The 40,669-nt window shown below is 49.4% G+C and carries 35 protein-coding genes and 1 pseudogene; 3 read left to right on the forward strand and 33 right to left on the reverse strand.

Going from position 1 to position 40,669, the window contains the following annotated elements; all coding sequences use genetic code 11:
- The 4 genes and pseudogenes from tnpA to gatC form a co-directional block, all read right to left on the reverse strand.
- Positions 1–221, reverse strand: a pseudogene (tnpA, locus tag ADA01nite_RS15285) (IS200/IS605 family transposase); the annotation flags it as partial.
- A 233-nt stretch (positions 222–454) separates the two neighbouring features.
- Entirely contained in the window at positions 455–1,888 is a 1,434-nt protein-coding gene (gene gatB, locus ADA01nite_RS15290) for an Asp-tRNA(Asn)/Glu-tRNA(Gln) amidotransferase subunit GatB (protein ID WP_146811144.1), read from the reverse strand.
- Positions 1,889–1,902: 14 nt separating this feature from the next.
- Positions 1,903–3,363 carry an Asp-tRNA(Asn)/Glu-tRNA(Gln) amidotransferase subunit GatA gene (gene gatA, locus ADA01nite_RS15295; protein WP_146811145.1) on the reverse strand — a complete coding sequence of 487 codons (1,461 nt, stop codon included), beginning with the start codon at positions 3,361–3,363 and terminating at the stop codon, positions 1,903–1,905.
- Between the two features lie 18 nt (positions 3,364–3,381).
- Complete coding sequence (gene gatC, locus ADA01nite_RS15300) at positions 3,382–3,672, reverse strand: Asp-tRNA(Asn)/Glu-tRNA(Gln) amidotransferase subunit GatC (protein ID WP_146811146.1); 291 nt, start codon at positions 3,670–3,672, stop codon at positions 3,382–3,384.
- A 284-nt stretch (positions 3,673–3,956) separates the two neighbouring features.
- Between gatC and ADA01nite_RS15305 the strand changes: the two genes are divergently transcribed.
- Positions 3,957–6,005: a methyl-accepting chemotaxis protein gene (locus tag ADA01nite_RS15305; protein WP_146811147.1), complete on the forward strand. Its 2,049-nt coding sequence runs from the start codon at positions 3,957–3,959 to the stop codon at positions 6,003–6,005.
- A 330-nt stretch (positions 6,006–6,335) separates the two neighbouring features.
- Here the strand turns inward: ADA01nite_RS15305 and ADA01nite_RS15310 are convergent, their stop codons facing one another.
- The 15 genes from ADA01nite_RS15310 to ADA01nite_RS15380 all read right to left on the reverse strand — a co-directional run bounded on the left by ADA01nite_RS15310 (position 6,336) and on the right by ADA01nite_RS15380 (position 24,185).
- Positions 6,336–6,986: a cyclase family protein gene (locus ADA01nite_RS15310; RefSeq protein ID WP_218029573.1), complete on the reverse strand. Its 651-nt coding sequence runs from the start codon at positions 6,984–6,986 to the stop codon at positions 6,336–6,338.
- Between the two features lie 49 nt (positions 6,987–7,035).
- The gene (locus ADA01nite_RS15315) at positions 7,036–8,400 is read right to left on the reverse strand and encodes a purine-cytosine permease family protein (RefSeq protein WP_146811149.1); all 1,365 of its coding nucleotides are present in this window, start codon (positions 8,398–8,400) and stop codon (positions 7,036–7,038) included.
- 12 nt (positions 8,401–8,412) lie between these two features.
- Complete coding sequence (locus tag ADA01nite_RS15320) at positions 8,413–9,879, reverse strand: aldehyde dehydrogenase family protein (protein WP_146811150.1); 1,467 nt, start codon at positions 9,877–9,879, stop codon at positions 8,413–8,415.
- A 77-nt stretch (positions 9,880–9,956) separates the two neighbouring features.
- On the reverse strand, positions 9,957–10,937 hold the full coding sequence (gene speB / locus ADA01nite_RS15325; protein ID WP_146811151.1) for an agmatinase: 981 nt from the start codon (positions 10,935–10,937) through the stop codon (positions 9,957–9,959).
- Positions 10,938–11,096: 159 nt separating this feature from the next.
- Positions 11,097–12,512 (reverse strand): sigma-54 interaction domain-containing protein, encoded by a 1,416-nt coding sequence (locus tag ADA01nite_RS15330; RefSeq protein WP_146811152.1) that lies wholly within the window; start codon positions 12,510–12,512, stop codon positions 11,097–11,099.
- A 206-nt stretch (positions 12,513–12,718) separates the two neighbouring features.
- Positions 12,719–14,728: an NAD-dependent DNA ligase LigA gene (ligA, locus tag ADA01nite_RS15335; protein WP_146811153.1), complete on the reverse strand. Its 2,010-nt coding sequence runs from the start codon at positions 14,726–14,728 to the stop codon at positions 12,719–12,721.
- 54 nt (positions 14,729–14,782) lie between these two features.
- Entirely contained in the window at positions 14,783–17,038 is a 2,256-nt protein-coding gene (gene pcrA, locus ADA01nite_RS15340; protein WP_146811154.1) for a DNA helicase PcrA, read from the reverse strand.
- A 97-nt stretch (positions 17,039–17,135) separates the two neighbouring features.
- Complete coding sequence (gene pcrB / locus ADA01nite_RS15345) at positions 17,136–17,828, reverse strand: heptaprenylglyceryl phosphate synthase (RefSeq protein ID WP_146811175.1); 693 nt, start codon at positions 17,826–17,828, stop codon at positions 17,136–17,138.
- A gap of 93 nt (positions 17,829–17,921) precedes the next feature.
- Positions 17,922–18,224, reverse strand: a complete 303-nt coding sequence (locus tag ADA01nite_RS15350) for a YerC/YecD family TrpR-related protein (protein WP_146811155.1) — start codon at positions 18,222–18,224, stop codon at positions 17,922–17,924.
- A 145-nt stretch (positions 18,225–18,369) separates the two neighbouring features.
- On the reverse strand, positions 18,370–19,404 hold the full coding sequence (locus ADA01nite_RS15355; protein WP_146811156.1) for a DUF3048 domain-containing protein: 1,035 nt from the start codon (positions 19,402–19,404) through the stop codon (positions 18,370–18,372).
- A gap of 148 nt (positions 19,405–19,552) precedes the next feature.
- Positions 19,553–20,260: an ABC transporter ATP-binding protein gene (locus ADA01nite_RS15360; protein WP_146811157.1), complete on the reverse strand. Its 708-nt coding sequence runs from the start codon at positions 20,258–20,260 to the stop codon at positions 19,553–19,555.
- Positions 20,260–21,036 carry an ABC transporter ATP-binding protein gene (locus tag ADA01nite_RS15365; RefSeq protein ID WP_146811158.1) on the reverse strand — a complete coding sequence of 259 codons (777 nt, stop codon included), beginning with the start codon at positions 21,034–21,036 and terminating at the stop codon, positions 20,260–20,262. Before ADA01nite_RS15365 ends, ADA01nite_RS15360 begins: the two co-directional genes overlap by 1 nt.
- On the reverse strand, positions 21,014–21,988 hold the full coding sequence (locus ADA01nite_RS15370) for a branched-chain amino acid ABC transporter permease (protein ID WP_146811159.1): 975 nt from the start codon (positions 21,986–21,988) through the stop codon (positions 21,014–21,016). The genes ADA01nite_RS15365 and ADA01nite_RS15370 overlap by 23 nt, the downstream gene beginning before the upstream one ends.
- Before the next feature lie 12 nt (positions 21,989–22,000).
- Positions 22,001–22,879: a branched-chain amino acid ABC transporter permease gene (locus ADA01nite_RS15375; RefSeq protein ID WP_146811160.1), complete on the reverse strand. Its 879-nt coding sequence runs from the start codon at positions 22,877–22,879 to the stop codon at positions 22,001–22,003.
- Positions 22,880–22,985: 106 nt separating this feature from the next.
- Complete coding sequence (locus ADA01nite_RS15380) at positions 22,986–24,185, reverse strand: ABC transporter substrate-binding protein (RefSeq protein ID WP_146811161.1); 1,200 nt, start codon at positions 24,183–24,185, stop codon at positions 22,986–22,988.
- Positions 24,186–24,584: 399 nt separating this feature from the next.
- On the opposite strand from ADA01nite_RS15380, the gene ADA01nite_RS15385 reads away from it, so the two are divergent.
- Entirely contained in the window at positions 24,585–24,842 is a 258-nt protein-coding gene (locus tag ADA01nite_RS15385) for a YgaP family membrane protein (protein ID WP_146811162.1), read from the forward strand.
- A gap of 34 nt (positions 24,843–24,876) precedes the next feature.
- Positions 24,877–25,008: an EYxxD motif small membrane protein gene (locus ADA01nite_RS22865; RefSeq protein ID WP_281286022.1), complete on the forward strand. Its 132-nt coding sequence runs from the start codon at positions 24,877–24,879 to the stop codon at positions 25,006–25,008.
- An 18-nt stretch (positions 25,009–25,026) separates the two neighbouring features.
- Here the strand turns inward: ADA01nite_RS22865 and purD are convergent, their stop codons facing one another.
- The 14 genes from purD to ADA01nite_RS15465 form a co-directional block, all read right to left on the reverse strand.
- A complete protein-coding gene (gene purD / locus ADA01nite_RS15390; protein WP_146811163.1) occupies positions 25,027–26,310 on the reverse strand; it encodes a phosphoribosylamine--glycine ligase in 1,284 nt (427 codons plus the stop codon).
- Positions 26,311–26,329: 19 nt separating this feature from the next.
- Entirely contained in the window at positions 26,330–27,880 is a 1,551-nt protein-coding gene (purH, locus tag ADA01nite_RS15395; RefSeq protein ID WP_146811164.1) for a bifunctional phosphoribosylaminoimidazolecarboxamide formyltransferase/IMP cyclohydrolase, read from the reverse strand.
- A complete protein-coding gene (purN, locus tag ADA01nite_RS15400; RefSeq protein ID WP_146811165.1) occupies positions 27,877–28,518 on the reverse strand; it encodes a phosphoribosylglycinamide formyltransferase in 642 nt (213 codons plus the stop codon). Before purN ends, purH begins: the two co-directional genes overlap by 4 nt.
- The gene (purM, locus tag ADA01nite_RS15405; RefSeq protein WP_146811166.1) at positions 28,515–29,558 is read right to left on the reverse strand and encodes a phosphoribosylformylglycinamidine cyclo-ligase; all 1,044 of its coding nucleotides are present in this window, start codon (positions 29,556–29,558) and stop codon (positions 28,515–28,517) included. Before purM ends, purN begins: the two co-directional genes overlap by 4 nt.
- Positions 29,559–29,569: 11 nt before the next feature.
- Positions 29,570–30,985 carry an amidophosphoribosyltransferase gene (gene purF / locus ADA01nite_RS15410; RefSeq protein WP_146811176.1) on the reverse strand — a complete coding sequence of 472 codons (1,416 nt, stop codon included), beginning with the start codon at positions 30,983–30,985 and terminating at the stop codon, positions 29,570–29,572.
- On the reverse strand, positions 30,985–33,204 hold the full coding sequence (gene purL, locus ADA01nite_RS15415) for a phosphoribosylformylglycinamidine synthase subunit PurL (protein WP_281286024.1): 2,220 nt from the start codon (positions 33,202–33,204) through the stop codon (positions 30,985–30,987). Before purL ends, purF begins: the two co-directional genes overlap by 1 nt.
- Positions 33,194–33,886 (reverse strand): phosphoribosylformylglycinamidine synthase subunit PurQ, encoded by a 693-nt coding sequence (gene purQ / locus ADA01nite_RS15420; protein WP_146811168.1) that lies wholly within the window; start codon positions 33,884–33,886, stop codon positions 33,194–33,196. Before purQ ends, purL begins: the two co-directional genes overlap by 11 nt.
- Positions 33,887–33,889: 3 nt before the next feature.
- Complete coding sequence (gene purS / locus ADA01nite_RS15425) at positions 33,890–34,138, reverse strand: phosphoribosylformylglycinamidine synthase subunit PurS (protein WP_146811169.1); 249 nt, start codon at positions 34,136–34,138, stop codon at positions 33,890–33,892.
- The gene (purC, locus tag ADA01nite_RS15430; RefSeq protein ID WP_146811170.1) at positions 34,131–34,850 is read right to left on the reverse strand and encodes a phosphoribosylaminoimidazolesuccinocarboxamide synthase; all 720 of its coding nucleotides are present in this window, start codon (positions 34,848–34,850) and stop codon (positions 34,131–34,133) included. The genes purS and purC overlap by 8 nt, the downstream gene beginning before the upstream one ends.
- Positions 34,851–34,970: 120 nt before the next feature.
- Complete coding sequence (purB, locus tag ADA01nite_RS15435) at positions 34,971–36,266, reverse strand: adenylosuccinate lyase (RefSeq protein WP_146811171.1); 1,296 nt, start codon at positions 36,264–36,266, stop codon at positions 34,971–34,973.
- 21 nt (positions 36,267–36,287) lie between these two features.
- A complete protein-coding gene (gene purK, locus ADA01nite_RS15440; RefSeq protein WP_146811172.1) occupies positions 36,288–37,424 on the reverse strand; it encodes a 5-(carboxyamino)imidazole ribonucleotide synthase in 1,137 nt (378 codons plus the stop codon).
- On the reverse strand, positions 37,421–37,909 hold the full coding sequence (purE, locus tag ADA01nite_RS15445; RefSeq protein ID WP_146811173.1) for a 5-(carboxyamino)imidazole ribonucleotide mutase: 489 nt from the start codon (positions 37,907–37,909) through the stop codon (positions 37,421–37,423). Before purE ends, purK begins: the two co-directional genes overlap by 4 nt.
- A 996-nt stretch (positions 37,910–38,905) precedes the next feature.
- Positions 38,906–40,030 carry a response regulator gene (locus ADA01nite_RS15460; protein WP_218029572.1) on the reverse strand — a complete coding sequence of 375 codons (1,125 nt, stop codon included), beginning with the start codon at positions 40,028–40,030 and terminating at the stop codon, positions 38,906–38,908.
- Positions 40,031–40,063: 33 nt separating this feature from the next.
- Positions 40,064–40,669 (reverse strand): sensor histidine kinase (locus tag ADA01nite_RS15465; protein WP_246147365.1); only part of this gene is annotated, 606 nt, incomplete at its 5' end.

A 40,669-nucleotide genomic window follows, 5' to 3' on the forward strand; every position in this document is an offset into this window, starting at 1 on the left:
GTTCTGTTTTGGGATGTGCTTTGAACAACGCATGAACATGATCTTGATTGTGATTCCATTCTAGCAATGTGATATTGTATTTCTCACCAATATCCATAAACATCTATCTGCTTTGCTTTTTCAGATACAGCCGTGTTGATTACCTTACGACGATACTTAATCACTAGCACGAGATGATAATTCAGACTGAACACCGAATGATTATTACTGTCTAATTTCATGTGAAATCAATCCTTTTAACTAGTAAGACTGATTATACAACAAGAAACAAAAAAGGCAAATGTTCAGAACAAATGCCTTTCGGCTAACGCCAAACCGAAATTCACCACCCACTTAGCTGACGCTTGAAGTGGGAGTACTCTTTCAAAAGACTGATAGAATTGCTACTTTCATTTTTTACAACAAAAAGGGGTTGTCCCATAACCGATGGACAACCCTTTCTTTATACTGCAAACTATAGCTTGCTCAGCGCATCGCGCAGCAGTTGGTTCACCACGCCCGGGTTTGCTTTCCCTTTGGACGCTTTCATAACCTGGCCAACCAGAGCTCCGATCGCCTTCTCTTTACCGGCTTTGAAATCCTCCACAGCCTGCGGATTTTTGGCGATGACTTCATCCACCATCTGCTTAATCGCGCCTTCGTCGCTAATCTGGACAAGACCCTTCTCTTCAACAATCTTCTCCGGATCTTTTCCGGACTCCACCATTTCCTTGAAGACTTTCTTGGCAATGCTGTTGCTGATGGTGCCTTTTTCGATCAGCTTAATCATCTGACCCAGGCTTTCCGGTGTCATCTGAATGTCTTTCATTTCTTTTTCGTTGGCGTTTAAATATCCAATTAGATCGCCCATAAGCCAGTTGGCCACCGACTTGGCATCAGCGCCCGTCTGTACGGCAGCATCAAAGAAATCAGAAATGTCTTTGGACATCGTGATAACGCCTGCGTCATATTCCGGCAGACCGAATTCGGACATGTAGCGCTGTCTACGCGCATCCGGCAACTCCGGAATGGTGGCGCGAATTTCTTCCACCCATTCACGGCTGATTTTTAGCTTAATGAGATCCGGATCCGGGAAATAGCGGTAGTCGTGCGCTTCTTCCTTGCCGCGCATCGATACGGTGCGGCCCTTCGCTTCGTCCCAGCGCCGGGTCTCCTGCACCACTTCGCCGCCTTCGCGCAGAATATCGGCCTGACGCACCTCTTCATATTCGAGTCCGCGTTGCACGTTACGGAACGAGTTTACATTTTTTAATTCGGCACGAATACCGTACTCTTTCTGACCTACCGGACGAAGACTAATATTAGCATCACAGCGCAAAGAGCCTTCTTCCATTTTCAGATCAGATATTTCACAATACTGTAAAATCGCTTTTAATTTTTCCAGAAAAATACGCGCTTCTTCCGGGGAACGAAGATCCGGTTCTGATACGATTTCCAGCAAGGGCGTTCCGACACGATTGTAGTCTACCAGAGACGCATATCCGCTTGCCGCATGCATTAGCTTGCCCGCGTCCTCTTCCAACTGGATACGCGTAATACCGATATGTTTTGTCTCACCGTTCACTTCGATATCTACCCGGCCGTTCTTGCCGATGGCTTTGTCAAGCTGGGAAATCTGATATGCTTTTGGCAAATCAGGATAAAAATAATTCTTCCGGTCAAATACGCTTTCTTCCGCAATTTCACAGTTTAGCGCAAGTGCCGCTTTCATTGCATATTCTACCGCTCGCTTATTCAATACGGGCAAAACGCCCGGATGCCCCAAACAAATCGGGCACGTATGCGTATTAGGCGGCGCCCCGAATTCGGTGGAGCAGCCGCAGAAAATTTTCGATTTCGTGGATAGCTCGACGTGAATCTCCAGCCCAATGACGGTTTCGAATTCCATGGTTCCGTACCCCCTTACAGCTCAGGACGAGCCTTGTGATAGTCTGTATTTTGCTCATAGGCATGCGCGACGCGCAGAATCGTGGACTCGTCAAACGCTTTCCCGATAATCTGCAGTCCGATCGGCAGGCCGTTGCTCGCAAAGCCGCAAGGCACGCTGATGGCCGGAATGCCGGCCAGGTTCACCGGAATGGTGCAGATGTCTTCTAAATACATCGTCAGCGGGTCATTGACTTTCTCGCCGATCTTGAACGCGGTCGTCGGCGCGGTCGGTCCGATGATCACGTCGTATTTCTTAAATACTTCGTCGAAGTCATGTTTAATCAGCGTACGCACCTGCTGCGCTTTCTTATAATACGCATCATAATAGCCGGAGCTTAGCGCGTACGTTCCCAGCATAATACGGCGCTTTACCTCCGCACCCAGGCCCTGGCTGCGGGTCTCACGGTACATTTCAATCAGATTCTCCGCGTTGTCCGCACGTACACCGTAGCGCACACCGTCATAACGCGCCAGGTTGGAAGACGCTTCAGAAGGTGCAAGAATGTAGTAGGTCGGTACTGCATATTCCGTATGCGGCAGCGTTACTTCTTCGACGACTGCGCCGAGTCCTTCCAGCACTTTCAGCGCCGCGTTTATTTTCTCTTTTACTTCCGGATCGATGCCCTCACCCATCAGCTCTTTCGGTACACCGATACGCATGCCTTTTATGTCACCGTCGAGCGCGGAGATGTAATCCGGAATGTCTACTTCAGCGGACGTAGAATCAAACGGATCATGTGCGGCAATCGCCTGCAGTACATAGGCGGCGTCTTCCACATTCTTCGTGATCGGTCCGATTTGGTCCAGAGAAGACGCGAACGCCACGAGTCCAAAGCGGGACACAAGACCATATGTCGGCTTCAGCCCCACTACGCCACAGTAAGCAGCAGGCTGGCGAATCGATCCGCCTGTATCGGAGCCGAGAGTGAAATAGACCTGTCTGGCCGCCACAGCCGCAGCCGAGCCGCCGCTGGAACCGCCCGGCACATAATCAAGGTTCCAGGGGTTGTATGTATTATGGAAGCCGGAGTTTTCCGTCGAGCCGCCCATGGCGAATTCATCCATATTCAGCTTTCCGATCATGACAGACTGGGCCGCATGCAAACGGTCCATCACGCTGGCGTTGTAGATTGGATTGTAATTGGCCAACAGCTTGCTGGCACATGTAGTGGTTACGTTCCGGGTTACAATGTTGTCTTTGATCCCTGCAGGCAGACCAAACAGCAATCCTTTCTCTTCGCCGCGGGATTGCTGCTCGTCCAATTCTTTGGCGCGGTTGCGCGCATTTTCTTCGTCAAATGAGATAAAGGCTTTTACTTTACCCTCCGTTTGGCTGATGCGCTTAAAAGAAGCGTTTACCAAATCGGATACCGTGATTTCTCCTTTATCGAGTTCGGTATGTAAGTCCGCTAGTTTTTTATCAAATAAAGACACGTGTTCGTCCCCCTTTCTCTATTCCATTACAGCCGGTACTTTGAACTGTCCGTCTTCTTCGTCCGGTGCATTGCGCAGAGCTTCTTCACGATCTGCGGACGGACGCACTTCGTCGTCGCGCATGACGTTATATACATCAAGCACGTGGCTGGTCGGAGGCACATTGGTCGTATCCAGTTCATTCAGTTTCCCTGCGAATTCAAGAATGCTGTTCAACTGCTCTGTATATTTTACCGCTTCCTCTTCGGTAAGGTTTAAGCGGGCGAGTTTCGCTACATATTCCACCTCATCACGCGAAATTGCGCTCATGGTTCCACCTCCTGATTTTCCTGGCTTTTTCCGCCCTGCTACGCTCTTCTGAGGCGGACAAACCTAGATAAAATCATACCAAAGAAACTATACAGCCGCAACTGAGCCAGTCTCACCTCCTGTCGTTTTCATGAATCGCATTCTATTTTTATAATTTTCAAAATATTAAACTTTGCTCTAATAAACAATATAAGAGCTGTGAAAATTTACCGATATACATTTATATAAACAAAATAAAAAATGCTAGGCAAAAAGTCTGACAAGAAAGGTGAGCTGTATAAGAAATGAAGTTCCGAAGCATTAAAGCACGTACTCTTGTATCTCTACTTCCCACATTTGTAGTCGTTCTGTTATTTATGACATTGTTTACGTACTTTTACAGTACATCTTTGATGAACCGGCAAATCGAAGATAAGATGAACGAACAGCTACGGGGTCTTAGTTCCGCTATCGAAAAAGATCTAGTAGCCCATAAAAAGATTCCAGAATTGCTCGCCCGCAGCATAGAATTCTCCTCTCCTTCTATTACGAAAGAACAGTACGCGGCCATTCTGAAAAACGCGCTCGGCTCAAATGCCGAAACTTTCGCTGTCGGCGTGTTCTTTGAACCTTACAAGTACCGTTCAGATGTGAAATATTTCTCTTTGTACGCCTTTCGGAAAGACGGGAAAATCGAGGTCACGGAAGAGTTCAGCAATCCGGAATATAATTATCCGAATACGGATTGGTATAAAACAGGCAAAGCTAGCAAACAGCCGACCGTCTATACCGATCCTTATTTCGATTCAATCACCAAGATTTCCATGGTCACTGTCAGCGTACCGTTTTACAGCAGCAGTCATGAATTTCTTGGTATCATTACATGCGACATCGATCTGTCCAGTCTGCAGAAGCTAATCGGACAAACGAAGGTCGGCGAGACGGGCCGGGCATTCCTGCTTGATAGCAAAGGAACCTATCTGGCGGATGCGGACCCGAATAAAATGATGAAGATGAACATTAAAAACGATCCGAATGCTTCGCTTGCCCAGGCTTCCTCCCGTCTGACATCTGAAAAAAGCGGAATGGTTACTTATGCAGGCGAAAAAGGAACGAACCGGATCTATTATCACACCGTTCCGGAGAACGGTTGGATACTTTCGCTGGTCATACCGGAAAGCGAAATGTTCGCTCCTGTTCGCTCCCTGGTCAACGCACTCACTATAGCTGCTGTTCTCTCTATCATTATTGCAGTCGTTATCATTCTGCTGTACAGCCGCTATATTACAAGCAACATTAGGCGCGTCAACGAATTATCGGAAGCGATGTCGGGCGGAGACTTCACACACCATATCGAAGTGAAAACAGCGGACGAATTCGGCCAGATGTTCCGCAATTTCAACTCGATGAATGACACGCTTCGGAACACGATGGGACAAATCGTCTCCCATACTCACCAGGTTGCCTCCACTTCTGAGCAGTTGACCGCGGGTTCCGAGCAAACCAGCAAAGCGGCGGAACAAATTACGGAGTCCATGATGGAGGTCGCCAGCGGTACCGAACAGCAGGCCTCTATCGTCGACGATGCAAGAAACATCGTATCTGATATCACAGACAGCATGGACAAAATAGCCGAAGGTATCCAAAAGGTAAATGAACGATCCATGGTAACTGCGGAGAAAGCAGAAAACGGAAATCGCAATGCCAGAGAAGTAACCGAACAGATGAATCATATTTATCAGCAGGTAGAAGAGCTGGCGGCTGCCGTGCACTCACTCGGAAAAAAATCCGAAGAAATTGACCATATTGTAGCACTTATCACCTCTATCTCCGAGCAAACCAACCTGCTGGCATTGAACGCGGCGATTGAAGCGGCCAGAGCAGGCGAGCACGGCAGAGGCTTCTCGATCGTAGCGGATGAAGTGCGTAAGCTCGCAGAACAATCGGCTCAATCAGCAAGCCAAATCAGCCGCCTAATCGTCGAGATCCAGCAGGAGATGCACAATGCGGTTGAAGTAACGAATGAGACAAACACGGAGGTTAAGCAGGGCATCGTCATGGCGGACAGCGCTTCAAGCTCTTTTGAAGATATACTGCAAGCGGCAGAAGAAGTGTTTGCCCATGTAAAGGACGTGAACCACATCGTAAGACAGATGGATGCGAAAAAGAACAAAATGACGGAGGCAGTAAACCGTATTTCGCAAATTTCCGAACAAACAGCAGGACTGACCCAGGGTGTAGCGGCAGCGGCGGAAGAACAGAACGCTGCGATGGAAGAAATCTCTTCCGCTTCGCATACCCTCACAAAAATGGCAGAGGAATTAAACGATTTAATGAGTAAATTTAAAGTCTAACGCGTCTTCTCGTCCCTTCATATGCATGCACCAGGGAAGTCGTTCCTACGGTAAAAAATATCTATCACTTAGGCGCCGAGCAATCGGCGTCCTTCATTTTCAAAGTTGATGGCGGCGTTTTTGTTCCGGTCATGTTCGACGATGAGGTGGTGAACGGAATACTCGTTCGTTCCCGTATCATCAATTGTATTTTTAGTTTATATCCTGCGATAAATCAATAATTTTCTGTATTTTTGTCCTAAGACACTAATTCTTTCTAAACTCTTTTATACTTTAAAATAAATAGGCTGTCAAGATTTCTCGACAGCCTGAAAAGTCTATCCTGCTCCTTTACCCGATCTTCATCGCTACCGCTCTAACAGGTGAACCGTCTGACCCTATAATTCGTAAAGGAAAGGCGCTTATGAGAGGATTCGGGAAATCAATCGCCCCGAAATTAGTCAAATTCTCCGCAATAATTCCATTTACCTCAGCTACTGCATCATGGACGGGAAATTCAGTACCTCCTGTCCGATCTATATTTATTGTATCTATGAAAAACGTACGAATCCCTCTTCTAATCATTTCATGAATTACATCTATATGAACGTACGGGTGACGGAAAAACTTTTCCTCTCCTGCATATTGCGACCATCCCGTATGAAACAGCACGATTTTTCCGGGAGCCAGCTGATCCAGGTAAGGCTCAACATCCTGTAGTGTAATCTCTTCCTCTTCCCCTTTTCCTGTTACCGGGATGACTACGCCTGTTCCGACAAATAAACGCAGATCAGATTCATCAATACGTTGACCTTCATTACTGAAGTGGTAAGGAGCATCTACATGGGAACCTGTTTGTGAACCAAGGTGCACATAATGTAAATTGTACCCTTCGTTTTCTAACGTTGTAGCTACACTAATATTCGGCTCAGGATCTCCGGGATAGATAGGGGTATCATTCGTTAACGGGAGGGATAAATCAACAATTTTATCGATCTTAATCATAATATGGCCTCGCTTTCTGCATGGTATGCATATGAATTAGTGTTTCTTATACTGCTTCCGATTCTTTGTTCTCTTCAGGTACTACAGCCTTTCTTGCAACTTTCATTAGCCCTGCGTAAACCACGCATGTTAACAGGAAGGTTAGTATTGTCGTTCCGGAAATAGGATGTACGTAAGAGAAATAATAGGCGAATACAGCCCCAATAATAAAAGAAATGTAAGCAACATAATTAATCCCATTCGAATACCAGTAAAGTTTGTTCTCACCGGAAATAATTTCGGAAGCATCATAATGCTTGCGTTTAAGAATGTAGTAATCTATGAGCATAATCGCAACAACCGGGATAAAAAGACTTCCAATCATCAAGAGGAATCCCTGAAAATTGGTAAGCAGCCAATCCTTAAGCAATGCTCCGAATATACAAATAACACCTAATATTAGCACAATTTTTTTGAAATGATGCTGCTTAAAGATGGCCAAATAAGACATCGTTGCACTATATAAGACCATTGTATTCGTCGATAAAACGGAAATGAAAATAACCAGTGCCGCGGCAAAACCAAAAACAGGGTTAAAATGTCCAATTAAAACAGTTGGATCATACGTCCGTGTGATATGATTCAATACCGAAAACCCGGACACGGTTGCCCCAAGTACCATCGCAATAATGGTTGAGACACTAAACCCGAGATAGGTCCCCACCATACCGACCTTTTCCGTTTTACAATAGCGGTTATGGTCACTTACCATAAGCATCCACGAGAATACGGTTGCAATTACAATATCAAAGGCCGCCGAGACGGTAATAGAAGGATTATCCATTACAGTCATTCTGATTAAATTTCCTACATCAAATGTAATAAACATGTAGCCGAAAACGATTACAACCAAGACCACCATGAAAGACACGATGAATTTTTCCGTTGTCTCTATTACCCGGTGTCCATACATGGCCATCAGAACTACAAGCGCTTCAGTCAGAATCGTAAAGAGATTAATATTGCTATATCCTGTCAAATAGGATATAGCTTCATTAAGGCTCAAAGCCCCCATATATGCCTGAATCCAGCTCCAGCCTATAAGTACAATAGTGTTCACAGCGGTAGGCAGTACCGCCCCGCGCTGCCCGAAGGCTCCGCGGGCCAGTGCCATAGTGGATAAGCCGGTACGCGTTCCGATATTTCCCATAAGGATCAATGGTATTGTTCCAAGGAGTGTTCCAAGTATAATTACAATGAGGGCTGTCGAATACGTCATATCCGGAACGAACAGCATTCCGGTGAATACGGTGGTCACTACAACGTTAGATCCCAGCCAAAGAAAAAAAGTAGAAAATAAGCTCATTGTCCTTTCATTTGCAGAAATCGGGCTCATGCTATCATGACTTATTGTTTCAGTCGAATTTGACATGCTATCCTCTCCCTATGTTGCAGAATACCAACCAACTTTTTGAAGCTGTGAATTCATATTAATATGCTTTGGTTCCGTAAAAGCAGCTAATCCATATGGTCCAAGCTCACGTCCAATGCCACTTTGTTTAAAACCGCCCCATGCCGTTTCTACATGAGGTGTATGGTACCCATTTATCCAGATCGTTCCTGCCTGGACACGGTTAGCCACACGATTTGCCCGCTCTATATCCTGGCTTAAAATACCGGCAGCCAGACCATATTTTGTGCCATTTGCTAAAGCAATCGCCTCTTCTTCATCATGGAAAGATTGAACCGTAATAACAGGGCCGAATATTTCTTCCTGCACGATTCTCATCTCTTGATTCACATCAGTAAATACAGCAGGAGTAATGTAGTACCCATCTTCCCCCTGAATTCGCGTTCCGCCTGTAAACAGCGTTGCTCCCTCTGAAATCCCGAGCTGAATGTATTGCTCGATTTTCTTAAGATGGTCTAAGCTGATTACAGGCCCCATTTCTGTGGCTTCCTCCAGCGGTTTTCCAATGCGAATATGAGCAAGTCTATCAGAAAGTCTTTTCAAAAACTCCTGTTCTAGCTCGTTATGAACCAATATCCTGGAAGACGCAACGCATACCTGGCCCTGATTGAAAAATGCTCCAAAGAGTGCCCAGTCTACTGCAATTTCTACGTCTGCATCCTCAAAAATTATCAACGGAGATTTGCCTCCCAATTCAAGCGAGACACGCTTCAATGTTTTTGCGCATTCCTGATAAATTCTTCTTCCTGTTTCAGCTCCACCCGTAAATGAAACTTTATTAACACTCTCGTGACTTACAAGCGGTTGGCCAACCGCCGCCCCATCCCCTAATACAAGGTTAAAGACACCGTCCGGCATTCCTGCCTCTTCAATTAATGCTGCCAGCTTTACAAAGGAAAGAGGAGTAATCTCCGATGGCTTGAATACGATTGTATTCCCTGCTGCCAAAGCAGGCGCCAGCTTCCATATGCCAAGAAGCAGCGGAAAATTCCAGGGAACAATCAGTGCGCATACACCAATTGGCTCTTCGTGTATACGGCTGGTTGTTCCATCTTCCATCTCTTTTTGCCACACATCACGAGACTCTACCAGATTGGCATAATAGCGGATGCACGTTACACTATCCATAATATCCAGGCGGGATTCGCGAATCGGCTTACCTGTATTCCGGCTTTCTACTTGAGCAAATTCCTCTGCTGAAGCTTCCAATAAATCAGCAAGCTTATAAAGAAGAGCTACACGAAGCTTTGCATTTACAGGCCATTCCGTTGTTTCAAATGCAATTTTCGCTGCCAGTACCGCCTCATGCACCTGCTCCGATGAGGCTTCTGCTACTTCAGCAAGGGCCGATCCGGTAGAGGGATCGATAAGCGTGCGTCTGTTTCCCCTCCCCTCTACCCACTTTCCATTCATATACATTCGAAAATTGTTCTGGGACATGATTTGCGTCTCCTTTGTATATAGCAGTGCAAGAAACGACTGCTGCAAAATTGCTGCCCGTTTCTTGCACTCTTTGATTAATTTTTCCCTGCATGGGCCAGTGTTTCTGTTTTTGCTTTCTTCTGAAGTGCCAGATGAGTAATAAATTCAAAGATAACGTTCGATGCTGCATTAGCGGTAATTTGTGCATGGTCAAATGATGGCAGCACTTCAACCAGATCAAATGCGACAAAATTCAATCCTTCCAGGCCGCGAAGCAACTGCAGCGCCTCTGTTGTCGTTGCTCCGGCAACTTCCGGTGTTCCTGTTCCCGGTGCGTATGCAGGATCAATAAAATCAATATCAAATGATAGGAATAGCGGACCGTCTCCCGCGCGCTGACGAATACGCTCGATAACTGCCGGGATTCCCATCTCCTGCACTTCATGCATTTCTACGACGTCAAAGCCCATCTCGCGCGCATCATCCAAATCTTCCGGCGCATACAGCCCTCCACGCATGCCTACCTGGATGCTGCGGCTTGTATCCAGCAGTCCTTCTTCATATGCCCGGCGGAACGGCGTGCCGTGGTTGTATTTCTGTCCAAAATACGTATCCCATGTATCGCTGTGCGCATCGAAATGAACGAGTCCGACAGGGCCGTACTTTTTGGCAACCGCACGCAACTCGGGAAGCGTAATGGAATGATCGCCCCCGATCGTAATCGGCACGACACCTTTTTCCAGAATCGGAAGTAATCCTTCTTCAATTTTTTTGTATGACTCTTCAATATAGCCGGGCACAACAGGGAGATCCCCATAATCTACCCCGGATAAGTAATCAAACACGTTAATTTTTCTGACCGGATTGTACGGGCGGAGCAAAATCGAGAAATCGCGTACCGCTCCCGGACCGAACCGTGCTCCGACACGGAAAGAAGCCGCGGTATCAAACGGGGCTCCCAAAATAACGAAGTCGACATCTTCTGTCGTTTGAATATGAGGCAGGCGCATAAATGTACGCACGCCGCAAAAACGCGGAGATTCAAATGAGTCTGCCGGTTGATATTTTTTTGCCATGGTGTATCCCCTCCAACTTTCCTATTGATGTGTATCTCTTCTCGTTACATAGAAACTTGCAAAAGCCGTGCCAGTTTATATAAACCTTTATATATTAAAGCTTCCGGCTTTTAGGGAGGAGCTACTCTACTCTTTATTATTCATTTTTGAATCAACAGCTCACTCCGATTGCTCGTCTACCTCCCGGCCGCGATATTTCTGCAGGCGCCGCACAACCGAAGGCTGGCTGATGCCAAGGCGGGCCGCCATTTCGTGCGTTGTTCTGCATTCCTCATACGCCTGCATGATTACCCTTCTCTCTACTTCTTCCAGAATATCTTTCAGCTTGCGGGAGCCGACAGCGATCGGCACTTCTGCTACTTCCGCCTCTGTCCGCATCGTTTCGGGCAGATGGGCAGCCGATATAACTTCTTCGTCCGTCGTTACGACAAGGCGCTCCATTACGTTTTCTACTTCCCGCACATTTCCCGGCCATTTGTAATTGAGCAGTAAGTGAACCGCCGATTCATCCAACCGCTTTTTCAATCCATAGGCTTCGGCGAATTTCTCAAGGAAAATGCGAATGAGCGGCAGTATATCCTGGGGTCTTTCCCGCAGGGGAGCGATTTCGATAGGCACAACATTCAGCCGAAAATACAGATCTTTGCGGAATTTACCTTCTTTTACCATTCGTTCAAGGTCCTGATTGGTAGCTGCGATTAGCCGGAAATCGACTTTCTTCGGGCGCGTGCCGCCGACCGGTGTAATTTGTTTTTCTTGGATGACTTTGAGCAGTTTCGCCTGAAGGGCCAGCGGCATTTCCCCGATTTCGTCGAGGAACAGTGTACCTTTATCCGCGAGTTCAATAATACCGGGCTTGCCGCCTTTGCTTGCTCCCGTAAAAGAGCCGGATGTATAGCCGAACAACTCCGATTCCAGCAAACCTTCAGGAATGGCGCCGCAGTTCACTTCGATGAAAGGTTGGGATTTGCGTGCGCTTTTTCTATGAATCGCTTTAGCGATGACATTCTTTCCTACGCCGGATTCCCCGAGCAGCAGGACCGTAGTATCCACCTTGGCTACACGCTGCACCATCGTAATGACCCGCTTCATCTGCGGGCTTTCCGCAACAACGCCCGGAATGCGTGTTTCCTTCTCGCGCAGTTCTTCAAGCTCGCTCTCATACCGTTTGACCTGTTCCGCCAGCTCCTCGAAATTTTTCTTCAGGGACATGATCTCGGTCATATCGTGCGAATAGCTTACCACCCGCGCAAGTCTGCCCTGTTCGTCGAATACCGGGTATCCGGTCGCCATAACGACTTTATCTGTCTTCGTATGCTGGATAACCTGCTCTTTCACTTTCGTTTCCAGCACCTTCAGCGTTACAGAAGGCGAAAATACACCTGCTTCTTCTAATTCCTGTGAGCTTTTTCCATACAATTCTTCCGGCTCAATTCCGTAGATCTCACGACAGTTGCTGCTAACCCGCAAAACCCGCCCTGCTCCATCTGCAATTACAATATTGTCCGTCGATGTCTCAATGATTGCATTCAGTTCCATCAAAACGTCTGATACATTTTCCTGCTGGTCCTGCATAAACCGGCTCCTCCTTACAAACGGAATACAAAATGTATTGTTCCATCCATTATACACAGAAATGCCCTTGACCTACCTTCCATCCCCCAACTGTCCCGGCAAATCAAGAAAATGAATTTTCTTGATTTTTTATTCATATTTGAATTTGTTTTGATTCAAAAATGAATAAAACTCTGCCCGTTCTATTCCAGGCAGAGTTTTATTCGTTATTTGTTCACCCATTCAAGAAACGTTTTTTCATCAATAACCTGAATGCCCAGCTCGTTCGCTTTCGTCAGCTTTGAGCCTGCCGCCTCTCCGGCGACGACAAGGTCGGTTTTCTTGCTGACGCTGCCGGACACTTTTCCGCCCCGTACTTCAATCATTTGCTGGGCTTCTTTACGTGTTACATTTTCCAGCGTACCTGTCAGCACAACTGTCTTGCCCGAGAATGGCGAATCGGTCTTTACATCTTCCGTCCGCAGGCCTTTATACTCCATATTAACGCCGGCTTCGCGCAGACGGTTTATCGTCTCCGTTACTTCCGGCTTTTCGAAATATTTCACAACACTTTCGGCGATCTTCGTGCCGATTTCATGAATGGACACAATCTCTTCTTCCGTTCCCTTCTGCAGCGCCTCCATCGTACCGAAATGCTGCGCCAGCAGACGGGCCGCTTTCTCGCCCACAAAGCGAATACCAAGCCCGAAGAGAAGACGTTCCAGAGAATTGCTTTTGCTCGCCTCGATCGCCTTTAACATGTTATCGACTGATTTCTCTCCCATACGTTCCAGCTGAAGCAGTTCTTCCCGCTGCAAGTAATAGAGATCAGCCACACTGCGGATCATCTCATGCTCATACAGCTGGGCTACGACCTTCTCGCCTACTCCATCAATATTCATGGCGTTGCGGGAAACGAAATGAATAATTCCTTCCCGAATCTGCGCCGGACACTGCGGATTAATACAGCGCAACGCTACCTCTTCTTCCAGGTGCACAAGTTCGCTCTCGCAAGCCGGGCAATGGGTCGGCATATGATACGGCTTTTCCTCTCCGGTACGCATGTCCGCCTTTACCGCTACGATCTCCGGGATAATATCTCCGGCTTTCTTGACTACGACATGATCGCCTATCATAATGCCTTTCTCGCGGATGATGTCTCCATTGTGCAGTGACGCCCGCTGTACGGTCGTTCCGGCCAGGCTAACCGGGTCAAGAATCGCGGTCGGCGTGATGGCGCCTGTACGTCCTACAGTAATTTCGATATCACGCAGAACCGTTACCACCTCTTCCGCCGGAAATTTGAATGCGATGGCCCAGCGCGGACTTTTCGCGGTGTATCCCAGCTCTTCCTGATACGAAAGGCGATCCACCTTCACTACCATGCCGTCGATATCATATGCAAGCTCGCTTCGTCTTTCCCGCCATCCTTCGACCATAGCAATCACTTCGTCAATCCCTTCGCATATGCGGCGTTCCGGATTCACCTTAAAGCCAAGCTCTTCAAGCATGTCCAGTGCCCCGCTATGCGTATCGACGGGGAGTATGTCTTCGCCGACTATGGAATACAGGAAAATATCAAGGGAACGCGACGCCGCGATTTTCGGATCAAGCTGACGCAGCGACCCGGCTGCCGCGTTGCGCGGATTGGCAAATAGCGGCTCCTCGCGCTCCAGTCGCTCCTTGTTCAGCCGCTCAAACGCCCTGCGTGGCATAAAAGCTTCGCCTCGAACTTCCAGGGTCAGAGGCTTCTTTAATTTAACCGGAAGCGAACGGATCGTACGCAAATTCTGGGTAATGTCCTCCCCAATACGTCCGTCGCCCCGCGTCGCTCCGCGCGTGAAACGCCCGTTTTCATAACGCAACGAGACGGCCAACCCGTCAATTTTCAATTCGCATACGTAGCGGACAGGTCCCTCTACGCCCAGCCCCTGTCGGACACGGCGGTCAAAGTCACGCAGATCCTGTTCGTCAAACGCATTACCCAGACTAAGCATCGGAGTGGTGTGCTCGACTTTCTCAAAAAATTCGAGCGGGGTTCCCCCGACCCGCTGGGTTGGGGAATCCGGCGTCAGCAATTCCGGGAATTCTCCTTCCAGACGAATCAGCTCCTGCATAAGCTTATCGTATTCATAATCAGAGATTTGCGGGTCATCTTTTACATAGTACAGGTAGTTATGCTGCTCGATCATGTCGCGCAGCTCTTCTATCCGCTGAACAGCCTCGTTTTGATCCATCCTATCTCCCTCGCTTAACCCTAGTTAATTTAGAAAGAGATTCTCCTCTTTGCTTTATAATTTTTTGATTGGAGCAAATTTAGCCAGGAGCTTTTTCAGACCCGTAGGGTTCGGGAAGGCGATAGTCAGCTCTAAATCCTGGCCGCTTCCTTTTATCGACACCACTGTGCCGATACCCCACTTGCCGTGCTCCGCTTTATCGCCTGCTTTCCAATCAAGCGCCTCCGCGCCGCCTTCTGCCTTTACAGCCGAAGCGCCGCCCATCGTTTGCGTGCTGCGCATCGGGACAACGCCGGCACGCTGCTGCGGCTGTGCTGCTCGGCTGTCCACGCGCCCGTTGCGAGCCGCAAGCCGCTGCTGTACTATGCCTTCCGGCTGAATTAGATGTTCCGGAATCTCCTCGATAAAGCGGGACGGTGCGTTCATCTTCGTCTGTCCGTATAAGGTTCGCATCAGCGCCCGTGTCAGGAATAGCTCTTCCTCAGCACGTGTAATGCCTACGTAGGCAAGACGTCGTTCCTCTTCCATCTCCACTTCTTCGAGAAGCGCCCGGGAATGCGGGAAGATTCCTTCTTCCATTCCTACCAGAAACACCACCGGGAATTCCAGCCCTTTGGCACTGTGCAATGTCATCATGACAACCGCATTTCCCCGGTCCTCTTCCGTCTCGTCCAGCTTGTCGATGTCCGCCACCAGCGCAAGATCGGTTAGAAATGCTACCAGTGTCTTGTCCTCGTTCGTGCGCTCGAACTCCATGGTAACAGACAGAAATTCTTCGATATTCTCGATGCGGCTGCGCGCTTCCAGCGTTCCTTCCCGGCGCAGCTCTTCGCGGTATTCCGTACGCGTAAGCACCTCTTCCGCAAGCTCCGTCACACCCAGATATTCCTGCATGCCCTCCAATTCGGTAATTAGATGGGCAAATTTCACTACAGCGTCGCTAAGCCGTGCACTTAGGCCAATTTGGTCCACTTCTTGAATCGCCTTATACATGGAGATGCCCTGCCGGGCCGCATACGCCGCAATTTTCTCCACCGTACCCGCGCCAATGCCTCGCTTCGGCACATTAATAATCCGCGTCAAGCTCAAGTCATCGTCCGGATTGGAGATGAGCCGCAGATATGCCAGCATGTCCTTAATTTCTTTGCGGTCATAGAACTTTGTTCCGCCGACGATATTATACGGAATGCCCGATTTAACGAACACTTCCTCGATCACACGGGACTGCGCATTCGTACGGTACAGAATGGCGACATCACGGTATTCGCGGCCGCGGTCTACCGCTTTCTGTATCTCGTCGACGATATAGTACGCTTCCGAGTGCTCGCTGTCGGCCGTGTAGTAGCGAATCATGGCACCTTCGTCATTTTCCGTCCACAAATTTTTCGGCTTGCGTCCTATGTTGTTGCTGATGACCTTATTGGCCGCTTCGAGAATTCTCTTGGTAGAGCGGTAGTTCTGTTCCAACAGAATGGTCCGCGCGTTCGGATAGTCTTTCTCGAAATTCAAAATGTTGGTAATGTCCGCACCACGCCAACGGTAGATCGACTGGTCGGAGTCACCGACCACACAAATATTTTTATAGCCCGCCGCAAGCATCTTTACAAGCATATACTGGGCACGGTTTGTATCCTGGTACTCGTCAACATGTACATACCGGAATTTCTTCTGATAGAATTCGAGTACTTCCGGTACTTCTTCAAATAACTGAATCGTCTTCATAATCAAATCATCAAAATCCAGCGAGTTGTTGCTTTTCAGCTTTTTCTGGTACAGGCTGTAAACCTGCTGGGCGATTTGTTCGACCGGGCCTGCCACCATGCCGCCGTACTGTTCCGGCGTTTTCAACTCGTTTTTCGCGCTGCTGATGAGTCCAAGCACGGCACGCGGATCGTATTTCTTCGGGTCGATATTCATCTCCTTCTGACATTGCTTGATAACGGATACCTGGTCGCTCGAATCCAGAATCGTGAAATTGCGATTATAGCCGATTCGATCGATGTCACGCCGCAAAATACGCACACACATGGAGTGAAACGTCGAAATCCAGATGTCTTCGGCGTCCGGTCCCGCAATTGCCGAAATCCGATCTTTCATCTCGCGCGCAGCTTTGTTCGTAAAAGTAATCGCCAGAATGCTCCATGGCGCCACGTTTTTTTCTCTCAATAAATACGCGATGCGCTGGGTCAGCACACGCGTCTTTCCGCTTCCTGCACCGGCCAGGAGCAAGAGCGGTCCGTCCGTCGCAAGCACGGCTTCTCTCTGCTGCGGATTCAGTCCCTGCAGAGCATCTTCACTATTTATAAACAAGGCGGATAACTCCTTTCCATGCAAACGTTACCCTGTCATTATAGCAAACATTCATTCCTCTTTGTCCGGCGATTTCCCTGTGAATTAAAAGGCTTCGTCATTTTTTCGTAGACTTGACCGCATCTACTGTGGCCAGCGCCTGCGCCAGCTCTTCGTATACGACATTGCCAACTACCACGGTATCTGCCCAGCGCGCTATTTCAACCGCCTGTTCCCGGTTGCGAATGCCGCCTCCGTAAAAGATCCGGCTGTTATGCACTACTTTTCCCGCCGCCTGTACGAGCTTCGGATCACCGTATGTGCCGCTGTATTCGATATAAAAAATCGGCAGCTTCAGCATTTGGTCCGCAAGGCGTGCGTAAGCCTTTATCTCCTCTTCGCTGACGGGAGTCCGGCTCTCTGTCAGCCGCCCTACAGCCGAATCCCCGTTGCCGACCACATATCCTTCGACAAACACTTCATCCCATTTAATAAATGGACCGTACTCTTCCAACCCTTTTACATGTGCATTGAAAATCCAGTCGGGATTTTGCGCATTCAATACGAGCGGAATAAAATAGGCGTCAAAACCCGGTACGATAGCATCCACGTTTGAAATCTCCAATACACAGGGGACGGCGTACCTGCGGACCCGGCTCAGCAAATCAATCGTATTGTCAAACGTAATGTTGGTTGTACCTCCGACGATAATGGCGTCTGTTCCAGATTCACATACTGCTTCCAACGCTGCGTCTTCTATCGCTTTATCCGGATCCAGCTTAAAGACGTGCCGCCATTTTTCCATGTCCATTTCCAACTTCATAACCTCCTGCTTCTAGCTTTTACCGAAAAATAAAACACCTGTCTTCCAGTCTTGCCTGAAAAACAGGTGCCTATCTCTCTCTTATGCTTTTTTCTTACCGCTTAACCTGTCCAGCGCGGCCATGTATCCGCCGTTGCCGTAGTTCAGGCAGCGCTTCACGCGCGAGATGGTCGCCGTGCTGGCGCCGGTTTCCTCTTCGATCTGGCTGTATGTCTGCTTGTCACGCAGCATGCGCGCCACTTCCAGGCGCTGTGCCATCGATTTCATCTCATTGACCGTACACAGGTCATCAAAGAATAAATAGCAATCTTCTATCGATTCCAATAAGAGAATCGCTTCGAATAGCTGTTCGAGCTCTTTGCCTTTAATCTTATCTAATTGCACCGACTTTCCCTCCGTTCCCGGCACACTTACTCTTTAAGCAAGTACTGCTTTACATTGCTTAAGAAGTAAAGCATAGGCTATTTTTATAATATGAAATTTACCGCGGTTTGACAAGGAAAACGTTTTTCGATAAGGCAAGCATTTACTATTCAAACGTGAGATGATCCGCAAGTGTAGGGGTTGTCGGCACGACGTTTACCCAGGTTGTTCCCGGATACAGCGGCATCTCTACGCCGTTCTGATAAGCGCGGATGGCTCCGTCTTTTCGTTCCCACGTAATCTTAAGGGCTTGTCCGCGCTGAAACAGATAGCCTTCGCCCGGCCCCATTGTATCGATTTCCAAGCGACCTTCGCTATCAAGCGTGCGATGCTGCGACGCGATAACCAGCACATTGGTCGCTGTCAGCTGTTTGCCGGTTTCTTTATCCATATGGGGTTTGCCTGCAGTAAAGCGCTTGTACTGCTTCGTATCCGGGTCATACTCATACCCGGCCGTGTTCCGCTTTGAATATTGAATCTTTATTTTTGTTCCCGGCTCCCCCTGTACACTATCGCTTTCTTTCCTGAATCGGAACACCGGCACCTCTCCGCCCAGCCTATATCCTTTTTCTTCCGCGCCTTTGCGCAGCTTTTCAATACTTGTATACAAATTATGGGGTGCTTTGCGTGATTTATCACGCCAGTATGCTTTCGGATATGCGTAAATCTCGTCCATATCCGCATACCCCCCGTCTCGAATGATGCTTAGCGCCGCGACACTGCCCCCGGCATGCGAAAGAATAGCATCAAAACCCTGACCGATTTCGATATTATAAGGACGAATGCTGCGTACGGGTCCGACCACTTCAGGAGACTTGCTCTGATAAAATGCCATAAAGCGCGTAATCAATCCTTCTTCAAGCATTTCATATACAACGTCTGCCTGATCCAGTCCGGACTGGGGCCTTGCTTTAGAGTGATTGTTAATCATCACCATCACCACCCGGTCCGTAATTTCAGCATCCACAGGCAGTCCGGTCAGCGGCGCGACAATCACCGGAGCCTGATTCTGCGTTTTCTGTACCGGCGCAGCCTCCTGCACCGGCTTAGCCGCCGAATCTACCGCTTGCTTGCCGCATCCTGCGCTCGTTACGGCGAGTGCCGTCATAAGCAGAAGTGCGGCTGTTTTCTTGTATGCCATGCTTCTCCCTCTTTCTTGTAATCTTGTATTTCACAATGCATAAGAAAAACTCGCGGGCGTTGCCGGTCTTTCCCTAAAAAAACCGTCTTCCTACTTATTATGTCGGAAGACGGCCCGGTATAATCTATGATTTTGGAAAAAAAGAAGATTAATGACCACCTAGATAGGCCATTCTTACCTGATCGCTTGCGTTTAGCTCGTCGGCTGTTCCGGAAAGGACGACACGCCCGGTTTCGATAACATAAGCCCGGTCAGCGATGGATAAAGCCATGTTGGCGTTTTGCTCAACGAGCAAAATCGTTGTGCCCGTTTCATTAATCTCTTCGATAATACGGAAGATCGTTTTAACAAGCAGCGGAGACAACCCCATCGAAGGTTCATCCAGCAGCAACAGCCTGGGCCGTGCCATCAGCGCCCTTCCCATCGCCAGCATTTGCTGCTCCCCGCCGGACAATGTACCCGAAAGCTGTTTGCGGCGCTCCAACAGACGCGGGAACAGCTCGTATACCTTCTCAAAATCCTGGCGGATACCGTCTTTGTCATTACGAAGAAATGCACCTAGCTCCAAGTTTTCTTCCACCGTCATATTTGCGAATACGCGGCGACCTTCCGGCACATGAGAGATTCCCTGTTTTACAATCGTCTGCGCCGGTTTGCCTGCAATCGATTGATTCAGATACATGATTTCCCCTTGCTTCGGTTTCAGAAGGCCGGAAATCGCTTTGAGGAGCGTACTTTTTCCGGCGCCGTTCGCCCCGATGAGCGTTACGATTTCGCCCTGATTAATCTCAAGCGAGACACCTTTCAGCGCCTGGATGTTACCGTAATATACATTGATTTCGTCTACTTTTAGCATCAAGAAACCTCCTCGCCGAGATACGCTTCGATAACCTTCGGATTGTTTCGGATCTCCTCCGGCGAGCCTTGTGCGATTAATTGTCCGTGATCGAGCACGTAGATTCGCTCGCATACCCCCATGACCAGCGGCATATCATGCTCGATCAGCAGAATGGTCAGATGAAACTCTTTGCGAATAAATGCGATCAATTCCATAAGCTCCCGCGTTTCCTGCGGATTCATCCCCGCCGCCGGCTCGTCCAGCAGCAGAAGCTTTGGATGCGCCGCCAATGCACGGGCAATCTCAAGCCGGCGCTGCTGACCGTACGGCAGGTTCTTGGCCATTTCATATCTTAGACCATCCAGCTTAAAGATTTTAAGAAATTCGATTGCCTTTTCTTCCATTTCTTTCTCGCCCGAGAAATGGGACGGCAGGCGGAGAATAGAGCTTAAAATCGAATGCCTGGCCAGCGAATGGTACGCGACCTTTACATTATCAAGCACGGACAATTCGCCGAACAGCCGGATGTTCTGAAAAGTTCGGCTGATGCCTTTTCGGGTAATCTGGTAAGGAGCGAGTCCGTTCAGTCTCTCTCCGTTCAGCATAATCTGGCCTTCCGTCGGCACATACACCCCGGTAAGCAGATTAAAAAACGTAGTCTTGCCCGCCCCGTTCGGGCCGATCAGGCCTACGAGCTCTCCTTGATGCAATTCAGCATTAACGCCGGAGACGGCTTTCAATCCCCCGAATTGAATGCCGACATTGTCTACTTTAAGCAGCGGTGTGTTTGCCATCCGACTCTCCTCCTTCAATGCCCTGACGTTTCTTCGTAAAGAACTGGGTAATCTCTTTCGTACCCATCAACCCCTTCGGACGGTATATCATCATGACTACAAGCACAAGGCTGTAAATGATCATCCGTGTTTCCGGATAATCCTGAAGGAAGGCGGAGACAATCGTTAGAAGTATCGCGGCGATGACTGCGCCCGACATACTTCCCAGACCGCCCAATACAACGAAGATTAGAATGTCAAACGACTTCAGAAAACCGAAGTTGGTCGGCTGGATAATGTAGAAGTTATGTGCGTATAGGCCGCCCGCTATTCCTGCGAAGAACGATCCGATTACAAACGCGGCTACTTTGTAATACGTCGTGTTAATCCCCATCGCATCGGCAGCAATCTCATTCTCACGAATGGAGATGCAGGCCCGGCCATGGGTGGAATTTGTAAAGTTTACGATAACAATAATCGTCACCAGCAAGCAGGCAAATACCCATGTCCAATCTGTCAGGTGGGATACCTGCATGCCGCTTGCACCGCCGACATAGTCAACATTCAGCAGAAAAATCCGTACAATTTCCCCGAATCCGAGCGTGGCAATCGCCAGGTAGTCACCTTTTAAGCGAAGGCTCGGAATCCCGATAATCAGCCCTGCCACTGCAGCGGCAAGCCCGCCCACCAGTAGAGCGACGCCAAACGGCATCTGCAACTTCATCGTAAAAATAGCGGATGCATACGCTCCGACCGCAAGAAATCCGGCGTGTCCGATTGAGAATTGACCTGTAATCCCGATAATCAAATGCAGGCTTACCGCCAGAATAATGTTAATCGCCATGAAAAAGAGCGTATTAATATAGAATGAATTCAATATTTCTCCTGAAATTAGCACCTGTCCCACCACATATACGGCAAGCGCCAAGACAATAGAGAGCCAGAATCCCTTCTTCCGGTTGATATTCGCCATCGCTTTGCCTCCCTATACTTTCTCCCGTACGTTTTTACCAAAAAGCCCGGACGGTCTGAAGATTAAGATAAGAATGAGAACGACGAACGCAACCCCGTCGCGCCATAGAGAGTAGCCCACCGCACTGACAAGGGACTCGATTACGCCAAGCAGCAGACCGCCTACCATCGCGCCCGGAATAATACCGATACCGCCCAGCACTGCCGCGACAAATGCTTTCAGACCTGGAATAATGCCCATCAGCGGTTCAATTTTTATATAGTAAAGCCCAAAGATAACACCTGCTGCACCCGCCAGGGCTGAACCGATGGCGAACGTGGCAGAGATGGTATTGTCAACATTAATGCCCATCAAACGAGCCGCTTCCGCATCGTATGAAACCGCCCTCATCGCTTTTCCGATTTTTGTCTTATGAACGATAAACTGCAGAAGAACCATCAAAACAACGGATGTACCAAGAATAAATAAAGACTGGCTGCTTATCGTAGCCCCAAAAATATGAAAACTAGTGGACGGTAACACATCACCCGGATACGCTTCCGGCTGCGCGCCACGCACATAGATTGTTCCATATTCAATAAATAAAGAAACCCCGATCGCCGTAATCAATGCTGCAATACGCGTTGCATTGCGCAGCGGCTTATACGCAATCCGCTCAATCAACACCCCGAAAACCGAGCACACTGCCATCGCGAGCAACAGCGCCGGGAAAAAGCTCATGCCCAACCCTGTAATTGCATAAAATCCGACAAACGCGCCCACCATGAATACGTCACCATGAGCAAAGTTAATAAGCTTAATAATGCCGTATACCATCGTATAGCCCAGCGCGATTAGCGCATAAATGCTTCCCAGCGAAATTCCGTTTATCAGTTGTTGTACAAATTCCATGTATGCACTCCCCTTGAGCCGCACTTTCGTGCAATAATGCGTTAATGTATGGTATAAATTCCGAATGGGGGGACCCCTCCCCCCATTCGGCCGCGGTGTTACCCGCTTATGGATTTACTTTTGTCTTGAATTCTTGCTTGCCCTCTTTGTATTCCAAGATAACAGCGGATTTAATCGGGTCGTGCTGCTCATTGATAGTCAGCTTGCCGGATACAAGCTGCAGGTCTTTCGTTTGTGCCATTGCATCTTTGATCTTCGCCGGGTCAGCATCGCCTGCACGCTTGATGGCATCAGCCAGGAAGTACGCGGAGTCGTAGCCAAGTGCGTTGAACGCGTCCGGAGATTTGCCGTTGTATTTCGCTTTGAACGCGTCTACGAATTTCTTTACAGCCGGATCACTGTCGCCAGAAGAATAGTGGTTTGTAATAAACGTATTGTTCAGAGCCTTAGCGCCAGCGATTTCTACAAGCTTAGGAGAATCCCAGCCGTCGCCGCCCATAAATGGAACGTTAAGGCCAAGTTCACGTGCCTGCTTCAGAATCAGACCTACTTCTTCATAGTAGCCCGGTAAGAAAACAAATTCCGGATTTGCGGACTTAATGCGTGTAAGCGTTGCGCGGAAGTCTGTGTCTTTCGCTACATATGCTTCTTTTGCCACTACTTTGCCGCCGGCTTTTACAAACGCTTCTTCAAACGATGCTGCCAGGCCCTTCGCATAGTCGCTGGAGCTATCGATGAAGATAGCGGCGCTCTTTACTTTCAGATCATTGGTTGCAAAGTTTGCCGCTACCGTGCCCTGGAACGGATCGATAAAGCAAGTGCGGAATACATAATCGTTTACTTTACCATCTTTGTTTGTGATGGTCGGGTTTGTACCCGTTGGCGTCAGAAGAACAATTTTGTTATCCTGTGCTACTTGCACCTGTGCCAATGTGTTCGTACTTGTTGCTGCACCGATAATGGCAACTACTTTGTCCTGGCTGGCTAACTTAATGGCACCGCTTGTCGCTTCCGCCGCTTCAGACTTGTTGTCTACTTTTACAAGCTCAAGTTTCTTACCGTTGATGCCCTCTTTGTTAATCTCTTCAATCGCCAGTTCAAGACCTTCGACGGCGGATTGTCCGTATGAAGCTACCCCGCCTGACATCTCGAGGTTGGCACCGATTTTAATTGTTTCGCCGGATGCGCTCTGGCCGCTGCCGCCCGAAGCCGCTGAATTTGTGTCTTTCGCTCCGCCGCAGCCCATCATTATTCCAGCGGATAGCATGAGAGATAGGAGAATGCCTGTCATTTTTCTCTTCTTCATTATGTAACCCCCATTTTTAAATAAAATAAAATCCTCTTTCCCCAACGATCGTTTATCTTATTTCTAAACGAATCCCCCCTATGTATTCCTTCTGAATTACTTGATGAATAAAACTGTTTCTAATAAAATAAGTATTCTGAAAATATTCTACCTTATTCTTTTGCTTTCGTCTAGTAATATAGGATTTTGTTTTTAAAAAAAATATAACTTTTTGCATAAGTAAAAATTAACCTTTATTACACTTAATAAAGAGCTGAAAATTCGATCAATTTTGCCGTGCCAAGTGTTTGATTGGTTAGCTATTTTCCAGTGAAAAGCTGATACTCTGATGCATATTCTTCTTCTCTTTCCACATGATAAAAGCGAGATATGCAGGCTTTCTGTAAAGGAGGAAGTACAATGAGGAAAAATGTAGGACTCAGTGATGCACTCATTCGTATCACGCTTGGACTTGCCGGACTTTCGTACAGCACGGCCAAAATGGTGCGCTGCCCGCATCGGACATCCCCTATGATTATCGCCATACTGAGCGCAATGAAGGTTGCAGAAGGAATTATCCGTTTCTGTCCGATGCTTACGATGCTGGGCGTTAGTACCGCCAACAATAGAGATAAGCGGCCATACCGTATCTCCAGCTATCCGCGCCGCTGCAGGTAACGAAGAAGAATGCTACGTAAAGGAGGAAGGGACGATGGATCGACTTATGTGGGAAGTCGTCAGTGACAATCTGTATGTAATTCTTACTGTAGTGGCCTCCATTATTATCGTTGCTTACATATGGAGCAGATATAATAGCAAACCACGCGGCCGGTACAAATCATAAGGCCGCGTGGCTTTCTTTTTACTTTATGTTTTTTTCTGCCTGGCGCAGCGCCTTCGCTCCGATATCGGTACGATAATGCGCGCCTTCGAAAGAAATTCGTCCGACCGTCTCATATGCTTTGCGCTGGGCTTCACGCAAATCATCTCCTAACGCTGTTACACCCAGTACGCGGCCGCCACTGGTAACGATGCGGCCCCCCTCTTCTGCTGTACCCGCATGGAATACGAGCGTATCCGCCGTATTTGCCGGCAATCCCGTAATCTCTCTTCCTTTCGGATACGAGCCGGGATAGCCTTCAGACGCCATAATGACGCAGACGGCTGCCTCCTGTTTCCATTCTACGCGGCACTCCGCCAATCTTCCTTCCACGGCCGCGAGAAAAATATCCGCCAAATCGCTTGCCAGGCGCGGCAATATAACCTGGGTTTCCGGATCGCCGAAGCGAGCGTTATATTCGATAACTTTCGGTCCTTTATCCGTAATCATCAAGCCTGTGTACAAAATGCCCCGGAAGGGCCGACCTTCCGCTACCATAGCTTTAGCAGTCGGCATCACAATCGTGCGTATAGCCTCCTGTACAATGGAGTTGTCCATATGCGGTACCGGCGAATACGTACCCATGCCACCCGTATTCGGTCCTTTGTCGTCATTAAACACCGGCTTATGATCTTGCGAAGGCACCATCGGAATCACCGTCTCGCCATCCACAAAGGACAACAGCGTCATTTCCTCACCTGCCAGATACTCTTCGATAACGACACGGGAGCCAGCACCGGCAAACACATCGTCTACCATCATCGAACGAAGCGCCTGTTCAGCCTCTTCCGGTGTGAACGCTACGGTTACCCCTTTGCCGGCGGCCAGCCCGTCCGCTTTAATCACAATAGGTGCTCCCTGCTCGCGCACATATGCCAGCGCCGCTTCATATTCGGTGAATGAACGATAGGCACCGGTCGGAATCCTGTATTTTTTCATCAAGTCTTTCGCGAACGTCTTGCTGCCTTCAAGTAAAGCTGCTTCTTTTTTCGGCCCGAAGATTTTGAGCCCTTGCTCTTCAAAGAAATCGACAATGCCACCAAGCAGCGGATCTTCCGGCCCTACGACTGTTAGCTCAATCTTTTCTTTTTTCACAAATTCCGCAAGGGCGGCAAAGTCATTGACACCAATCGAGATGCATTCCGCCATTTGCGCGATACCGGCGTTTCCCGGCGCGCAGTAGACACGGGATACATTCGGACTCTGGACAAGCTTCCAGACGAGGGCATGCTCACGGCCGCCGCCGCCGACAACGAGTACTTTCATGGTTTTCCCTCTCCTTATCCTAGTGTTTGAAATGGCGCACTTTCGTAAATACCATAGCGATACCATGTTCATTTGCCGCTTTAATCGAGTCTTCGTCACGGATCGATCCGCCCGGTTGAATAATTGCGGTAATACCCGCTTTCGCTGCTTCTTCCACCGTATCCGGCATCGGGAAAAATGCATCGGATGCCAGCACGCTGCGGAACGATTTCTCACCCGCCTGCTCGATAGCAATACGCGCTGCCCCCACGCGGTTCATCTGTCCGGCTCCTACACCGATGGTCATGTTGTCTTTTGCAAGTACAATTGCATTGGATTTTACATGTTTTACGACTTTCCAGGCGAATAACAGTTGCTGAATTTCTTCCCGAGTCGGCCTGCGCTCGGTCACTACTTCCAGGTCCGCTTCAGTGATTTGCTTCACGTCCTCTTCCTGTACGAGCATTCCACCTTCTACGCTGGTGATTTTCCAATCCGCTTTTTCTTTTGCAGCAAGGTCCCCAAGCTCAAGCAGACGCAGGTTTTTCTTCTCCTTTAAAACTTCCAGCGCTTCTTCCGTAAAGGAAGGAGCCATAATAATTTCGAGGAAGATTTCTTTCAGCAGCAGTGCGGTTTCTTTATCAATCGGGCGATTGGCCGCGATAATGCCGCCAAAGATGGAGACCGGGTCGGATTCATACGCCTTCCGGTACGCCTGAAGAATCGTAGCGCCTATCCCTACTCCGCATGGATTGGTATGTTTTACTGCAACGATAGCCGGCTCGTTGAATTCTTTGACAATGGCAAGCGCCGCATTGGCATCGTTAATGTTGTTATAAGATAGTTCTTTACCATGCAGCTGCTTGGCTGTCGCAACGTTGCCCTGACCCGCCAGCGGTTCGCGGTAAAAAGCGGCTCCCTGATGCGGATTTTCTCCATAACGTAGGTCTTGCACCTTTTCGTATGTTACGGTGTATGTCTCCGGCATTTGTTCGCCGACCTGTTCAGTTAAATATTGGGAGATGAGCGCATCGTATGCAGCGGTATGGCGGAATACCTTCGCCGCCAGCCTGCGCTTCGTCTCATCGGTAACGCTTCCGCCCTCTCTAATTTCTTCAAGCACGCTACCGTAATCAGCTGCATCGACAACAACGGTAACATACTTGTGGTTTTTCGCCGCTGAACGAAGCATGGTCGGTCCGCCAATGTCAATGTTTTCAATCGCTTCGGCAAACGGTACATTCGGCTTGCTGATCGTAGCTTTGAAAGGGTACAGATTGACCACGACGAGGTCAATCGGCGTGATGTTGTGTTCCGCGATTTGCTGGCGGTGTTTCTCGTCATCGCGTACCGCGAGCAGGCCGCCGTGAATGTGGGGATCGAGCGTTTTTAGACGTCCGTCAAGAATTTCTGGAAAACCGGTGACTTCTGAAATGCCGATAACATTTACACCTTCTTTTTGCAACAGGGTTGCCGTTCCGCCGGTAGAAATAATCTCAACGCCCAGTTCTGTTAACTGCTTGGCGAATTCTACAATACCTGTCTTGTCTGACACGCTAATTAATGCTCGTTTTACTTGTACTTGACTCACAGTTTCTCCACTCCTCCACTGTATTCGAAATCTTCATCTGTTATTTGCACCCGCCGGCCATGCAGCCTTACTTTACTGTTAACAAGCAGTTGTATCACTCGCGGAAGCAATCGATGTTCTTCCCGGTGGATGCGAGCCGCCAGAGAAGTCTCGTCATCATTGCCGTATACGGGAATAGGGTACTGGGCGATGATCGGTCCTGTATCCATGCCCTCGTCTACAAAATGAACCGTAATCCCGGTAATCTTTACTCCGTAGCGGAATGCCTGGCCAATCGCGTCCTTGCCTGGAAACGCCGGCAAAAGCGACGGGTGCAGGTTAATAATACGTCCCCCGTACGCTTTAAGGAGCGTATCGCCGACAAGACGCATATAACCGGCCAGAACGATTAATTCGATTCCAAGCGCTTCAAGCCGATTAAGAATTTCGCGTTCAAAGCTGGGTTTATCCGGATAGTCCTGCGCCCGAAAAACAAACGCGGGCACCTGGTACTGCGCGGCCCGCTCCAGTACGTAAGCCCCCGGTTTGTCACAGACAAGCAACTTTACTTCCGCTCCTTCGAGCACCTGATTTTCAATAGCTTCCATAATGGCAGCGAAATTTGACCCGCTGCCCGAAGCAAATACGGCGATCTTCATTCCCAGCTCCCCCCGCCAAATCGTACGCCACGGTCTCCCTGCACAATTCGGCCAATGACCTGCGCCTGCTCTCCTGCTTTCTTAAGCACACGAAGCGCCTCATCCGCCTCGCTCTCCTTGACAATTGCAACCATACCGATGCCCATGTTAAATGTACGGAACATGTCCTGCTTAGAGACCTGTCCTTTTTCTTCTATCAGACTAAATACCGGAGGAATGGACCATGTTCCGTATTCGATATACGCGGTCGTGCCTTCCGGAAGAATCCGCGGAATATTATCGTAAAAACCGCCGCCCGTAATGTGTACAAAGCCGTTTACTTTTACTTTCTCCATTAAGGCCAGGCAGGATTTCACGTAGATGCGGGTCGGCGTTAGAAGTACCTCTCCCAGCTTGCCGTCCAATTCAGCTACTTCCTCATTCAGCGACAATCCCGCATCATCGAGCAGCACCTTGCGCACCAGCGAAAACCCGTTGCTGTGTACCCCGCTTGATGCCATACCGATAATAACGTCTCCCGGCGCAATGCTTTTACCGTCAATCACTTGGTCGGCATCCACTACTCCGACGCTAAACCCGGCGATATCGTATTCCGATTCATCATACATGCCCGGCATTTCCGCCGTCTCTCCGCCGATGAGGGCGCAGCCGGATTGTTCGCAGCCGTCGGCGATGCCCTTAACAATCGCTTCGATTCGCTCGGGAACAACCTTGCCGCAGGCCAGATAATCGAGGAAGAACAGAGGTTCCGCACCCTGCACGACGATGTCGTTAACACACATGGCGACAGCGTCAATGCCAATTGTATCGTGTTTGTCCATCGCAAATGCCAGCTTCAATTTTGTGCCCACACCGTCCGTACCGGAGACGAGTACCGGCTTTTTATATTTATTTATATCAAGTCCGAACAGCGCACCAAAACCGCCAAGGTCTGTCAGAACTTCCGGGCGGAATGTGCGCTTGACGTGTTTTTTCATTCTCTCGACTGCTTCATTGCCGGCATCGATGTCTACTCCTGCCTGCTTATAAGCCTCGCTCATGCCATCTCCCCCTATTTCTCCACGCAATTCTTCGTATCTTCGTAGATTTCCGTCGGATAACAGCCTGTGAAACAGGCCAGACAATGCCCGCGGTTCGGCGCCATGTCATTTCTTCCGATCGCGTCAATCAAGCCTTTTTCCGACAGGAAAACCAGCGAATCTGCGCCAATGTACTCCCGGATTTGTTCGATGGATTTCTTGCTGGCAATTAATTCCTCGCGGCTTGACGTATCAATGCCATAGAAACAGGGGTTTTTGACCGGAGGGGAGCTGATGCGCACATGCACTTCCTTCGCCCCCGCTTCCCGCAGCATCCGCACGATTCTCCCGCTTGTCGTCCCGCGCACGATGGAGTCATCGATCATGACGACACGTTTGCCTTCGACGACTTTGCGCACCGCGCTGAGCTTCATGCGTACGCCGCGTGCTCTCATCTCCTGATTGGGTTGAATAAACGTCCGGCCCACGTACCGGTTCTTAATTAAACCCAGCTCATAAGGAAGGCCTGCCGCTTCTGCATAGCCAATGGCGGCGGAGATGCTTGAGTCCGGAACCCCCGTTACAACGTCCGCTTCCACCGCGGATTCTCTATACAGCTGACGTCCTAATTCTTTACGCGCCAGATGGACGTTAATGCCATCGATATCGCTATCCGGGCGGGCAAAATAAATGTATTCAAACGAACAAATCGCACGCTGCGTCTGGCCGGCGAACCGTTCGGAACGCAGCCCCTTCTCGTCAATGACAATCATCTCGCCAGGCTCTACGTCGCGAATGTATTCCGCACCGACCGTCTCAAAAGCGCATGTCTCGGATGCGACGACATATCCTTTCTCCATGCGGCCGAGCACCAGCGGACGCAAACCGTTCGGATCGAGCGCTACGATCATTTTATTTTCCGTCATCACCAGCAGGGCATATGCGCCTTTAATCATGCGCAGCGATTCGCGTACCGCCTGTTCGATTTCATAGCCAGAACGCGCGATGAGATGCGCAATCACCTCGGTGTCGCTCGTCGTCTGGAAAATAGAGCCCTGACGTTCAAGCTGATGACGAATTTGATTCGCATTCACCAGGTTGCCGTTATGGGCCAGCGCCAGGCTGCCCCCCGTGTACTTAAAAACAAGCGGTTGAGCATTTTCTAATTTGCTTTCGCCCGCCGTCGTATACCGAACGTGGCCAATGGCCATCCGTCCATGAATTCCGCTTAATTGATTATCGCTGAACGCTTCCGTAACCAATCCCATTCCGCGATGGTAAGAAAACTTCTCTCCGTCGGAAGCGCAGATGCCTGCACTCTCCTGCCCCCGGTGCTGCAAAGCATGCAGTCCGTAATATGTCAATTGTGGCGCATCGGGGTGATTGAACACCCCGAATACGCCACACTCTTCATTCAATTTATCCCAGAGCTCATCATGCTCCATCATTACTGCATCAGACATGCAATCGCACCCTTCCAGGCCGCTTTCAAATCCGCAAGCGGCGTATTAATCAGCTCGCGTCCGTTGATTTTCACCTTAACGGTGTCGGTGCCTACCGTACCGATTTTTGCGCACGGCGTGCCATTTTCTGCCGCTATTTCGCATACCTTCTCCACATGTTCCGGTCTGACGCTGAGCAGGACGCGTGATTGCGATTCACTGAACAGCGCAATATCAGGCCGCAGTCCGATGTTCCAATCAACGACCGCCCCAAGGTTCTGCTCGGCCGACTCTACGAGCGCTGTCGCAAGTCCGCCTTCCGCAAGATCGTGTGCAGAGGCAACCAGTCCCTGCTGAATGGCACTGAGCACGGTTTGCTGCAGCTTTTTCTCCACTTCTAAATCAAGCACCGGCGGACGTCCGATTACCGATCCATTGATAAGCTTCTGGTATTCGCTACCGCCGAGTTCCGCTCTCGTTTCACCGAGCAGCAACAATACATCGCCCTCATTTTTAAATGCCTGGGTTGTAATGTGATCGATATCATGAACCAGACCGACCATACCCACTACCGGAGTCGGATAAACGGCTTCCCCGTTCGTTTCGTTATAAAGGCTCACATTACCGCCGATTACCGGCGTCTCTAACACACGGCATGCTTCGCTCATCCCATCGACCGCTTTCTCAAACTGCCAGAAGATTTCCGGCTTCTCCGGGTTACCGAAGTTCAGGCAATCGGTAACGCCGAGCGGCTCTGCACCGGAACATACGACATTGCGTGCCGCTTCTGCCACAGCGATCGCACCGCCTACTTCCGGATCGAGATATACATAGCGTCCGTTACAGTCAATGCTCATCGCAAGCGCCTTGCGCGTGCCGCGAATCGCAACGACCGCCGCATCGGAGCCCGGCACGACTGCCGTGCTGGTGCGCACCATGTAATCATATTGGTTATACACCCATTCTTTGCTTGCCACTGTCGGAGCGGACAGGATTTTTTTCAATGTCTCATTATAATCTGCCGGTTCCGGAATATTTAATGTATCTACATTAGCAAATTCCTTGTAATACGCCGGCTCTGCCGAAGGTTTGTAGTATACGGGTGCGTCATCCGCAAGGCTGCGTACCGGAACTTCCGCTACAACTTCGCCTTTTTGCACAAGGCGCAGCTTACCATCATCCGTTACACGTCCGACAATCGCGGAATGAAGGCCCCACTTGGCAAAAATTTGTTCTACTTCGGCTTCACGGCCTTTCTTCACAACAAGCAGCATTCGCTCCTGCGATTCGGAGAGCATCATTTCATACGGTGTCATGCCCTTCTCGCGCTGTGGAACAAGGTCAAGATTTATCTCGATGCCGTTGCCGGCTTTGCTTGCCATCTCGGCGCTTGAGCAAGTAAGACCTGCGGCGCCCATATCTTGAATTCCAACTACCGCATCTGTCTGCAGCAGCTCCAGGCAAGCTTCCAGAAGCAATTTCTCCATAAACGGATCGCCTACCTGCACCGCCGGGCGCTTTGCCTCTGATTCTTCACTCAGCTCTTCGGAAGCGAAAGTCGCGCCATGAATTCCGTCGCGTCCGGTTGCGGCCCCCACATACATCACCGGGTTGCCGATGCCTTCCGCCACACCCTTCTGAATCTGATCATGATCGATAAGACCGACACACATCGCGTTCACAAGCGGATTGCCTTCATAACAACCATCGAAAACGACTTCGCCGCCAACCGTCGGAATCCCCATGCAGTTGCCGTATCCAGCGATCCCCGCCACTACATTCTCAAATAAATATTTCGTGCGGGGCGTCTCCAGTTCGCCGAAGCGAAGAGAGTTGAGGAGCGCAATCGGGCGCGCACCCATGGAAAAAACATCGCGGATAATGCCGCCGACACCGGTCGCGGCTCCCTGATACGGCTCAATGGCAGACGGGTGATTATGGCTTTCCACTTTGAATACGACCGCTTGATTGTCACCAATATCGATAATACCGGCACCTTCGCCTGGTCCTTGCAGAACGCGCGGACCGGATGTCGGGAAGCGGCGCAAAACCGGCTTGGAGTTTTTATAGCTGCAATGCTCGGACCACATTACGCTGAACAGGCCCGTCTCCGTATAGTTTGGCTTTCTTCCAAGAATCTCAACGACCCTGGCATATTCTTCATCCGTTAAACCCATTTCACGGTAGATTTTCTGATCAGCGATTTGCTGCGGATTAGGCTCCATGTGTGACACCGTTTTTTTCCCTCCAGCTCTGTAAAATCGAAGTAAACATGCGTTTCCCATCCACCGAACCAAGCCACTCGTGCACGGCACGTTCCGGGTGCGGCATCATGCCCAGCACATTCCCTGCTTTATTTATAACACCGGCAATATGATCGACCGATCCGTTCGGATTCTCGCCTGCATAGCGGAATACGATCTGATTGTTTGCTTTCAGCTCATTTAACGTTTCTTCGTCGCAGTAATAGTTACCGTCGCCATGCGCGATCGGAATGCGAATAACTTCACCTGCTTCATACTGGGAAGTAAACGCGGTATTGTTGTTTTCTACACGCAGCTCTACCGTCTCGCAGCGGAACTTTAGTTTATCATTGCGGCGCAGTGCTCCTGGCAGCAGCCGCGCTTCCGTCAATACCTGGAAACCGTTGCATACGCCCATAATTAACTTGCCTTCGTCAGCCGCTTTTCGTACCGCCTCGAGGACAGGTGCCATCCCGGCCATCGCACCAGGACGCAGATAATCTCCATAAGAGAAGCCGCCCGGGAGGAGAATGCAATCGAATTCATCTAAATCTGTCCGGGTATACCATACATACTCGACCGGCTCTCCCAGACAGTCTTCAACAGCCTTGTACATATCGACATCACAGTTCGAACCGGGAAATACGAGGACTGCATATTTCATCGTTTACGCCTCCACCAATTCAAAACGATAGTCTTCGATAACCGTATTGGCGAGCAGCTTTTCGCACATTTCCGTCAAGCGCTCTTCTGCGGTCTCGCGGTTTGCGACATCAAGCTCTACTTCCATGTATTTACCGATGCGAACATCGTTCACTTCGTCAAATCCGAGGGAATGAAGCGAACCTTTTACGGCATTTCCCTGCGGATCAAGTACGGATTCTTTGAGTGTGACATATACAACGGCTTTAAACATGCGTTTCTCCTCCAATGCGTTTTAAGATTTCCTTATAAGCGTCTTCCACATTGCCCAGGTCGCGGCGGAACCGGTCTTTGTCCAGCTTCTCCATCGTATCGGCATCCCAGAAACGGCAGGTATCCGGAGAGATTTCATCCGCCAGAAGAATTTGACCGTCTTCTGTGCGCCCGAATTCCAATTTAAAGTCAACCAGAATGACATTGCGTTCTTTCATATACGGGACCAGCACGTCGTTAACTTTGAGCGCCATCTCTCGTAGCAATGCACGATCGTCGGCCGTAGCGATGCCTAACACATCAATATGAGAATCATTTACAAGCGGATCGCCGAGTGTATCATCTTTATAGTAGAATTCAACAACCGGATACGGAAGGGCTCTGCCCTCCTCCATACCGAGGCGCTTGGCGAGAGAGCCGGCCGCCACATTACGAACAACGACCTCTAACGGAATGATGGTAACCTGCTTAACCAGTTGTTCAGTAGCCGACAATTCTTCGATAAAATGATTATCAATGCCCTTCTCTTTCAGCATACGGAAAAAGATGGATGTAATCCGGTTGTTCAGCTCACCCTTGCCCATAATTTGCGCGCGCTTTTCTCCATTAAAAGCAGTAGCGTCATCTTTGTACTGCACCCAAAAGACGCCTGGCTTATTCGTACGGTAGATTCGTTTTGCTTTTCCTTCATACAACATCTCTAGCTTTTCCATCGTCTCTCTCCCTTCAAACTCCTCATTTCCCGGCAATTCCCATAATACTTCGAACTTTCTAGATAAAGTAAGGACGCATGGCGCCGTTTTTTTCGTACGCCACGGGTCCTGTATTATTTTTTATAATCCCAGACGTTCAAAGATTGTGTCGACATGCTTCAAGTGCCAGCTATAGTCGAAGCAGTCTTCAATCTCTTCTGCCGTCAGCATCGCTTTGACTTTCTCATCGGATTCGATAAGCTCACGGAACGGACGCTGTTCTTCCCAGGCCTGCATCGCGCGCGGCTGTACCGTATCGTATGCCTCTTCGCGGCTTAATCCTTTGTCAATCAACTTCAGCAACACACGCTGGGAATAAATCAGGCCGTATGTGCGCTCCATGTTGCGTTTCATGTTGTCCGGGAAGACCGTTAGATTTTTGACGATATTGCCGAAACGGTTCAGCATGTAGTTAATCAATTGCGTGGCATCCGGCAAAATCACGCGCTCCACCGAAGAATGGGAGATATCGCGCTCATGCCAGAGCGGCACATTTTCGTAGGCAGAAATCATATGTCCGCGGATAACACGGGCAAGCCCGGACATATTCTCGCTGCCAATCGGATTGCGTTTGTGCGGCATGGCAGACGACCCTTTCTGCCCTTTTGCGAATGCTTCTTCCACTTCGCGCGTTTCGCTCTTTTGCAGGCCGCGCACTTCCACCGCGAATTTATCGATAGAGGTTGCAATCAGTGCCAGTGTCGCCATGTATTCAGCATGACGGTCGCGCTGCAGTGTCTGCGTGGAAATCGGAGCCGGTTTCAATCCCAATTTTTTGCACACATACTCCTCCACGAACGGATCGATGTTGGCGTATGTCCCGACCGCTCCCGAAATCTTTCCATATGCAATCGTTTCTTTCGCGCGACGGAACCGCTCCAGATTCCGCTTCATTTCTTCGTACCAGAGCGCCATCTTCAAGCCGAATGTTGTCGGCTCGGCATGCACGCCATGCGTACGCCCCATCATCACCGTGTATTTGTGCTCCTGCGCCTTTTCCTTCAGAATGTCGACGAAACGAACCAAATCCTGCTCGATGATTTCATTTGCCTGCAGCAGCAAGTACGACAGCGCTGTATCCACTACATCCGTAGATGTCAGACCATAGTGAATCCATTTCTTCTCGTCACCTTCAATTGTTTCGGAGACGGCCCGCGTAAAAGCCACCACATCATGGCGCGTTTCCTGCTCGATTTCGTAGATGCGGTTTACGTCAAAGCTGGCGTTTTTCCAAAGCTTTTCTACATCTTCCTTCGGAATAACGCCAAGCTCGGCCCAGGCTTCACAGGCCAGAATCTCGACCTTCAACCAGGCCTTGAATTTGTTTTCCTCTGTCCAAATCGCCGCCATTTCCGGGCGGGTATAGCGTGGAATCATGTTACATATCCTCCCTTGGGGTTACTCCCAAATTTGTAATTGTTCGATACCCTGCAATGCGGCTTCGACCGATTCAGCCAGAACATTGATATGACCCATTTTCCGCTTCGGTTTACTGTCTTTCTTGCCATACAGATGAAGCTTGGCCGATCGGGGAAGCTTCTCTATTTTATCAAGAACAGGAGCAAGATGCTCTCCCAGAATGTTAACCATGACAACAGGAGACAGAAGCGCCGTATCGCCAAGCGGCAAATCACAAATCGCCCGAATGTGCTGCTCGAACTGCGAGGTTACACAGGCATCCATCGTATAGTGGCCCGAATTATGCGGCCTTGGCGCCAGTTCGTTGACCAGCACGCTTCCTTCTCCCGTTACGAACATCTCCACGGCGATAAGCCCAACTACTCCTAACTTCTCCGCAATCGTTACCGCCAATTCCTCCGCGCGCTCCGCCACGGCTTGCCCAATACGGGCGGGGACGATGGATACATGAAGAATGTTCTCCCGGTGTATGTTCTCGGCGACCGGGAAGGTCCGAATCTCGCCCGAGACGCTGCGTGCTGCAATGACCGATATTTCTTTAATAAAGGGAACGAACTGCTCGATAATAATGTCCGTACCCGCTTTTGCCAGTTCGCGGTATGCAGGCGCTGCCTCTTCCACTTTGCGAATAACGTACTGTCCCTTGCCGTCATATCCACCGGTTGCCGTTTTCATTACTGCCGGAAGACCTAATTCCAGCACCGCTGTTTCGGCGTCTGTTTCACTTTCAATAATACGGAACGCGGCGACCGGGATGCCGAACGAAGCCAGCGTCGATTTCTCCCGGATGCGGTTCTGCGTGATGCGAAGAAGTTCACTGCCCTGCGGCACATACGATTTCTCCTCCAACACCGCAGCGACATTCGCATCCACGTTTTCGAATTCATACGTAATGACATCGCTTTTTTGCGCCAACTCCAGCGCGCCGTTTACATCAGCATATCCTGTTACGATATGATTATCCGACACCTGAGCACAAGGGCAGTCTTCCGTCGGATCAAGGGTGGCGAAACGATAGCCGAGGGCCCGTCCGGCCAGCGCCATCATCCGGCCAAGCTGGCCTCCGCCCAATACCCCGATTGTCGCACCCGGTTTTATCACTCTTTTCTCACTCATGGCAACTGGCTTCCCTCCAACACATGCCGTTTGACTCTTTCCCGGCGTGCCGTAAACCGTTCCCGAATCTCCGGATACTTATTGCCCAGAATTTGTGCTGCCAGAAGCCCCGCATTTGTCGCCCCTGCTTTGCCGATCGCGACAGTGGCGACCGGCACACCGCCCGGCATCTGCACAATGGAGAGCAGGGAGTCCAATCCGTTCAACGCAGAGGATTTGACCGGTACACCGATGACCGGAAGCGCGGTCTTGGATGCCACCATGCCCGGCAGATGGGCCGCACCGCCCGCGCCTGCAATGATGACCTCCAGGCCGCGCTCTGCCGCCTGCTCCGCATAGTCAAACATCAAGTCGGGTGTCCTGTGTGCGGACACGACCTTTTTCTCGTACGGTACTTCTAACTCTTCCAGTACCGCGCACGCTTCCTTCATCGTGTCCCAATCCGAGGTGCTGCCCATAATAACGCCCACCAATGGCTGGTTCATGCAATATGCCTCCTTTTTCCATAGAAAACCACCATGGCCGATAGCCACAAGCCCTGCCATGAACATGAAGGGAGGAGCGGCTGCCTTGTTGTGGTACGAAGAAAACAGAGAAAAGAACGAAGATGCGATTTCAATGTAGAAAAAGGCAAACGTCTTTTTCTACCCCAGATCTTCTTTTCTCTTTTCTTCTTTTTTTCCTTATTTTCACAAAAAAAAGCCCGGACGGTAGATTTCCCCTTACACAGTGAGAAACCTACCGCCTGGGCTTTTATCCCTACGGTGTAGCATGCTATTGCACGCCTGAATCGCTCGGACCTAAAGCCTGTGTTACGACTCCGGAACCCTAGATTCACTTTCCACTCAATTCACCCTTAGTTTAGCAAGCCAAATGAAGTTCGTCAAGACAATTTCCGAACGTTTATATGTTTTATAAATATAACATTCGTTATTATAAACAAAGAAGCCACCTGTGCAGGCAGCTCCTTTTCGCTGTAAGCATTGATTAATCGCAAGCGCAAGCGATGATTACGAGCAGGATGAACAGCACCAAAATTACGCCTATCACATCATCTCCGTTGAAGAAACCCATACATTTCACCTCTTTCCGTTACTTGTGCCTATGCGGGTGTCTATTAATCGCAGGCACAAGCAATGATTACGAGCAGGATGAACAGCACCAAAATTATGCCAATTTCATCTCTGAATCCTCCGCAAGAACTCATTTTCTTCACCCTTTCCTTTTGTTCATTTGTATCGCAGTCTTCATCAATCACAGGAGCAAGCGATTACCACCAGCAGAATGAATAGTACGAGAATCACCCCAATGCTATCGCGGCCGCCAAAGCAACCCATACCGTCTCACTCCTTTCAGCCAGAACTTTGAATCACTTGACATGCTACATACTATGTCCCGGACGAGCAGGCGGTTTGGACGTTCGCCTATCTTTAAACAAAAAAAAGAGCCCGCTCGGACTCTGTTCCAGACTCATTGCACCGTCAGTCTTGATATTGTTTTTGGATTCGTACAATCTCGGAAAGATTGCCGAAAAAAAGCTCGACAATTTTAGGATCGAAATGCGTGCCGCTGCCCTGGCGGATAATCTCGTACGCTTTCTCATTTGGGTAAGGTTCCTTATACGGACGGCGGCTGGTTAATGCATCGAATACGTCCACTACGGCCACAATCCGGCCGCTCAGCGGAATTTCTTCACCGGAAAGTCCGTATGGATACCCGGATCCGTCATATTTCTCATGGTGGGACAGGGCAATTTCACTCGCCAGCTTAAGCAGCGTGGAATCCGATCCACTTAGTATCTTATAGCCGATCAGCGTGTGCTCTTTCATCTTTTCGAACTCTTCAGGTGTTAGCTTGCCCGGCTTCAGTAAGATTTGATCAGGCACGCCAATCTTTCCGATATCATGCATAGGACTTGCATGAATCATTAAGTTCACTTCATCTTCGCCCATGTCCATCGCGCGGGCCAATACGCCGCAGTAGTGGCTAATGCGCTGGATGTGAGCTGCCGTCTCCGGGTCTTTAAACTCCGCAGCTGACGACAGACGTTCCACGATTTCTCTGTGACTATCCTCCAGTTTATTGTTTAATAACCGAAGCGCCGCCAATGCCTCCTGCAGTTCGGCTGTCCGGCGCATTACTTCATTCTCCAGACGCTGCTTTGCCATGGCCAGCTGCTTGTAATAATGACGTGTCCGCAGAAGTGTATGTACCCTGGCATACAACTCGTATTTATCGATGGGTTTATTCAAAAAATCGTCGCTGCCTTCTTCCAGCGCTCTAATTTTGTCTTCTTTGCTGTCAAGCGCTGTCACCATAATGACCGGGATATAACGCTCTTTCAACGCTCTGATTTCCCGCAGCACTTCGTATCCGTTCATTCCCGGCATCATTACATCCAGCAAAATTAAATCGATATCTTCATTATTCAGGATCAGCAGGGCATCCCCCCCTGTGCAAGCGGAAAGCACGCGATAATTCTTTACCGTCAATAGCTGTTCCAGCACATCCAGATTGTACTCCTCGTCATCGACAATTAAAATATTGGACCGGCCAAGCGCCATTTTTTCTTTCTCAAGTTCGTTCGTAAGCGAAAAAAGGTTCATTGTTTCCGCCCCTTTCCCGTTTATTTCTTTCTATTATTTATGGAAAACATTTGCCAGTCGAACAGTAAAACACGAACCTTTTCCCTGCTCACTTTCTACGCTAATCGTTCCGTTCAAAAGCGAAACAAGACGAGCCGTAACGGAAAGCCCCAGTCCCGTTCCTTTGTATTTGCGCGCAAGCGAGCCATCAATTTGCTTAAACGGCTCAAAAATCATTGCATGATGCTCGGGGGAAATGCCAATTCCGGTATCCTCTACAGCTATCAAAATATCTGTTTCATCTCTGGTCAAACGTACTGTGACAAAGCCTTGTTCGGTAAATTTAATGGCATTGGATACTAAATTCATGACGATTTGCTTTAACTTCTGCTCATCGCTTTGAATCCAGATGTCCGTCTCTCCCTCTATCCGCAAAAGAATGGGCTTATCACCGCGTAAACTCTCCGCATTATGCATACAAAAACGCAGCAAAGACTGAATGTACACCGGTTCAATCACCAGCGCCATTCGGCCCGCTTCCATTTTTGATAAATCGAGAATGTCATTAATAACCGCCAGCAGATGCTTTCCGCTTTCCTTAATCCGCTTTATATTGTTGACCTGCTTCTCCGGTACGGACCCTTCCAATACATCTATTAC

This window comes from Aneurinibacillus danicus (genome assembly GCF_007991215.1).
GTDB classification, from domain to species: Bacteria; Bacillota; Bacilli; order Aneurinibacillales; family Aneurinibacillaceae; genus Aneurinibacillus; species Aneurinibacillus danicus.

Coding starts and splice junctions, on each gene's coding strand:
- ADA01nite_RS15460 (WP_218029572.1), bottom strand. CDS start 40,030: ATGAACCTTTTTTCGCTTACGAACGAACTTGAGAAAGAAAAAATGGCG.
- purM (WP_146811166.1), bottom strand. CDS start 29,558: ATGAGCGAGGCTTATAAGCAGGCAGGAGTAGACATCGATGCCGGCAAT.
- ADA01nite_RS15305 (WP_146811147.1), top strand. CDS start 3,957: ATGAAGTTCCGAAGCATTAAAGCACGTACTCTTGTATCTCTACTTCCC.
- ligA (WP_146811153.1), bottom strand. CDS start 14,728: ATGGATCAAAACGAGGCTGTTCAGCGGATAGAAGAGCTGCGCGACATG.
- gatB (WP_146811144.1), bottom strand. CDS start 1,888: ATGGAATTCGAAACCGTCATTGGGCTGGAGATTCACGTCGAGCTATCC.
- ADA01nite_RS15370 (WP_146811159.1), bottom strand. CDS start 21,988: ATGGCGAATATCAACCGGAAGAAGGGATTCTGGCTCTCTATTGTCTTG.
- ADA01nite_RS15355 (WP_146811156.1), bottom strand. CDS start 19,404: ATGGCATACAAGAAAACAGCCGCACTTCTGCTTATGACGGCACTCGCC.
- ADA01nite_RS15320 (WP_146811150.1), bottom strand. CDS start 9,879: ATGTCCCAGAACAATTTTCGAATGTATATGAATGGAAAGTGGGTAGAG.
- purB (WP_146811171.1), bottom strand. CDS start 36,266: ATGATTCCACGCTATACCCGCCCGGAAATGGCGGCGATTTGGACAGAG.
- pcrB (WP_146811175.1), bottom strand. CDS start 17,828: ATGGACATGGAAAAATGGCGGCACGTCTTTAAGCTGGATCCGGATAAA.
- ADA01nite_RS15375 (WP_146811160.1), bottom strand. CDS start 22,879: ATGGAATTTGTACAACAACTGATAAACGGAATTTCGCTGGGAAGCATT.
- ADA01nite_RS15360 (WP_146811157.1), bottom strand. CDS start 20,260: ATGCTAAAAGTAGACGAAATCAATGTATATTACGGTAACATCCAGGCG.
- purN (WP_146811165.1), bottom strand. CDS start 28,518: ATGAAGATCGCCGTATTTGCTTCGGGCAGCGGGTCAAATTTCGCTGCC.
- purK (WP_146811172.1), bottom strand. CDS start 37,424: ATGAGTGAGAAAAGAGTGATAAAACCGGGTGCGACAATCGGGGTATTG.
- purS (WP_146811169.1), bottom strand. CDS start 34,138: ATGTTTAAAGCCGTTGTATATGTCACACTCAAAGAATCCGTACTTGAT.
- purQ (WP_146811168.1), bottom strand. CDS start 33,886: ATGAAATATGCAGTCCTCGTATTTCCCGGTTCGAACTGTGATGTCGAT.
- speB (WP_146811151.1), bottom strand. CDS start 10,937: ATGGCAAAAAAATATCAACCGGCAGACTCATTTGAATCTCCGCGTTTT.
- ADA01nite_RS15330 (WP_146811152.1), bottom strand. CDS start 12,512: ATGCAGGACCAGCAGGAAAATGTATCAGACGTTTTGATGGAACTGAAT.
- ADA01nite_RS15315 (WP_146811149.1), bottom strand. CDS start 8,400: ATGTCAAATTCGACTGAAACAATAAGTCATGATAGCATGAGCCCGATT.
- ADA01nite_RS15365 (WP_146811158.1), bottom strand. CDS start 21,036: ATGGCAAACACACCGCTGCTTAAAGTAGACAATGTCGGCATTCAATTC.
- ADA01nite_RS15385 (WP_146811162.1), top strand. CDS start 24,585: ATGAGGAAAAATGTAGGACTCAGTGATGCACTCATTCGTATCACGCTT.
- ADA01nite_RS15380 (WP_146811161.1), bottom strand. CDS start 24,185: ATGAAGAAGAGAAAAATGACAGGCATTCTCCTATCTCTCATGCTATCC.
- purC (WP_146811170.1), bottom strand. CDS start 34,850: ATGGAAAAGCTAGAGATGTTGTATGAAGGAAAAGCAAAACGAATCTAC.
- gatC (WP_146811146.1), bottom strand. CDS start 3,672: ATGAGCGCAATTTCGCGTGATGAGGTGGAATATGTAGCGAAACTCGCC.
- purL (WP_281286024.1), bottom strand. CDS start 33,204: ATGGAGCCTAATCCGCAGCAAATCGCTGATCAGAAAATCTACCGTGAA.
- purD (WP_146811163.1), bottom strand. CDS start 26,310: ATGAAAGTACTCGTTGTCGGCGGCGGCGGCCGTGAGCATGCCCTCGTC.
- purE (WP_146811173.1), bottom strand. CDS start 37,909: ATGAACCAGCCATTGGTGGGCGTTATTATGGGCAGCACCTCGGATTGG.
- ADA01nite_RS22865 (WP_281286022.1), top strand. CDS start 24,877: ATGGATCGACTTATGTGGGAAGTCGTCAGTGACAATCTGTATGTAATT.
- purF (WP_146811176.1), bottom strand. CDS start 30,985: ATGATGGAGCATGATGAGCTCTGGGATAAATTGAATGAAGAGTGTGGC.